This window comes from Streptomyces sp. NPDC058308 (genome assembly GCF_042880275.1).
Lineage (GTDB): Bacteria > Actinomycetota > Actinomycetes > Streptomycetales > Streptomycetaceae > Streptomyces.
In genome coordinates this window covers 1-57,671 of sequence record NZ_JBHVZA010000001.1, presented here as the reverse complement: position 1 = coordinate 57,671, position 57,671 = coordinate 1, and the positions used below count along the sequence as shown (strand labels likewise).

Sequence of the window (57,671 nt, the reverse complement as noted above, 5' to 3'; positions counted from 1 at the left end):
ATGACCAGCCCCGGTGGGCGCGCCCGCCGCGGGCGGCGCCACCCAGTAGTGGCGGCGCTGGAAGGCGTAGGTGGGGAGGTCGACAGTACGGGGGGTGGGGTCGGCCGGGAACCAGCGGCGCCAGTCGACATCGGCACCCGCCGTGAACGCCTGCGCGGCGGCGTGCGTGAGCTGAGTTCGGCCGCCCTGGTCGCGACGGAGGGTGGGGATGGTGTGGGCGTCGACACCCGCTTCTTCGAGGGTTTCCTGGATGCCGAGGTTGAGGACGGGGTGGGGGCTGGCTTCGATGAAGAGGCGGTATCCGTCGGCGAGCAGGGCCTTGATGGTGTCGGCGAAGCGGACGGGCTGGCGGAGGTTGGTGACCCAGTAGTCGGTGTCGAGGCGGGTCGTGTCGTCGAGGTGTTCAGCGGTGACGGTGGAGTAGAAGGCGACGTCGTCCGTGGGGGTGGGCTGGATGTGGGTGAGGCGGTTGGTGAGCAGGTCGTGGAGTTCGTCGATCTGCGGGCCGTGGGAGGCGTAGCCGACGTCGATGACCCGGGCGCGCAAGCCGCGTGCTTCGGCCTCGGCGACGACGGCGGCCACGTGCTCGGGCGGGCCCGAAATGACCGTGGAGGAGGGCCCGTTGACCGCCGCGACGCACACCCCCGGCCGGTCACCGATGAGCTCAGCGGCCTGCTCCGCACCCGTGCCCAGCGACGCCATGTCGCCGCGGCCTTGGAGCTGGCGGAGGGCGTCACTGCGTACGGCGACAATCCGGGCGGCATCCTCCAGCGAGAGCGCCCCGGCGACACATGCGGCGGCCATCTCGCCCTGTGAGTGCCCCACCACCGCAGCGGGCGTGACCCCGTAGTCCGCCCACACCGCAGCCAGCGACACCATCACCGCCCACAGCGCCGGCTGCACGACCTCAACCCGGGACAGCGCACTCCCATCCCCCCGCAGCACCTCACTCAGCGACCAGTCCACGTACGCGGACAGGGCCTGCTCACACTCCGCGATCCGGGATGCGAACACCGGCGACTCATCGAGGAGTTGGGCCCCCATCCCCACCCACTGCGAGCCCTGCCCCGGAAACACCAACACCGGCCCCGGACCCACATCCCCCGCGATCCCGGACACCACATCCGCCGAGGCCTCACCCGCCGCCAGCGCGCCCAGCGCAGTGGCGGCCTGCGCGGGATCCTGGCCCACGACCACGGCCCTGTGCTCGAACAGGGGTCGCGTCGTGGCCAGCGACCACCCCACCTCAGTGGGCAGCGCATCCGTATCGCCCGCGACGAACTCGCCGAGGCGGCGCGCCTGTTCACGCAGTGCGTCGCCGGTCCGTCCGGAGACCACCCACGGCACCACCGCACCCGGCGACGCAGTAGCGGGGGAAGCGGGCGCCTCCTGAGAGGCCTGCTCCGGCGCGTCCTCAGGAGCCTCCTCGAGAATCAGATGCGCGTTGGTCCCCGAGATCCCGAACGCCGAGATGCCCGCCCGCCGCGTGTGTTCCGCCGGCCACGCGACCGGCTCGGAGAGCAGCCGTACGCTGCCCTGCTCCCACTGGACGTGCGGTGAGGGCGCGTCGATGTGGAGGGAGGTGGGCAGGAGGCCGTTGCGGAGCGCCATGACCATCTTGATCACACCGGCGACACCGGCGGCGGCCTGCGTGTGCCCGATGTTCGACTTGATCGAGCCGAGCCAGAGGGGCCGCTCTTCGGCCCGCCCTTGGCCGTAGGTGGCCAGCAGGGCCTGTGCCTCGATGGGATCGCCGAGCGTGGTGCCCGTGCCGTGCGCCTCCACGGCGTCGATGTCCTCGGGGGAGAGGCGGGCGTTGGCGAGGGCGGCGCGGATGACGCGTTCCTGCGAGGGCCCGTTGGGGGCGGCGAGGCCGTTGCTCGTACCGTCCTGGTTGACGGCCGAGCCACGGACGACCGCGAGCACCTTGTGACCGAGGCGTCGCGCGTCGGAGAGCAGTTCGAGCGCCACCACGCCGGCGCCCTCGCCCCAGCCGGTGCCGTCGGCGGCGGCCGCGAACGGCTTGCACCGCCCGTCGGGCGCAAGGCCGCGCTGCCGCGAGAACTCGGTGAACGAGCCCGGCGTGGCCATGACGGTCGAGCCACCGGCCAGCGCGAGGGAGCACTCGCCCTGGCGCAGCGCCTGGCTCGCCAGGTGGATCGCGACGAGGGACGAGGAGCACGCCGTGTCGACGGTCACCGCGGGTCCTTCGAGCCCCAGCGTGTAGGAGATGCGCCCGGACACCACACTGCCGAGGTTGCCGGTGCCGATGTACCCCTCGACCTCACTCGCTGTCTGGCTGATCAGCGTCAGGTAGTCGTGGGCGCTCACTCCGGTGAAGACGCCGGTGTCGCTGCCCTTCAGCGCCTGCGGGTTCAGGCCCGCGTGCTCGATCGCCTCCCAGGCGGTCTCCAGGAGCAGGCGCTGCTGCGGGTCCATCGCGACGGCCTCGCGCGGGCTGATGCCGAAGAACTCGGCGTCGAAGTCGCCCGCGTCGTACAGGAAGGCACCGTCCCGTACGTAGCTGGTTCCCGGGTGTTCCGGGTCCGGGTGGTAGAGGGACTCCAGGTCCCAGCCCCGGTCGCCGGGGAACGGCGCGACCGCGTCGCCGCCGTCGCGCACCAGTCGCCACAGATCCGCTGCGGAACGTGTGCCGCCGGGGAAACGGCAGGCCATGCCCACGATCGCGACCGGCTCGGCCGACTCCTTGTCGCGGAGCTTCTGGCGGGCCTCGCGCAGCTCCGCGGTGACCCACTTGAGGTGATCGAGAAGCTTCTCCTCGTTCGACATCTGACCCAGGCTCCTTGGCGCTACGTGGTAACGGGGACGTATGAGTGGGGGATGAGGTGGGAACGTGCGGGCGGGCGAGGGTCAGGACTTGCCGAACTCGCTGGAGATGAGGTCGAAGATGTCGTCCGCGCTCGCCGTCTCCAGGTCGGCATGGGCGGAATCGGCCCCCTCGGGGCCCTCCTGCGCCGGACTCCACTTCGAGACGAGGACCTGCAGTCGGCCGACGATGCGCCGTCGGGCGGCCTCGTCCACCTCGGCCGTGCCGTACGTCGCGTCCCACTTGTCGAGCGCCGCGAGTACGTTGCCCTCGCCGGTGGTCTCCCCGTCGCCGCCGAGTTGGCCGCGCAGGTGTGTGGCGAGGGCTTCGGACGTCGGGTGATCGAAGATCACGGTGGCGGGCAGTGCGAGCCCGGTCGTGGTGTTGAGCTGATTGCGCAGCTGGACCGCGGTGAGTGAGTCGAAGCCCAGCTCCTGGAACGGCTTGGCGGCGGGGATGTCCTCCGTGGTGCGGCCGAGCGTCGCCGCCGCGTGCGTCCGGACGTGCTGGACCAGGAAGCCGTGCCGCTGGGAAGCGGGAGTCTTCGCGAGCTCCGCGCGGAAGGCGCCGGTCTCCGCGGCGGACCCGGTCTGCTCGGCCTCCCGCCGGTTCTCCGGGATGTCGTCGAGGAAGGGGCTGGGCCGCTGCGTGGTGAACGTCGGCGTGAACTGTGCCCAGTCGAAGTTCGCCACCGTCAGTGTGGTGTCGCCCGCGTCGACCGCCTGGTGGAGTGCCTTGACACAGAGTTCCGGGCTGATCGGATGCAGGCCGAAGCGTTTGAAGTACGACAGTGACTCCTGGTCGGCGGACATTCCGGCTTCGGCCCAGGGGCCCCATGCGATGGAGGTGGCGGGCAGTTTCTGGGAGCGGCGGTGCTCGGCGAGTGCGTCGAGGAAGTGGTTGGCGGCCCCGTAGGCACCCTGCTGGCCGCTGCCCCACACACCGGCTCCGGAGGAGAACATCACGAACGCCGAGAGATCCAGCCCCCGCGTCGCCTCGTGCAGCGTCCAGGCCGCGTCGGCCTTCGATCCGAGCACCGCGCCCAGCCGCGCCGACGTCAGATCACCGATCGACGTCAGATCGGTGATCCCCGCCGCGTGGATCACGGCGGTGAGGGGGTGCTCGGTGGGCACTTCGGCGACGAGGCGGCGAAGCTGGTCGGCGTCGCTGACATCGCAGGCGGTGATGGTGACGGCAGTACCCAACTCACTTAGTTCGGCGGCGAGGTCCTGGGCGCCGGGCGCGTCGGGGCCGCGGCGGCTGGTCAGCAGGAGGTGCGGGGCGCCCTCGCGGGCGAGCCAGCGGGCGAGGACGGCGCCGATGCCGCCGGTGCCGCCCGTGATGAGGGTGGTGCCCCTTGGTTGCCAGGCGGGGTCGGAGCTGTGCGTGCCAGGGGCGGTGGGGGCGTGCGTGAGGCGCCGGGTGTGGGTTCCGGTGGCGCGGACGGCGGTCTGGTCCTCGTCCTGAGGGAGGAGGGCGGCGGCGATACGGGGGAGGGTGTGGCGGTCGACGCGGGCGGGGAGGTCGATGAGCCCGGCCCAGAGGCGGGGGTGTTCGAGGGCGGCGACGCGGCCCAGTCCCCACACCTGGGCCTGCAGGGGGTGGGTCAGGGGATCGGTGGCGCTCGTGGAGACGGCACCCTGCGTGACCGTGTGCAGAGGTGCGCGTGTGCCGTTGTCGCTGAGGGCCTGGATCAGGGCGGTCGTCGCGGCGAGCCCGGCGGGCACGGCCGGGTGCTCGGGGTGCGGCGTCTCGTCCAGCGCGAGCAGGTTCACGATCCCCGCAAGACCGGCGGTGTCCACGGAGGCCAGATCCTCACGCCGGGCCCGCCCGGCCTCGACCGGGTGCAGTCGGACGGCGCCCGCACCGTGCGCGGTCAGCGCCTCGGCCGTAGCCCGTACGGCAGGGTGCTCGGACTGGTGGGCAGGGGCGAACAACAGCCAGTCCCCGCCGCCCAGTTGCGGGGGAGCCCCGTCGGCCTGGTGCCTCCACGTGACGCGGTAGCGCCAGGAGTCGATGGTCGCCTGCTCCCGGTGCCGCCGACGCCAGCCCCGCAGCACCGGCAGCGCGGGCTCCAACGCCCGGACCGCTTCCTCGCTGCCCTCCTCCGAGCCCAGCGTCTCGGCCAACAGCCCGAGGTCGAGCCCTTCGACGGCCTGCCACAACTGCGCCTCGGCCGCGCCTTGTTCACCATTCGTGGTCGTGGCTTTCGCGGCCCGTTCGAGCCAGTAGTGCTGGCGTTGGAAGGCGTAGGTGGGGAGGTCGACGGTGCGGGGGGTGGGGTCGGCCGGGAACCAGCGGCGCCAGTTGATGTCGGCGCCTGCGGTGAAGGCGTGGGCGGCGGCGCGGGCGAGCTGGGTGGTGTCGCCGTGGTCGCGGCGCAGGGTAGGGACGACGGTGGCGGGAAGGTCGGCCTGCTCGATGGTCTCTTCCATGCCGAGGTTGAGGACAGGGTGCGGGCTGGCCTCGATGAAGAGGCGGTATCCGTCCGCAAGCAACGCCTCGATCGTGTCGGCGAAGCGGACGGGCTGGCGGAGGTTGGTGACCCAGTAGCCGGTGTCCAGGCGGGTTGTGTCGTTGAGGCGTTCTGCGGTGACGGTGGAGTAGAAGGCGACATCGGTGCGCGTGGGCTGGATGCCGGTGAGGCGGTCGGTGAGCAGGTCGTGGAGTTCGTCGATCTGCGGGCCGTGGGAGGCGTACCCGACGTCGATGACGCGGGCGCGCAGGCCGCGTGCTTCGGCCTCGGCGACGACGGCAGCGACCTGTTCGGGCGGGCCCGAAATGACCGTGGAGGAGGGCCCGTTGACCGCGGCGACGCACACCCCCGGCCGGTCACCGATGAGCTCAGCCGCCTGCTCCGCACCCGTGCCCAGCGACGCCATGTCGCCGCGGCCCTGGAGCTGGCGGAGGGCATCACTACGTACGGCGACAACCCGGGCGGCATCCTCCAGCGAGAGCGCCCCGGCCACGCACGCGGCGGCCATCTCGCCCTGCGAGTGCCCCACCACAGCGGCGGGCGTGACCCCGTAGTCCGCCCACACCGCAGCCAGCGACACCATCACCGCCCACAGCACCGGCTGCACCACCTCAACCCGGGACAGCGCACCCCCATCCCCACGCAACACCTCACTCAGCGACCAGTCCACGTACGCGGACAGCGCCTGCTCACACTCGGCAATCCGGGCTGCGAACACCGGGGACTCATCGAGGAGTTGGGCTCCCATGCCCGCCCACTGCGAGCCCTGGCCCGGAAACACCAACACCGGCCCGGCACCAGCCGAACCCGCAACCCCGGATACCACGCCCGCCGACACCTCACCCGCCGCCAGCGACCGCAACCCACCCAGCAGCGCGTCCCGGTCCTTGCCCACGACCACGGCCCGGTGCTCGAACACCGACCGCGTCGTGACCAGCGACCACCCCACCTCCGCGGGCCGCACCTGCGCACCCCCCGCGACGAACTCGCTCAGCCGCCGCGCCTGTTCACGCAGCGCGTCCCCACCTCGCCCCGAGACCACCCACGGCACCACCCCACCCGGCGACGCCTCGGCAAGACAAGCGGGCGCCTCCCGAGCGGCCTCCTCCAACGCCTCCTCCGGCGCCTCCTCCAGAATCAAATGCGCATTCGTCCCTGAGAAGCCGAACGACGACACCCCCGCCCGGCGCGGACGTTCACCGCGGGCACCACGGGGCCACTTCACCGGCTCGGTGAGCAGCCGCAGCCCGCTGCCGTCCCACTCCACGTGAGGGGAGGGGGCGTCGACGTGCACGATGGCGGGGAGCAGGTCGTTCTGCAGGGCCAGGACCATCTTGATCACACCGGCCACGCCCGCGGCGATCTGCGTGTGGCCGATGTTGGACTTCACCGCGCCCACCCACAGGGGGCGGTCCTCCGGCCGCTCCTGCCCGTAGGCGGAGATGAGGGCCCCCGCTTCGATGGGGTCGCCCAGGGTGGTGCCCGTGCCGTGCGCCTCGACCGCGTCGATGTCCCCGGGGGAGAGGCGGGCGTTGGCGAGGGCGGCGCGGATGACGCGTTCCTGGGCGGGGCCGTTGGGGGCGGTGAGGCCGTTGCTGGCGCCGTCCTGGTTCACGGCCGAGCCCCGGATCACGGCGAGGACTCTGTGGCCGTTGCGGCGGGCGTCGGACAGGCGCTCCAGGAGGACCACGCCGGTGCCTTCGGCCATGCCCATGCCGTCGCTGCCCGCCGCGAACGGCTTGCAGCGGCCGTCGGGTGCCAGGCCGCGGAGCTCGCTGAAGCCGATCAGCGGGGCGGGCGACGACATCACGTACGTACCGCCCGCCAGGGCCAGCGAACACTCCTGGGCGCGCAGGGCCCGGGCCGCGAGATGGAGGGAGACGAGCGAGGAGGAGCAGGCGGTGTCGACCGTCACCGCCTGGGCTTCGAGCCCCAGGGTGTAGGCGACGCGGCCCGATGTGACGCTGCCGGAGTTGCCGATGGTGAAGTACCCGGCGGTGCCCTCGGGGACCTCGGAGGCGCCCAGGGCGTAGTCGAGGCCGTCGCAGCCGATGAAGGTGCCGGTGGCGCTGGAGCGGAGGCTGAGCGGGTCGATGCCGGCGCGTTCGATGGCCTCCCACGCCGTCTCCAGGGCGAGCCGCTGCTGGGGCGCCATTGCCAGCGCCTCGCTCGGTCCGATGCCGAAGAAGGTGGAGTCGAAGTCACCGGCGTCGTAGACGAATCCGCCCTCGCGGACATAGCTGGTGCCGGTGCTCTCCGGGTCCGGGTCGTAGAGGGCGTCGAGGTCCCAGTTGCGGTTGCCGGGCAGCGGGGCGACGGCGTCGCCGCCCGAGGAGATGAGCTCCCAGAATTCTTCGGGGGACCGGACCCCGCCCGGCAGGCGGCAGGCCATGCCGATGACCGCGATCGGCTCGTGGCCCGCCGACTCGACGTCCTGCAGCCTGCGTTCCGTCTGCCGCAGGTCCGCAGTGACCCGCTTCAAGTAGTCAAGAAGCTTCTCTTCGTTGTGCGCCATCCCGGGACAACCGCTCCTCTCCGCGAGCACCGCCAGGGCCCCCGACCCGACGACCGGACAGCCGCGGGATCGGCGTGAGCATCGGGCAGGCGGAGCCCCGCCGGTCCGCAGACTCCTCGACGGCGCTAAAGCCCTTCTAATACTCGGCTGTGTGCGTCGACCGCTCGGCTGTGTACGCCGGACTTCCCGTGCGCCGGGCCGCGGGAGCCGGCCCGTGGCAATCGTCAAGAACAGATTGACGTTCGCGCGATCGTCAACTTAAGCTTGACGCATGAGTCCACTCGACATCAGCCTCGCCGACCTGATCGCCCGACTCGAAGAGGAACTCCCGGAGGCCGACGAACTGGCCCGTATCAGCGCGGCGCGACTGCGCGCCCAGACCCTGTCCGACCTCGGTGACCAGCTCATCGACCACTACGTCAGCAAGGCCAAGCGGACCGGCGCGTCCTGGACCGAGATCGGCGACGCCATCGGGGTGTCCAAGCAGGCGGCTCAGCAGCGTCACGCGCCCGGCCCGTTCGAGCGGTACACCGACCTGAACCGGCACAGCATCGTGCTCGCGCAGGAGGCCGCCCGTACGTACAAGCACGACTTCATCGGCACCGAACACCTCCTGCTCGGCCTGCTCGGCGAACCGCGCGGCCTGGCGTACGAGGTGCTGGTCGCGAAGGCCGGGACGGAGCGACGTATCCGCGACGCGATCGAGGAGGTGATGGCTCCGGAGGGGAGCAAGGCGCCGCGGGGGCACATCGCGTTCCGGCCGGAGAGCAAGGAGGCCATCGAGCAGGCGCGCCGCGCGTCGGCCGACCTCGGCCACGACTGGGTCGGCACGGAACACGCGCTGCTGGGTCTGATGCACGCCGAGGAGAGCTCGGCGGCGCGGATCCTGCGCACCCTCGGCTTCACGCCGGACGAGCTGCGCGAAACGATCAAGGCCGAGATCGCCGAACGGTCCGCCGCGCGCGACGAGCAGTGACGAGCAGTGAGGAGCAGTGACGACGCTGGCGGCATCACATCAAGTTAGGGGCGCTTAAGCGGTGCCTGCGAAGGTGAGCCGGTGTCAGGTCGGCACGCCCTGACCGGCGTCCGCACACCCTGATCGGTGTCGGCGTGCGGTGATCGGCGGAGCCGCTCCGCGCCCGGTCGAACCGGGGAGAGCCGGGGTGCTGCTCGAACCGGGAAACCTGGGGGCCTGACCGTTGGTCCGGACAACGCGAAGCGAGGCATCGTGCCCATCACGGATAGCAAGCCGGCCGCCACACTTCCCGATCTGGTCGACCCCTCGTTCTGGGCGCGGCCGCACGGTGAACGTGTGACGCTGTTCGAGGAGATGCGCAGGCTGCCGCATCCGGCGTTCATCCAGCAGAACATGCCGGGCGTGCCCTGGGCGTTCGGCTATCACGCCCTCGTCAAGTACGCGGACATCGTGGAGGTGAGCCGTCGGCCGCAGGACTTCTCCTCGAACGGCGCGACCACGATCATCGGCCTGCCGCCCGAACTGGACGAGTACTACGGCTCGATGATCAATATGGACAACCCCGAGCACTCCCGGCTCCGCCGCATCGTCTCGCGCTCCTTCGGCCGCACCATGGTTCCCGAGTTCGAGGCCGTGGCGACCCGCACCGCCCGGCGCATCATCGGCGAACTCGTCGCGCGCGGGCCGGGTGACTTCATCCGGCCCGTCGCGGCGGAGATGCCGATCGCCGTGCTCAGCGACATGATGGGGATTCCCCAGGAGGACCACGACTTCCTCTTCGAGCGGTCCAACACGATCGTGGGTCCGCTCGACCCGGACTACGTGCCCGACCGCGCGGACTCCGAGCGAGCGGTGATCGAGGCGTCACGCGAACTCGGCGACTACATCGCGGGGCTCCGTGCGGAGCGACTCGCCGCCCCCGGGAACGACCTGATCACCAAATTGGTCCAAGTGCAGGCCGACGGCGAGCAGTTGACCCGCCAGGAGCTCGTCTCGTTCTTCATCCTGCTCGTCATCGCGGGGATGGAGACCACCCGTAACGCCATCTCGCACGCCCTGGTGCTGCTGACCGAGCACCCCGAGCAGAAGCAGCTGCTCCTGTCGGACTTCGACACCTACGCCAAGGACGCGGTCGAGGAGATCCTCCGGGTCTCCACGCCCATCAACTGGATGCGCCGGGTCGCCACCCGTGACTGCGACATGAACGGTCACCGGTTCCGCAGGGGCGACCGGATCTTCCTGTTCTACTGGTCGGGCAACCGTGACGAGAACGTCTTCCCCGACCCGTACCGTTTCGACATCACGCGCGGGGCGAACGCGCACGTCACGTTCGGCGCGGTGGGCCCCCACGTCTGTCTCGGGGCCCACCTCGCCCGTATGGAGATCACCGCCCTGTACCGGGAGCTCCTCGCCGCACTGCCCCAGATCCACGCCGTGGGGCAGCCGCGGAGACTGGACTCCAGCTTCATCGAAGGCATCAAGCACCTACAGTGCGCCTTCTGACCTACTGGCACCCGCAGTGCGCCTTCTGACGTCCTGACACCCGCAGTGCGCCTGCCGGCCACTGCGGCTCGCCCTCGCCCGATCGCAGACGTACGCCTCCTCCGTGCGCATACGCCGTGCGATGTTCCGGGCTCCGGTCAGCGGCCGGACAGGGCGAGAGGCGGCGACATCAGGTGCATGTCACCGGAGAGGATGGCCCGCTGCAGATCCTGGAGCGGGCGCCCCGGTTCCAGGCCCAGTTCGTCGTTGAGCGTCTTGCGCACGGACTGGTACACCTTCAGCGCGTCCGCCTGCCGCTCGGACCGGTAGAGCGCCAGCATGAGCTGCCGGTAGAAGGCCTCACACATCGGGTTCTCGGCGGTGAGGGCGTACAGCATGCCCACCGCCTCGCGGTGCCGGCCGAGCTGGAGCTGGCACTCGACGAGCATCTCCTGACACTCCAGGCGGATCTCGGTCAGCCAGGTCGAGAAGCCGTCGATGATCGGGCCGTTGGCGACGGTGCCGTTCCCGCCCTGGCCGAGGATCGGGCCCCGCCACAGCGCGAGGGCCTGACCGAAGCAGGAGGCCGCCTCGTCGTACCGCTTCTCTCTCAGCAACGACCGCCCGACGTCGACCAGTTCGGGGAATTCCTGCGCGTCGATCTGGTCCTCGCCCTTGTGCAGCACGTACCCCGGCGCGCGGGTCTCGACGGGGTTGCCGGCCGTGCCGGGCAGCTTCAGGAACTTGCGGAGCTGGGAGATGTACACATGAAGCCCCGCGGTGGCGCGCCGCGGCAGGTCCTCGCCCCAGATCTCCCGCATCAGCTGTTCCAGGGAGACCAGTTGGTCGGCGCGGACGAGGAGGACGGTGAGGACGACTTCGACTTTCTGCGCGTTGATCGTGGAGTAACTGTTGCCGTCCCTGATGCGGAGTGGTCCCAACATCTCGTATCTCACCGAGCTGTCCCCCTTGCTGTCGCGGCCTGCCGTGCGTCGCCCGTCAGGGCATGGGAGATGGTCTCCGTGACGCCCTTCAGGTGCGTGTTGAGATAGAAGTGGCCTCCGGAGAAGACCTTCAGGTCGAAGGGACCGTCCGTGTGCTGCCGCCAGGCCGTGACGTCGTCCTGTGCGGCCTGCTCGTCCCGGTCGCCCATCAGCGCGGTGATGGGGCAGGTCAGGGGAGGCGCAGGGGTCCAGCGGTAGAGCTCGATCGCCCGGTAGTCGTTGCGGACGATCGGGAGGATCTCCGCGAGCAACTCCTCGTCGTTCAGGAAGAGCGGATCCGTGCCGCCCGCGCGGCGCAGCTCGGCGGCCAGGTCGGCATCGCTCAGGAGATGTACGGTGCCCGGTCGGAAGCGGGACGGGGCGCGGCGCCCCGACACGAACAGATGGCAGGGCTCCTTGCCGGTCCGCTCACCCAGCCGCTGCGCGACTTCGTAGGCGAGGACGGCGCCCATGCTGTGGCCGAAGAAGGCCAACGGCCGGTCGTCGAAGGGCGCGAGGGCCTCGGTGATCCGGTCGGCGAGGTCGGGGACGTGGTCCAGGAGCGGTTCTTTGCGCCGGTCCTGCCGTCCCGGGTACTGCACCGCGAGGATTTCCGCGTCGGGCAGCAGGGTGGGGGACTGTGCCAGTGGCTGGTAGTAGGTGGCCGAGCCGCCGGCGTGGGGGAAGCAGACGAGGCGGACATCGGCTTCCGGACGGGGCCGGAAACGACGTATCCACGGGTCCGACATATCGGGTGGGGGGGAGGCAGACAAGATCATTCCCTTCACCAGGAACGCTGAGAACGGGTGTCGCCGCATTGCGGATCCGCTCCTGATCATGCGCAGCTCAAAGTTTAAAGGGCAACGTAGATAATGTGGTAACGGGGCGGAATGAGACATTCCCTTTTGCTTTCTGCCTGGATTCTTTCGGGATCGAATCGAGGGAGGCAAGTTTAAGGTAAGTTTCACTATGAATACTTGACAGTGCACCCTGTGGGGCGTTGGGCGTGAGCTGCGTTTCGGGGTCGGCGGTGCCGTCTCGGCGGGCATAGCCGCAGGTGGTGGTGGAGGGGCCGGATGGTGCGGCCGGTCGGGCAGGGCTCAAGGGCGGGTACAAGCCACCTCGACTCCCACTCCACTTCCGGCCGCGTCAATTTTTGCGGGATCATTACGCCGCGCTGGTTTACCGCCTCCCTCCATCCAGTGGCCTGCATCATTTCTTCACCTCTTCGTACGCGAACGGAAATGATCTCTTTTCCTCGCGGGGGTGGCGGGCGGATGGGCGGGGATCACGATTCTGGCTGGTTGTTTTCTTGCGGTGGCGAGGGAGTGGGATTGGTCTTGATTATGACGCTGGTGCTTGCCCTCGCCCGGCGGAAACCCCTGGCGCGTCGCTCTCCGTGCGTCCTCGGGCGCACGCCACGGGGGTGGGCCGGTGGTGGGCGCATGGCCGGATCCGGCCCCGTGCACGGTGTGGATCCTCGGCGCGTGGCCCCTCGGCCGGTGTGGGCGCCCCTAGTCATATCTGGTCTTACGTGCAGGCGGAGTTGTCACCTTTTGGGGTGACTGTGGGCCGTTCAAGGGGCCCTGCCCGGCGGCGCATCCGCGATCGTCGTGCCATGGGTGAAGTGCGCGAGCCGCGGGAAGACGATCGGTCGGAGGCCGACCCCGCCCGAGGCCGGCCACCTCACCCGAGTCCGTCGGAGCGGCAGGACGAGCCGACCGGCGCCCCAGCCGCCCCACCGGCCGGGTCGACCGGTCCCGCGCCCGTCCCCCTGACCCACCGCCCCACGGCGCCCACCTCCCCCCGACACCCACCAGCGAGGAAGACGCTCGACCGAACGTCCCCGCTGGTCTCCGGCGGGCCGGCCGACCGCCGGTCCTGCCACCCGAAGGAGCGCGAGACGATGAGCGAGAGCGAGAGCATGGCCTGGCTGATGCGGGACATCCGCCGGACCCGCAAGCAGGGCGCGGCGGCGGTCGCGCGGCGCCGGGGCGACCGGCTCGCGGACCTGGTCGCCTACGCCCGCTCCGCATCGCCGTACTACCGGGAGCTGTACCGGGGCCTGCCCGAACGGGTCGAGGATCCGACGCTGTTGCCGGTCACCGACAAGAAGCAGCTGATGGACCACTTCGACGACTGGCCGACGGACCGGGACATCACTCTGGAGAAGGTGCGCGCGTTCACCGACGACCCCGACCTGATCGGGCGCCGCTTCCTCGGCCGCTATCTGGTCGCCACGACCTCGGGGACCAGCGGCAGGCGCGGTCTGTTCGTGCTCGACGACCGGTACATGTCCGTCTCCTCCGCCGTCTCGTCCCGGGTGCTCGCCTCCTGGCTCGGCCCTCTCGGCATCGCACGGGCGGTCGCCCACGGCGGCCGCTTCGCCCAACTCGTGGCCACCGAGGGTCATTACGTCGGCTTCGCCGGGTACTCCCGCATGGCTCTGGAGGGCGGGGGCCGCAGCAAGTTGCTGCGCGCGCTGTCCGTGCACGAGCCGATGGAGAAGCTGGTGGCCGAACTCAACGACTACCGACCGGCGTTCGTCATCGGATATGCCAGCACGATCATGCTGCTCACGGCCGAACAGGAAGCGGGCCGCCTGCACATCGATCCGGTCCTCATCGAGCCCGCCGGTGAGACGATGAGCGAGAACGACACCGACCGCATCGCGAAGGCCTTCGGTGCCAAGGTGCGCACGATGTACAGCGCGACGGAGTGCACGTATCTGAGCCATGGCTGCGTCGAGGGCTGGTACCACGTCAACGACGACTGGGCCGTGCTCGAACCCGTCGACGCCGACCACCAGTCCGTCCCGCCGGGGGAGTTCTCGCACACGGTCCTGATCAGCAACCTCGCCAACCGCGTGCAGCCGTTCCTCCGTTACGACCTCGGCGACAGCGTCATGCTCCGGCCCGACCCCTGCCCCTGCGGCGCCGCGTCACCCGCGATCCGGGTCCAGGGCCGGGCCGGTGACATCCTCGCCTTCCCCTCCGGCCGCGGCGACGACGTCCGGCTCGCCCCGCTGGCCTTCAGCAGCCTCTTCGACCGGATGCCCGGGGTGGAGCTCTTCCAGATCGAGCAGACGGAGCCGTCGACCCTGCGGGTACGCCTGGTCAAAGCCCCCGGCGCCGACGCGGACCGCGTGTGGCGGAACGCCCACGAGGGACTGAACCGCCTGCTCGCCGACAACAAACTCGACAACGTCACGGTGGAACGGGGCGAGGAGCCGCCGCGGCAGGGGGACGGCGGCAAATACCGGACGATCATCCCGCACGCCGCTTGACCGTCACCGCGCGTAATCGCGCAGCGGTGGCTCCTCGTCGGCCCAGGGCTGGCTGTGGATGAGGAGTTCGATCGGGCTGGCATCTATCGTTGCCGTTTCGGCAAGTTGCCAGTCGGTAGGTCGAGGTGCCGGGGGTCGCGGTGCCGAGGGTTGCGGTGCCGACGGCGCGGCTACGGGGGGCGCGGCTACGGGGGGGGGGCGCGCCTACGTGTGCAGCGCCCCGCCGTCCTCCACATGCCCCTCGGGCTCCAGCTGGATCGTCGAGTGGGCCACGTCGAAGTGGCCCCCTACGCACCCCTGCAGACGGCCGAGGAGCGCCCCGTATCCGTCCGCGAGCGCCTCGTCCGTGACCACCACGTGGGCGGTGAGCACCGGCATTCCCGAGGTGACCGTCCAGCCGTGCAGATCGTGCACGGCGATCACGCCCGGCTCCTCCATCAGATGCCTGCGCACCTCGCCGAGGTCGACGTCCTGCGGAGTCGCCTCAAGCAGGACGTGCACGGAGTCCCGCAGCAGCCCGTACGCGCGCGGCACGATCAGCAGGCCGATGACGATCGAGGCGATCGGGTCCGCGGCCTGCCAGCCGGTGAGCAGGATGATCAGGCCTCCCACGATCACGGCGACCGAGCCGAGCGCGTCCCCCAGGACCTCCAGGTACGCGCCGCGCAGATTGAGGCTCTTCTCCTTGGCGTCCCGCAGCAGCCACAGGCCCACCAGATTGGCGAGGAGCCCGCCCACCGCGACCACGAACATGAGCCCGCCCTTGACCTCCACCGGCTCGCTGAAACGGCCGATCGCCGACCACAGGACCCAGACGAAGATGGCGACGAGGAGCAGCGCGTTCAGGGCCGCGGAGAAGATCTCCACCCGGTAGAAGCCGAAGGTGCGGCGCGGCGTCGGCGCGCGCTGGGCCAGGGTGATGGCCCCGAGGGCCAGCGCGACACCCACCGCGTCGGTCAGGCTGTGCGCGGCGTCGGCGAGCAGGGCGAGGCTGCCGGACAGGAGCGCGCCGACCACCTGGATGACGGTGATCGTGGCGCTGATGCCGATGGTCCACAGCAGGCGGTTGCGGTACGTCCCGCTCAGCGTGCCGCCCGCCGTCGCCGCGGCCGGACCGTGGTCGTGCCCCATGTCCGCGAGTGGATCACGCGGTGCGGGGCGCCGCCACCGAGCGGTCGGCCACTCGGCGCAGCCGGTCCGGACCGCACCCCGCCCGGCCGCCAGTGGCTCTGTCAGCGGCCCCGTCAGTGGCTCTGTCAGTGACTCCGTCAGTGGATCTGCTGGGACACCGAGGCGTCGCGCTGGTGCGGGATGCCGAGCGGCGGAGGCAGCTCGCCCTGCTGGACGGTCACCGTGCGCGCCGGGGCGGGGACCCGGATGCCCTCGGCGCGGTAGCGCTGGTGCAGGCGCTTGATGAACTCGTGCTTGATCCGGTACTGGTCGCTGAACTCGCCGACGCCGAGGATCACCGTGAAGCTGATCCGGGAGTCGCCGAAGGTGTGGAAGCGGATGGCGGCCTCGTGGTCGGGGACCGCTCCGGTGATGTCGGCCATCACCTCGTCGACGACCTCGGTCGTGACGCGCTCGACGTGCTCCAGGTCGCTGTCGTAGCTGACCCCGACCTGCACCGTGATCGACAGCTCCTGCTCGGGGCGGCTGAAGTTGGTCATGTTGGTGCTGGCGAGCTTGGCGTTGGGGATGATCACGAGGTTGTTGGAGAGCTGACGGACCACGGTGTTGCGCCAGTTGATGTCGACGACGTAGCCCTCCTCCCCGCTGCTGAGCTGGATGTAGTCCCCGGGCTGCACGGTCTTCGCCGCCAGGATGTGCACGCCCGCGAAGAGGTTGGCGAGCGTGTCCTGGAGGGCGAGGGCCACCGCGAGACCGCCGACGCCGAGCGCGGTGAGCAGCGGCGCGATGGAGACGCCGAGGGTCTGCAGGACGACGAGGAAGCCCATCGCGAGCACCACGACCCGCGTGATGTTCACGAAGATGGTGGCCGAGCCCGCCACGCCGGAGCGGGACTGGGCCACGGCCCTGACCAGCCCGGTCACGATCCGGGCCGCCGTGAGCGTGGCCGCGATGATGAGCAGCGCCGTCAGCGTCATGGTGACGTTGCGGCCGGTGCGCGGCGTGAGCGGCAGCGCGCCCGCGCCCGCGGCGAGCCCGGCGGTGATGGCCGCGCAGGGGACGAGGGTGCGCAGGGCGTCGACGATGACGTCGTCACCGCTCCACCGGGTCCGGCTGGCCCGTTCGCCCAGCCACCGCAGCAGCGCGCGGAGCAGCAGCCCGGCCATCACGCCGGCGGCCACCGCGATCCCGGCGGCCATCCAGTCGTGCAGTGTCAGCGCACGGTTCATCGGTTCGCTCCCGTCGTACGGGGGGCGGGTTTCGTCGTACGGGACGAGTGCGTACGGGACGAGTACTCCGTCGTACTGGGCGACTGCCCCGCCACGCGGCGTATGTGAGGTGTCGTCACCTTGTGTTACCTGCTCGATTCCGGGAGTTCGATGACGCCGGCCCGGAGACCCGGCCCGGCGCGGACGTCATCCTGCCGCATCCGGCGACGGCGGTCGCACCTACCCCCACCTGGATCTTCACGAACCGGCCACGTCCGTCGACCGGCTGCCCACGCGCCCTGGTGCCGCCCACGCGCCCCGGTGCCGGCCACCCACGCCCCGGTGCCCGCCGCCCGCGCCACGCCGGGCTCGTCGAAAAGCGTGCCGTCGAAGGGGTTCACGGACCGCCGCGGTTATGCAAGTCTCCTCTTCAATTCCACGGGCCCGTGGACATCGCAGCCCGTCAACGGGGCTGCTGTCGCCCGGATACGGGGTGAAGCAGTGATGCACAACACGGCGCGTGGGCACGACTTGATCGCGTTGAGGCGGCTCAACACCACCGTCGTGCTGCGCGCCCTGCACCGCCGCAGCCCGCGGACCCTCGCCGAACTCGCCGCGGGCACCGGCCTGTCCAGGCCCACGGTGGAAGCCGCCGTCGAGGAGCTCGCCGAGCGCGGGCTCGTCGGCGAGTCCGCCGAGGACCCGGGCGAGCGCACGCCGGGACGGCCCGCGCGCCGTTTCCGCTTCCGCACCGAGGCCGGTCACGTGCTCGGCGTCGACATAGGTCTGCACAAGATGGTCCTGCTCCTCGCCGACCTCGGCGGCACGGTCCTGGCCGCCCAGCGCCGTGACATCGACCCGGGGCTCGGCGGCGGCGCCCGCCTCGACCTGCTCCGCCACGGCATGGAGACCTTCCTGGCCGCCCGCGCCCCGCGCCGCGCCGCTGTCCTCGCCCGCTGCGTGGGCGTGCCCGGCGTGGTGGACGCGGGCGGGGTCGTCACCTCCCTGGTGGTGCCCGAGTGGACCGGCGTCGACCTCGGCAGGCTGATCGAGGAGGGCGGGCCCGGCCACACCCTCGTCGAGAACGACGTGAACCTCGCCGTCCTCGCCGAGCGCTGGCAGGGCGCCGCCACCCTCGCGGCCGACGTTGTCTGCGTACTCACCGGGCACCGCGTCTCGTGCGGTTTCACCATCGGCGGGCGGCTGCACCGGGGCAGACGCGGCGGCGCGGGCGAGCTCGGCCTGCTGCCGCTGCTCGGCATGGGCAGCGCACAGGAAGCCCTGCGGTGGCCGGGCGCGCGCCGTGCCGGGGAGTCCGAAGTGGCCGCGCTCGCCCGCGCCGCGGACCGCGCGGACCCCCGGGCGCTGGCCGCCGTCGGGGACTTCGCGGACCGCCTGGCACCGGGCATCGCGGCCCTGTCCCTCGCCGTCGACCCGGAACTGGTCGTGCTGACCGGCGGGGCGATCCCCGTCGGCCGGCACCTCGTACCGCTGCTCAAGGAGCGGCTGCACCCCATGACCCTGCACGTCCCGCGCATCGCGCTGAGCTCGCTCGGCGAGCGGGGCGTCGCCCTCGGCGCCGTACGCAAGGCGCTCGACCACGTGGAGGAGGAACTGCTCGCGGACACGGCGTCCTGAGGCGCGCCCCGATGCGGGGGCGGGCCGCGGCGGCGCCCGACGACTTCCTGGGAGGCGAAGGCGCACATGCGCAGAAGGACTCTGCTCGGCGGGGCGCTGGCGGCCCCCCTGCTCGCCGCCTGCTCCGACGGGGGCGGCGGCTCGGGCGGCGGGGGCCGGACGACGCTCACGTACGGCATGTGGGACCCGGCGCAGGTGCCGGGCATGCAGAAGATCATCGCCGCGTTCGAGAAGGAGAACCCGCGGATCTCCGTGCGCATCGAGCTGACGCCGTGGGCGAGTTACTGGACGACGCTCAAGACCTCGATGCGCGGCGGCACCGCCCCCGACGTGTTCTGGATGAACGCCGTCAACTTCCAGCTGTACGCGTCGGGCGGCGTCCTCGAACCGCTCTCCGGTCACATCAAGGCCGATGCCACGCCCGTCGACCGGCACCCGGAAGCACTGGTGAAGCTCTACGCCCACCGCGGCACGCAGTACGGCCTGCCCAAGGACTTCGACACCATCGGCCTCTGGTACAACAAGAAACTCTTCGACCGGGCGGGCATCACGTACCCGGACGCGAGCTGGACCTGGGACGACGTGCGTGACGCGGCCGCCGAGCTCACCAATCCCCACGAGCGCGTGCACGGGTTCGCCGCCGAGATGGACCGGCAGGGCAAGATCTATCCGGCCGTCTGCGGCGCGGGCGGCTACATCATCGAGGACGGCCACTCCGGTTTCGGTGACGAGCGGTCGGTCGAGGGCCTGCGCTTCCTGACCGACATGGTCGACCGCGGCTGGTCGCCGCCGCAGAGCGCGATGACGGAGTCCGTCGGGCGGGTCCGCTACTGGTCGGAGAAGGTCGCCATGAACTACGACCTGTCCGCGATGGCCGGGCAGATGTACGCCGTGCCCGCCCTCAAGGACCACGGCGGCATCGCCGTGCTGCCCAAGGGCCGTCGCAGGGCCACCATCATCCACGGCCTGGCCAACGTGATCTCAGCCAGGAGTGACAAGAAGGCGGCGGCCTGGAAGTTCGTGCACTTCATGGCGGGCCGTGCGGCGGCCGAGATCCAGGCGAAGGCGGGCGTCACCATCTCCTCGTACGAGGGAACGCAGGACGCCTGGCTCACGTCGATGCCGGAATTCGACCTGAAGCATTTCATCGAGATGCAGAAGTACGCCGTGCCGTATCCGAGCTCCGAGAACACCGCGGTCTGGGAGAACCTCCAATACCCGATACTCGGCGCCGCGTTCAGCGGAAAGGGCGGCATCGAGAGCGCCGCCCGCACGCTGGGCGAGCAGATGGACCGGGCCCTGAAGGAGGAGCGCGCCTCATGAGTGTCTTTCCCGCCACGGCGGCCGCGAAATCGGCAGGGCGCCGTGCCGCCGCCTCCGACGCCCGCCCGAAGTCCCGTCACCAGAAGGCCGCGTACTGGTTCATCGCACCGCTCGGCATCGGCTTCGCCGTCTTCTACTTCTGGCCGCTGCTGCAGACGTTCTACTTCAGCTTCACCGAATTCGGGGCGTTCGGCGGCCATACGTTCGTCGGCACCGACAACTACGTCCGCGTCGTCAAGGACGTCACCGTCTGGCAGGCGCTCGGCAACACCCTGATCTACAGCCTCATCGGACTCGCCGCGCTGCCGATCGCGATCGTCGTGGCCTCGCTCCTGAACAGGCGGGGGCTGCGCGGCGTGTCGCTCTATCGGGCCCTGTACTTCGTGCCGTTCGTGACGCTGCCCGTCGCCGTCGGCCTGGTCTGGAACTGGCTCTACAACGGCGACTTCGGGCTTCTCAACGAAATCCTCGGCTGGTTCGGAGTGGACCGGCACTACTGGGTATCGGACCCCTCCACGGCCGTCTACGCGATCGGCACCGTGATCGTCTGGTCGACCACCGGCTACTACTTGATCATCTTCATGGCGGGCATCAAGGGAATTCCGCAGGACTACTACGAAGCCGCGGAACTCGACGGAGCCGGGGCGCTGCGCAGGTTCTTCACCATCACCCTCCCGCTGCTCAGCCCCACCATCTTCTTCGCCTCCGTCATCTGCATGATCAATTCACTGCAGACCTTCGACCTGATCTACATCATGATGGCCGAGAAGAACCCCGCGATCGGGGACACCCAGTCGATCGTCGGCCTCTTCTACAAATGGGCGTTCATGGAGAACGCGCAGGGCGCAGCGGCCGCGCTCGCCTTCCTGCTCATGCTCGTCATCGCCGGCCTGACCTTCCTGCAATTCCGGCTCCAGAAGAGGTGGGTGCACTATGCCTGAGCACGCCGAGCCAGTGCCCGAGCGCACCGGCGAACCGCCCCGGCAGACTGACGCCGCACCAAAGCGCAGGCGCGTCGACGCCGGATCCCTCGCCACCCACGCCGCCCTCTCCTTCGGCGCGCTCATCATGGTCTTCCCCTTCCTGTGGCAGCTGCTCACCGCGCTCAAGACCCTCGCGGAGACCTCACGCGTACCGCCCACCTTCTGGCCCGACACCTGGAACTGGGACAGCTTCGAAGAGGTCTTCACCGCCCTGCCGTTCCGGGAGATGCTCACCAACAGCCTGATCAACACCGTCGGGCGAACCCTCGGCCAGCTCGTCTTCTGCTCACTCGCCGCCTATGCCTTCGCGCGCATGCAATTCCGCGGGCGCAACGCGCTGTTCGCGCTCTTCCTCTCCGTCCTGATGGTGCCGAGCTCGCTGCTCGTCCTGCCGCAGTACGACATCGTCCAGTGGCTCGGCCTGCTCAACACCGCCCCCGCGCTCTTCCTGCCCGGCATGTTCAGCGCGTTCGGCACCTTCATGCTGCGCCAGTTCTTCCTCACGCTCCCCAAGGAGCTGGAGGAGGCCGCCCGCATCGACGGCGCCGGGCCCTTCCGTATCTTCTGGTCGGTCATGCTGCCGCTGATCCGGCCCGCACTGTCCGCCCTCGCCGTCATCACCGCCATGTGGTCCTGGAACGACCTGCTGTGGCCGCTGATCGTCAACACCGACCCGCAGAAGATGCCGATCAGCGCCGGACTGACCTCCCTTGAAGGGCAGTTCGAGACCAACTACCCGGTGATGATGGCCGGTTCGCTCATCGCGAGCCTGCCGATGCTGCTCGTCTACGTCTTCCTCCAGCGGCACTTCGTCCAGAGCGTCGCCCTGTCCGGCTCCAAGAGCTGACACCGCCCCCGCCCCCCACGGAAAGGCAGTCGTTCCCCATGCCACCGCTGCACATCGGCCTGCTCGGCGCCGGCGGTATCGCCCGTGCCCATCTGCCCGGCTGGCTGGCGCTCGGCGCCCGGGTGAGCCTGTACACCCTCGACAGCTCCGCGGAGAAGCTCGCCGCCGAGTACGCGGAGCTCGGGCACGACGTCCGGGCCGTCGACTCCCTCGGCGACGTTCTCGCGAACGCGAGCGCCGTCGACGTCTGCACCCCGACCGCCACCCACAAGCCCCTCGCCCTCGCGGCCGTCGCCGCGGGCCGGCACGTCGTCTGCGAGAAGCCGCTCGCGCTCACGGCCCGCGACGCCGAGGAGATCGCGGACGCCGCGGACGCCGCGGGCGTACGGCTCCACCCCGCCCATGTGGTGCGCTACTTCCCGGCGTACGCGGCCCTGCGCCGGGCCGTCGTCCGCGGCGACCTCGGCGAGCTCGCCGTGCTCCGCTTCACGCGCGGCGGGGCCCGGCCCCAGTGGGCGCCGTGGTTCGGCGATCCGGCCCAGTCCGGCGGCGTCGTCCTGGACCTGATGGTGCACGACATCGACATCGCGCGCTGGCTCGCGGGCGACGTGGTCCGTGTGCACGCGCGGACCCGCGGCGTCGAACACGCCACCGGCGTCCCGCCCGAGGTCGTCACCTCGACCGCCGTACTGACCCACGCGTCGGGCGCGGTCAGCCACATCAACGGGCTGTGGGGCCTGCCCGACCAGCGCTTCCGCACGACGTTCCGGGTCGCGGGCGCCGACGGCCTCCTGCACCACGACTCCACCGCCGCGCCGGGCTTCCGGATCACCGCACAGGGCGTACGGCCCGCCGATGAGGGCATTCCGTCCAGCCCCATGACCGAGAGCCCCTACCTCACCGAACTCCGTGAGTTCGCCGCGTCCTGGGCGGACGGCGGGCCCGAACCACGGGTGAGCGCCCGCGACGGCGTCGAAGCGGTGCGGATCGCCGAGGCCGCGGCGGAGTCCAGCCGCACCGGCCGTGTCATCGAGATCGGGGAGGCAGCACGATGAAGGTCGCCGTCCTGTCGTTCGCCCACGTCCACGCCGCCGGCTACCTGCGCCTCCTCGCCCGGATGCCCGGCGTCGAGGTCCTGGGCAGCGACCCGGACACGGACCTCGCGGCCTCCGGCGAGGTACGCGGCCGTGCCGTCGCGGAGGCCTCAGGGGCCGCCTACGCCGACACCTACGAGGAAGCCTTCGCCTGGGGCCCGGACGCGGTGATCGTCTGCTCCGAGAACGCCCGGCACCGCCCCTTGGTCGAGCGCGCCGCGGCGCACGGCGTGCCCGTCCTCTGTGAGAAGCCGCTGGCCGCCTCGGTCGCGGACGGCGAGGCGATGGTCGCCGCCTGCCGTGCCGCGGGGGTACGGCTCGCCGTCGCCTTCCCGGTGCGCTTTAGCCCGGCGTACGCCGCCGTGAAGGCGGCCGTCGCCTCGGGCGCGGCCGGTCAGGTCCTCACGGTGTCGGGCGCGAACAACGGCGCCATGCCGACGCGCGCCCGCCGCTGGTTCGCCGAGCCCGAACTCTCCGGCGGCGGCGCCCTGATGGACCACACCGTGCACATAGCCGACCTCCTCGACGACCTCTTCGGCGAGGCACGGCCCGTCGAGGTGTACGCGCAGACCAACAACCTCCTGTACGCCGGTGAGGTCGACGCCGAGACGAGCGGCCTGGTCAGCGTGACCTATTCCAACGGCGCCGTCGCCACCATCGACTGCAGCTGGTCCCACCCCCGCTCGCACCACTCCTGGGGTGGCCTCGAACTCACCGTCGTAGGAGAGCGGGCCACCCTGGAGATGGACGCCTTCGACCAGAAGGTGCACGGCTTCAGCGAGCGCCGGGGCCACGGCACGGAGGTGCCGTTCGGCGTCGACCTCGACGAACTCATGCTGCGGGCCTTCCTGTTCGGCCCCGAGAAGGGCGGCATGACCGTCGCCGACGGCGAGGGCGGCCTGCGCACCCTGCGCGTCGTCGCGGCCGGATACGCCTCGGCGGCGAGCGGCGTCGCGGTTCCCCTGGGCCGTCCTTCACCGGCATGAGGTCACTTCATCCGGGCGGGCGGGGGCAGCGTCAGAGCCGAGTGGGCCGACCGGGCCGGTGCGGAGGGCAGGGTGGCGAGGCCGCGCAGCAGGGTGTTGCGCCGCTCCAGGGCTCGCGCCGTGGTGGGGAAGAGCGTGGCCGAGCCGCTGTCGACCAGTGCCTGGTTCATGTCCACGAACTCGCGGAAGCCCCGTTCGTAAGCGGCGAAGGCGGCGGTGTGGTCCGGGTTCGTGGCCAGGGCGCCGGCGAGCATGTACGCACCGGCCAGCGCGAGGCTCGATCCTTGTCCGGTCAGGAACGAGGGCGCGTACGCCGCGTCGCCGACGAGTGCGACGCGGCCGCTGGACCAGTGGGGCATGCGGATCTGGCCAGCCGTGTCGAAGAACAGGTCGTCCGCCTCGCCCATGGCGTCGACCATGCGGGGGACCTCCCACCCGGCGTCCGCGAACACCTCGGCGACCAGAGCCCGTTGGGCGTCGGGGTCGCGGAGGGCGTCGAGGGGTGGCTCCGGCCGGTGGAAGTTCAGGAAGACGTGCAGCTGGTCGTCGTCCCCGACGGCGTAGAGGGCCGCGGCCCTCCCCGGAGTGGTCCACATCATGACTTCGCGGGAGAGCCCGAGGGTGTTCGGCATCGTGAAGATGGCGAAGCAGTATCCGAGGTAGCGGTGGAACTGTTCCTCGGGGCCGAACAGCGACGCGCGGGTGGCGGAGTGCATGCCGTCGGCGCCGACCACCAGGTCGTACGTGCGCTGCTGCCCACTGTGAAAGGTGACGTCGACCCCTCGCCCGCCCGGCCCGGACTGGTCGAGGGTGGCGATGGAGTCGCCGAACAGGAACTCCACGTCGTCACGCACGCTCGCGTGGAGGATCGCGGCCAGACTCCCGCGACGCACTTCCAGATCCTGCCCCTCGGCACTGCCGACGAGGGCCTGTATGGCGACCGACGTCAGTTCGCTGCCGTCGGCGTCGAGGAAGGTGCAGCGGCGTGAGTCGACGTGGGCGTCGCGCAATCGTGGCAGTATCCCCATCCGCCGGACCACCTCGATCGCGGTACCGCGGATGTCGATCGGATAGCCGCCGTCGCGCAGCGCGCCCGCCTTCTCCACGACGGTGACCGCGTACCCGTACCGGTGCAGCCAGTATGCGAGGGCGGGTCCGGCGATGCTGGCCCCGGAGATCAGAACGGTGGGTTTCATGCTCGGGCTCCCTTTTTCGTGATGCGGACAGCAAGCAGGGACAGCGCGGCGACCAGGCCGGCGAGGGCGAAGCCCGTCGCGAAGGCCGATTCGTCCGGCAGGCCCGTCAGCGGGTCGGCGCCGGAGTCGAGGATCGCGCCGCCGATCTGGACGCCCAGGGCGACGCCGATCACGCGGGTCACCACGAGCAGGCTGGTGGCGATGCCGGTGTCCTTGGTCTCGACGGCCGTGGCGGCACCGGCAAGCAGCGCCGTGGTGCCGACACCCGCGGCGAACGCGGTGAAGACCTTCGCGAGGACAAGATGCCAGGTCGTGGTGTGCAGCGCCGACAGGGCGAACATAGTGGCCGCGGTGACGACGGTGCCCGCGACGACCACGGCACGCGGACCGAAACGCCGCGCCGCGATCCCGCCGACCGAATCGCTCAGCGACCCGGCGATGGCGCCGGGCAGGAGCAGCAGGCCGATGTCAGTGGTGCCGAGGCCGAAGCCGTACCCGTCGGCCGACAGCGCGAACAGCTGCGGGAGCAGGAAGAGCACCATCCCGAGACTGGTGGTGACGACGAACGTGAGCACGCAGGCATGCCACATCGCGGGCTTCGCCAGCATGCGCAGATCGACCATCGGCGAGGCCGCCCGGCGCTCGACGACGACCCACCCGGCCGCGAGGGCGACCACGAGCACCGCGAGAGCACCGGCCGCGCCCGGCGCCAGGCCGTTCGTCACCCGCACGAGCCCGATCATGAACGTGAGCAACGTGCCGCTCAGCAGCACCACACCGGGCCAGTCGATCCCGCCGCCCGACGGTACGGGTGGATCATCCGGCATCAGCCGTGCCACGGCCGCCGTCGTCGCGACGACCGCGATCGTCGGCAGCGCGAACATCCAGTGCCAGGACAGCCCTTCCGCGATCGGCCCGGCAATCAGCGTGCCCACGATGCCACCACCCGTGAACAGCGCCATGACCAGCCCGATCGCCACCTGCGACGCGCTGGACGAGAGGTGCTTGCGCACCAGGATGAACGAGAGGGGCAACACGCCCACCATGACGCCCTGCAGCACCTGACCCAGCAGCAACGCCGGCAGGTTCGGCGCCAGAGCGGCCAGCAGACCACCGGCCGCGACCACGGCACTCAGTCGGACAAGGACCCGTTTTCCGCCGTAGCGGTCGCCTAATTTTCCTGCGACAGGCGTGACGACCGCGCCGGTGATGAGCAATGTGTTGCCGATCAGCGCCCCTTCTCCGGGGCTGACCCCCAACTCGCCCTGCAGCAGCGGGAGTGCGGGCTCCACGACCGACTGCAGGGTGCCGAGGGCGAGTGCCAGGAAGCCGAGAGCGCCGATCGTCCGCCTCCCGATACGGGCAGGCGAAAGCATCGTTTCGGACATGATGTCCTCTTCTGTGTGGATGATCTGTGTGGATGACAGGCAGGTGTGTGGACCTGCTTGATGGGTGTGCCGCATGGACGCGCCGCGCCGGGCGGCCCGCAACAGGCGAACTGTGACGGGCGAGCTACGAAAGGCGGTCGGCGCCGCTCTCGGGGGCGGCGTGGGCCAGGCCCGTCCGGTAGGCGATGACGACGAGTTGCGCCCGGTCACGGGCCGCCAGCTTCGTCATGGCCCGCTGCACGTGGGCGCGGACGGTGAAGGGGCTGAGGAACATCCGCTCGGCGATCTCCTGGTTGGACAGGCCGGTCGCGACCAGAGCCACCATCTCGCGTTCGCGCGGGGTGAGTACGTCGAGCTGTTCGGGGCGGTGCGGCGGAGCGCCGTCCGGTGTGGCCAGGAACCGGGCGACCAGGGAGCGGGTCGCGGCGGGGGACAGGAGGTGGTCGCCCTCGGCGATCGTCCGTACGGCGTCGAGCAGGCCCTCGGCCCCGATGCCCTTGCCGATGAATCCGCCGGCGCCCGCGCGCAGCGCCTGCGCGACGTACTCGTCGGTCTCGTACGTGGTGAGGATCAGGATGCGCGTGGCCCGCAGTTCGGGGTCCGCGCAGATCTCCGACGTGGCGGTGAGACCGTCCACATCGGGCATCCGGATGTCCATGACGACCACGTCCGGGCGCAGTTCCCGGGTGAGGCCGACCGCCTCCCTGCCGTCGGCGGCCTCACCGACCACGGTGATGTCGTCGGCGCTGTCGAGAAGCAGCCGGAAGGCACCGCGCAGCAGCGCCTGATCGTCGGCGAGCAGCACCCGGAGCGTCACGGCGCACCTCCGGCCTCTGTGTCGGCTGCGCGTATGTCACCTGTCGTTTCGTCAGCAAGCTTCCATGAAAGGCCTGTTGTCCCGTCTACCTGGGTCGCTGCGCCCTTGGCGGGCGGAAAGGGCAGCCGGGCGGAGACGAGGAAGCCGCCTTCCGGGCGTCTGGCCGCGGAGAGCTGTCCCCCGACCGCGGTGGCACGCTCCCGCATGCCGATGAGACCGTAACCGGGCGGACGGTCCGGCCCCGTGGGCGCGGTCGGCACCGTACGGGCGCTTCCTCCGTCATCGGCGACGGTGACGGTCACGCGGTCCCGGTGCCAGTCGAGGCGCACCCGGGCGCTGCCGGTGCCGGCGTGCTTGGTCACGTTGGTCAGGGCCTCCTGGACGATGCGGTAGGCGGTGAGGTCCACCCCCGGCGGCAGCGGCCTGGCCGCGCCCTCCTGTCGCACCGACACCTCAAGGCCCGCGCGGCGGAAGGACTCCAGGAGCGCGGGCAGCCGGGACAGGCCGGGCGCCGGTTCGGCGGGTGCGGCCGCGTCTCCGGACTGGCGCAGCAGGCCGACCGTGGCCCGCAGGTCGTCGAGCGCGTCGCCGGTGGTCTCGACGAGTTCGTTCAGGCTCTTGCGGGTCTGCTCCGGGCGGGTGTCGAAGAGGTGGGCGGCGACCGTGGCCTGCGCGTTGGCCAGGGTGATCTGATGGGCCACGAGGTCGTGCAGTTCCCGGGCGATGCGCACCCGTTCCTCGGCCACTCTCCGGCGCGCCTCGCTGTCCCGGCTCTGCTCGGCCTGCCGGGCCCGCTCCTCCATGGCCACCAGGTAGGCCCGGCGGTTCTGCACCGAGCGACCGAGTACACCGGCCACCAGCGGGAACGCCGCCACCGCTCCCACCCTGGTCGCGTCCTTCCACGAGAGGGCCCCGAACAAGGGAGTGGAGGCAAGGAGGAGCGCGGCGGAGATGACCAACACCGCGCTCGCCGCGCGCCGTTCGTTGCGCACGGTGAGTGAGTAGGAGTAGGCGGTGATCACGGCGGGGGCCACGATGAGCGGGCTCAGCATGAGGCCCAGGGGCGGCACCAGCACGCCGCTCGCGGTCGTGACCGCCATGGCGGCCAGGGGCGCCCTGTGCCGCACCGGCAGCACGGCACAGGACACCACGGCGATGAAGCAGGCGGCGGCGGAGGGCGGTGACAGCGCGCCGTCATCGTCCCGCAGCACGCCGCCGAGCAGACAGAGCGCGAACGCCGCCGCCGTCACCGCTCCTTCTCGCCACCACGTGCCGCGCGGTCGCGGGCCGCCACCCGTCCTCATGCTCGTCATGGCCGGCTCAGCTCCGGCCCACGGGGCGCTGCGACGCTGCCGCGCCCAATTCGGCGGCGGGGGCGGAGGTATGCCGGTTCAGCGCTTCACCCTCGATGTCCACGTTCGGCAGCACACGGTTCAGGATACGAGGCAGCCACCAGGCCCGGTGGCCGAGGAGGGCCAGGACGGCGGGGGCGATCGCCATCCGGACCACGAAGGCGTCGAAGGCGACGGCGGCGGCCAGGCCGACGCCCATCGTCTGGATGGTCGGGTTGCTCATGCCGATGAATCCGGCGAACACGCTAATCATGATGACCGCCGCCGCGGCCACCACGCGTCCGCTGTGCCGGAAACCGGCGACGATCGCCTCGCCGGGGGACGCGCCATGGACGTAGGTCTCCCGCATCCGGCTGAGGAGGAAGACCTCGTAGTCCATGGCGAGGCCGAAGACGATGCCGACGACGAGGATCGGCATCAGGGACATGACCGGTCCCGTCTGCTCGATGCCGATCAGGTCGGCCCCCCAGCCCCACTGGAAGACGGCGACGAGGACGCCGAAGGCTGCGCCCACCGACAGCAGGAAGCCGAGGGCCGCCTTCACCGGGACCAGGACCGAGCGGAAGACCACCATCAGCAGGAGCACCGCCAGGCCGATGACCACGGTCAGATAGGGGAGGAGGGCGTCGGACATCGCTTCGGAGATGTCGATGTTCATCGCGGTGGTGCCGGTGACCAGGATCCCGGCGCCGGTCTCGGCCTCGAGGCCGGAGACCGCGCCCCGGATCGCGTGCACCAGGTCCTTCGTCTCGCCGCTGTTCGGCGCGGTCCGCGGGACGGCGGTGAGGACGGCCGTGTCCTTGGCGCGGCTGAGCACCGGGTCACCGACCGACGCGACCCCGTCCACTCCTCGTACGGTCCTGACGACCCGGTCGGTGGTGGCGCGGGCGTCCCCGGACTGCGAGGACGTGTCCACGACCACGGTCAACGGGCCGTTGAAGCCGGGGCCGAAGCCTTCCGACAGCAGGTCGTAGGCGCGGCGCTCGGTGGTCTTCACCGACTTGGACTCGTCGCCGGGCAGGCCGAGTTCGAGGCTCAGCGCCGGCAGGGCGACGGCGCCGAGGCCGACCACGGCCGTCACAAGGACCGCCACGGGCCGACGCAGCACGAATCGCGCCCAGCGGGTGCCGAGTCCAGGGCGGGCAGCGGCGGTGGGTGCCGGGCGCGCGCCTCCCGGCCGGGCCGCCTTGCGGACGGCGCGGGACAGAACGCGATGGCCGAAGAAGCCGAACAGCGCGGGAACCAGGGTCAGTGCGACGAGTACGGCGAGGGCCACGGCGCCCGCGCCGCCCATCCCCATCCTGGTGAGTTCGGGGATTCCGACGACGCCGAGACCGACCAGGGCGATGAAGACGGTCGCCCCGGCGAAGACGACGGCGGATCCGGCCGTGCCCACCGCCCGGCCCGCGGCCTCCTCCGGCGCGCGGCCCCGGGCGCGTTCGTCGCGGAAGCGGGAGGTGATGAAGAGCGCGTAGTCGATGCCGACCGCAAGACCCAGCATCAGCGCGAGGATGACGACGGTGGACGTCAGGCCCAGCGGCACGGTGAGGGCGGAGACGAGGCCGAAGGCGATGGCCACGCCCACGAAGGCGGTCAGCAGCGACAGGCCGGCCGCGACCAGCGACCCGAGGGCGAGGATGAGGACGACCGCCGCCACCGCCACGCCGACGATCTCCGTCGTACCGCCCGGAGCCTCCTCCGACTCCAGGGCCGAGCCGCCGATCTCCACGGTCAGCCCCGCGTCCCTGGCCCGGCTCGCGGCATCTTCGAGGGCGCTCTTCGTCGGCCCGGTCAGGTCGACGGTGTCCGCGCTGTAGGTGATCGTCGAGTAGGCGATGGTGCCGTCCTTGCTGACGGCGCCGCTCTCGTACGGGTCGGTGGCCGACGCGACCTGATCGCCCCCGTCCAGCGAGCCGACCGTCTCGTCGACGGCTGCCCTGTTCTCCCTGGCCGTCACCAGCTGCCCGTCGGGGGCCCGGAACACCAGACGGGCCTCGGCGCCCTGGGAGTTGCTCTGCGGGAAGCGTTCGTCAAGGAGGTCGAACGCCTTCTGCGACTCGGTGCCGGGCATGGAGAGGTCCTCTTCCTCCCCGGCCGGCGCGACGGCGGCGGCGACGACGGCAAGGAGCAGGGCCCCGAGCCACAGGCCCCCCACGAGCCGCCGCCGCCGGAAGGCCCACCGCCCGATCCGGTAAAGAATTGTCGCCATCTGTGGATCACTCCAGACACCGCTAGGCCAGACACCGCTGGGAAGGGGAAACACGCGAGATCCGCGCACCTCCAACAGTCCCTTCCGGCGCCCCGCCGGGCATCGTTCCCCGACCCCGTCTTCCCCTGGTGCGCCCGGACCAGCCGCGCACGTGGTCTGGTGCGTACGCACTACACGGGGGCCCGGACGCCAACGAGGCCTGGCCCGTACGTCCGTACGTCCGCCTAGAGTTGGGCCGTGGACGAACAGACGCGGAACAGCGTGGGCGGGCAGGCACGGATCGGGACGGTGGTCCAGGCGGGGCACGTCGAGCTCCGGAACCTGTACAGCGGCTCCGACGACGGGGTACTGCTGCATCAGATGCCGCCCGACGTCCGGCACTTCGAGGACCGCGACGACCAGCGCTCGCGCGTGCTTGGCGCCGTCGCCCGCCCCCGGGCGGCCGGGCGTCCCCTCGTCGTCTCGGTCACCGGCGTGCACGGCGTCGGCAAGACGGCACTCGCCGTGCACCTGGCCCACCGCCTCGCCCACGACGGTGACTACGTGGTGCGGTACGTGGACCTCGACGACCACCGTCCCGACGGCGGGGCCGACCTGGCCGACGTCCTCGGTGAGTTGCTCCGCTCCTTCGGCGTGACCGACCTCCTGGAGGGCTCGACGGCACGGCGCCGCAGGCAGTACTGGGAGCAGACCGGCAAACGCCGCCTCGTCCTCCTCCTCGACAACGCCCGCTCCGGCACCGAGATCACCCAGCTGCTTCCCTCGTCCGCCGAGAGCGTCGTCGTGGCCGCCAGCAGGCAGACGCTGTACGACGTCGAGGGCGGAGTGGATCTGGAACTTCCGGTCGACCCGCTCGAAGAGCCGTACGCCGAAAGGCTGTTGAGCCGGATCGTCGACGACCCCCGGCTCGCCGCGGACCCCGCGTCCGCCGCCGAACTCGCCCGGATCTGCGGTGGCCTGCCCGCCGCCCTCCACGTGGCCGCCGAATGGCTCCGCAAGCACCGCACCCGCAGACTCGCCCGGCTGACCGCCCAACTCGCCGCCGAGCTCGACGCGAAGGGAGTTCCCACGGTGGAAGCCGTATGGGATGCCGCCTACCAGGACCTGACCCCCGGCGCCGCCACGCTCTACCGGCTCCTCGTCGAGCACCCCGGCCCCTGGATCGACCCCGAAGCGGTCACCGCGCTGCTCGGCAGGGGAGAGGACGAGGCCGAGGACGCGCTCGACGAGCTCGCGCGGGCGAGCCTCCTGGCCCGTGGGCGGGATGGACGGCTGCGCCTGCACGACCTGCTGCGCGCCCACGCGGTGCGCCGCGCCGACCGGGCGCGCCGGAACGACGGAGGGGCCGAGGCGGACGAGGGCAGGCGGCGCGTCGTCCGTTGGTACCTCCGCCAGGCCCAGCGCGCCGACGCCCTGCGCGCCGGGCCGCGCATGACCTTCGCCGAGCCGGTCCCGGCCCTCCCGGACACCCCCGACGCAGGCTTCGGCATCACCTCCGCCGACGGGGACGAGCGGCGGAAGGCGAAGGCGCTGCACTGGCTGGAGGCCCAACGGCTGGTGCTGCACGACTGCGTGCGCGTCGCCCACGCGCACGGGCTCGACGACGAGGCCTGGGCGCTCTGCGAACCCCTGTGGACGCACTACCTCGACCACCCCCGCCTCACTCAGGTCATCGAGACGTTCGGCGTGGGACGCGACGCCGCGCTGCGCGCCGGGCGTCCGCTCGCCGCGCTGGTCCGCATGCGCTGCCAGCTCGCGCGTCCGCTGTGGGAGCGGGGGCGGTACGAGGACGCCGAAACCGAGCTGCGACTCGCGGCAGCGGGCGCGGAGGCCCTCGGCGACGAGCCCCGGGAGAGGAAGCTGCGTGCCTCGGTCATCGAGTTCCGGGGACTGCTCGGCGCGGCCCGTGGCGAGTGGGCGGCAGCGGCGGCGGAGTTCGAGACGTCCGCGCGCATCCACACGGAGATCGGCAATGCCTACGGCGCCATGCTGCAGACGTATCTCCTCGGCAAGGCCCGCACGGAGCTCGGTGAACTCGACGACGCGGAACGGCTGTTGACGGACGCACACGCGCGGGCGGTGGAGCTGGGGCGGGCCCGGCTGACCGCCCGGACCGGCTTCGCGCTCGCCCGGGTGCTGCGGCGCCTCGGGCGGCCCGTGGAGGCCAGGGGTCTCTACGACGAGGCGCTGGCGCAGGCTCGCCTCGACGAATCCGTACGTGAGGAACTGCGGGTCCTGGACGCGTTGGCCGAACTGGCCGAGGAGACCGGGGACGCGGCGGGGGCGGCGGATTTCCGGACCGCGGCACGGGCGGTGCGGGAGTGCGGCGGCGGCCTGGACTGACCGAAACCCGACGCCTGGTCTGACCGAAGCCCGATGTCTGGACCGCCCGAAACCCGGCGTCTGGGCCGACCGAAGCCTGCACCGCGGCCGGAATCACGGGCGGAATCACGGGTGGCGCGGCCTCGCCGCGGGGACCCGGTGGGCCGCGCGCGTCGTGGCGAAGCTGCTGCAGTAGGCGCCGTTCGCCGTTCCTGCTCTAGAACTCCCGCAGGCCCTCTTCCGGGGTGGCCGGAGCGAGCGTCGCGCGGTGGAGGCGGCCCGCGACGACGCAGGGGACGGTCACCGGGTACGCGGGCGCGTCGGAGCGGCCCACGAGCCAGGCGTGCACGCCGGAGAGCACCGCCGCCGGATCGGAGCGCAGCACCCGGCCGTCCGTGTCCCGGTGCGGCTCGATGCGTACGGACAGGAGCGCGCCGCCGGTCCGGCGCAGCACGCAGTGCGAGGCGCTCAGGACGACGGCGGCCGTCCGCGTGCCACCGTGCTCGGCAAGCACATGGCGCGTCCACCCCTCGACGGTCCAGGTCTCACCCCGCGCGGGCGGTGCGGTGGGGCGTCGGGCTCGTCGGAACACGAGCCCGGCGCTCTGCAGTTGGGTGTCCGACGCCCTGTCCGCCTCGGCGGCCAGGTGATGCGCGGGGGCGGTGGATCGGGCGGGCCGCCGCTCGATGTGCACGTGCGGTCCTCGCCGGTCCACCCGTACGGCGAAGGCCGCCGGGGTGCGGGCGGGCGGTGCGGGATCCGGCAGGAGGTTCGGCCCGGGGGGATCGGTGGGCGGGGCCAGGCCGAGGATCCGGTAGAGCTCCTCACGCAGCCGGTGCACGGCCTGGCCGCGTGCGGCGAAAGCCCGCGCGGCGCAGGCGGCCGGGACGCCGGGGGTGTGGCCGGCGACGGCGCGTTCGATGTCGGCTGTGGCCGGCTGCTCTATTCGCTCCAACTCGGGTAGCCGGGCGAGGAGTTCGGCCATCGGAGTGCCGGGGATCAGCTCGCCGCCGCCGTCGCCCGCGGCGATCATCGGCGTGTCGCGGGCCGCGGCCGCGTACAGCGCCGCCGAGCCGTGGTCGGTGACGATCACGTCGGCGGCGATGAGCAGCGCCGCCCACTCCTCGTACGGGCGGGCAAGGACCAGGCCCGCGTCGAGGGCGGGCGCGAGGTCCTGCGCGAGGTCGAACCGCCCTGTCCTGCTGTGCTCGTTGGGGTGCAGGACGAGTCCGATCTGGTACGTGTCGTGGGGGAGCTCGGCGGCCAGGCGGGCGGGGAGCCGGGGGTGGCGGCGGATCAGGGAGTGCGGGCCCCAGGTGGAGGTGAGGACGATCAGGGTCCGGCCGTGGGTGCGCAGGGCGCGGCGGTAGCGCTCGCGCAGGGGGAGGGAGGCGAGGACGCGGTCGAGCGTGGGGTCGCCGGTCACGGTCGCGCGCGCGGCCGCCGGCGGGCACTCGGCGGTGAGGCGGGTGAGCTGGGAGGGGTGGGCCAGGGCGTGGAGGCGGGCCAAGGGGTGCCCGCCCGGCATCAGGAGCGCGGGGTCCATGCCGGAGGCGGAGTCGCCGGGACCGTCCGGAGCGGCGAAGGCCTTGTTGTAGCCGGCGCCGTGCGGCAGCAGGACGCGTGGTCCGCGCAGGTCGGCGAGGCCGCCCTTGGGGCTGGCCGCCAGGATCAGATCGTGGGGGCGGGCGAGGGCCTCGGCCCAGGGGACGGTGCGGCCGCCCGCCCGCTCGACGGCCGCGAGGGCGTCGTTGCCGAAGTCGGAGCCGGGTACGAGAGTGAAGCGGCGGCGGATGCGGTCGTCGCCCGCGAAGACGGGGAGGACGTCCAGGAGCCGGTGCAGGGCGGTCGCCGACCGGGCGGCGAAGAGGACGCGCTTCTCGGCGCCGGAGGGAGCCTTGGCGTGCGGCGCGAGCCGACGTGACGCTGCCCGCTGCCCGCTGCCCGCTGCCCGCTGCCCGCTGCCCGCTGCCCGCTGCCCGCTGCGGAAGTGTTCATTCTAGTTCGTGGGGTTTCGGCGCGTGACCCGTTTCCGCTTTTCGGGGCGGGTATGTGGGGGTCGGCGGGCGGCATGCCGGAGATCGTACCGGCCCGGTACCGGCCCGTAGCATAGACCTGCGGCGGAGGCGCCCTGCGACCGGAGTCGGATCCGGAACGGATCGGGCGGGTATTAGCGTGGACGGAACAGATCGATCGACAGGATCCGAGGTGCCCGGCCCATGCCAAGCCGCAGCGAGAGCCGTACCCAGCTCATCGAGTCACTCATGGAGCGGTTCCCGCACGTGCCGCGGGAAGCCGTGATCAAGGAGGATCTGCTGCGCGGCGGCATCGCCTTCGACGAGTCGGCGCTCAGCGACAACGAGGGCGGTGACGTCAAGCCGAAGTCGTACTTCATCTTCTCCTTCGACCACGGCACCCTCCCCGAGCTCGGCGCCGCCGCCCTGCGCCGCCCGCCGGAGGAGATCGTCCTCACCGGCGGCCCCTACGAGCTGCGCCGCACCGTCGTGTCGGTCCGCGTGAACCCGGCGTCGCCCTACCGCGTGGCCGCCGACGACAACGGCGTCCTCGGCCTCTATCTGGACGGCGTCCGCATCTCCGACGTGGGCCTGCCGCCGATGCCGGACTACTACCGGCACACCTTGGAGAACGGCAAGTCCGTGATGGAGGTGGCGCCCACCATCCAGTGGGGCTACCTGATCTATCTGACGGTCTTCCGGGTCTGCCAGTACTTCGGCGCCAAGGAGGAGTGCCAGTACTGCGACATCAACCACAACTGGCGCCAGCACAAGGCGGCGGGCCGCCCCTACACGGGTGTGAAGCCGGTCGAGGAGGTCCTGGAGGCGCTGGCGATCATCGACAAGTACGACACCGCGAAGTCCTCCACCGCCTACACCCTCACCGGCGGCGCCATCACCTCGCAGATCGGCGGCAAGGACGAGGCTGACTTCTACGGCCAGTACGCGAAGGCCATCGAGGAGCGCTTCCCCGGCCGCTGGATCGGCAAGGTCGTCGCCCAGGCGCTGCCCAAGGCGGACGTGCAGCGCTTCCACGACTACGGCGTGCGGATCTACCACCCGAACTACGAAGTGTGGGACCCGTACCTGTTCGAGCGCTACTGCCCCGGCAAGGAGCGCTACGTGGGCCGTGACGAGTGGCACCGCCGCATCCTGGACTCCGCCGACGTCTTCGGGCCGCGCAACGTGATCCCGAACTTCGTGGCGGGCGTCGAGATGGCGGAGCCGTTCGGCTTCAAGACCGTCGACGAGGCCATCGACTCCACCGTCGAGGGCCTGCAGTACTTCATGTCGCGCGGCATCACACCCCGCTTCACCACCTGGTGCCCGGAGCCGACGACCCCGCTCGGCAAGGCGAACCCGCAGGGCGCGCCGCTGGAGTACCACGTGCGTCTCCTTGAGGCGTACCGCGCGACGATGGAGGCCAACGGCCTGACGTCGCCGCCCGGTTACGGGCCTGCGGGTCCCGGCAACGCGGTCTTCTCGGTCAGCTCGTTCATGGACAGCCTCCCCGCGGAGCAGGCCGCCCCGGAAGACGCCATCGCCCCCGCAACGGCCCAGTAGCCCCGCCCGGAGGCCTGCCCAGGGGCCAGGAGGAATCCCCGGGCAAGCCTCCGAGAGGGCGTGTTACGGTCGGGACGGGTCACGAGTTCCAGCGCCAAGCCCCGGCTCGCTGGACGGCACCCCGCTCCGTCGCGGGTGCCCCGGGTGACGACCCGCCCCGTGCGACGTGCGCGGGGAACGGCGGATCACCGGGGTCGGCGACACCCGGGGTCCACGACTCCGGAGGCGCTCCATGACGCACTCGAACGACACCCCCACCCCTCCCGCGCGGCCCCGGACCCCGGCGCCCGGCGGCACGGCCGTCCCCGGCCGAGAGGTCTGGGAGGTCCGGGAAATCGACGTACTGCTCTCCTCGTACGACGTACGTGACGACGGACTGATCCCGCTCCACGTCCTTGGCCCGCCCCTCGGCGCCCCGGCCGCGCTGCGCACTCCCGACCCGGAACGGCTGCGGGCCCAGCTGCGCGCACACCACGGCGTCGTCCAGTGGGAGCCGGGCCGGAACCTTCTGCGGCTGCGGCGCGGCACGGGCCGAGCCACCCTGATCCACCTCGACCTCGCCCTCCCGGCCGGTGAAGATCACCGCTTCGTAGGATGACGGCGTGATCCGGACGCGGGCGATCCCCGCGTCCGGGCGGCGCGACAGTCAGCCACCCAGAGCCGGAGGTCCCCCGTGCAGCACCACCCCGTCACCGTCGTCACCGGCGGCAGTCGCGGTATCGGCGCCGCTGTCTGCGCCCGTCTCGCCGAGGACGGCCACGACGTCGTCATCGGCTACCGCTCGAACGCAATGGCCGCCGAGGAGGTCGCCGCGACGGTCCGCGCGGTCGGCCGCCGCTGCGTCGCCGTCCGGGTCGACACCGCCGACGAGGCCGACGTCGACCGTCTCTTCGACACCGCCGCGGCCGAGCTCGGTCCGGTCACCGGACTGGTCAACAACGCCGGTGTGGGCGGCCCCGTCGGCCCCCTCGCCGAGGCCGACGCCGAGGGCATGCGCCGGGCGCTCGAGGTCAACGTCCTCGGCTATCTGCTCTGCGCCCGGCGCGCGGTGCGGGACATGAAGGCCCGCGGCGGCGGCGCGATCGTGAACATCTCGTCCGCCGCGGCCACCCTCGGAGCTCCCGGCGAGTACGTCCACTACGCGGCTGCCAAGGGCGCCGTCGACACGCTGACGGTCGGCCTGTCCAAGGAGGTCGCGGGGGACGGCATCCGCGTCAACGCCGTTGCCCCCGGCGTCATCTGGACCGAGTTCCACGCCGACCCCGAGCGCCCCGCGAAGCTCGCGGCGGGCATCCCCCTGGGGCGCTCCGGTCAGCCCTCGGAGGTGGCGGCGGCCGTCTCGTGGCTGCTCTCGGACGACGCCTCGTACGCGAGCGGCACGGTGCTGCGGGTGGCGGGCGGGCGCTGACCTCGCCCGACGGTTGTCGGGAGCGGGGCGAACTCTCGTACGCTGCGGGCATGATCACTGGTTCCGCCGCCCTCGCGCAGGGCGTCCTCATCCGGCCCCTCACGCTCGATGACGCGGAGAGGCTCGCCGGGGCCCGCCGCCGCAACCGTGCCCACCTCAGCCCCTGGGAGCCGGTCAGGCCCGCCTCCTTCTACACCACGGAGGGGCAGGCGGAGCGGATCGGGGGCCAGCTGGAGGAGTGCCGGGCGGGCCGGGCCGCGCACTGGGTCCTCGAGAGCGACGGGGAGATCGTCGGTCACACCGAGCTGACGAACATCGTGCACGGCCCGGCGCGCAGGGGCAGTCTCGGCTACTGGACCGACGCGGAGCACGTGGGCCGCGGCCTCGCCTCCGCCGCCGTGCGGCACGTCTGCGCGGCGGCGGACGGCGAGTTCGGCCTGCACCGCGTGGAGGCGTGCACTCTCCTCGACAACGCGGCGTCGCAGCGCGTGCTGGCGAAGTGCGGTTTCGTGGAGTACGGGATGGCGCCGGGCTACCTGCACATCAACGGCGCCTGGCGCGACCACCGCCTCTACCACAAAATCCTCAACAACCGCCCCGCGTAAGGCGATTCGGTCCGGGACTGACCGGGTCCCGGCTCTCAGACGATGTTCTCCGCGACCTCCGCCTGCTCCCGGTCCGAGCCGTACGCCTGTGGCGTGCTGTACGAGCGGCGCGCCACGAACCACCACACGGTGGCCAGGAGCAGGACCACGGCGAGCGCGATCGAGGCGTAGTTCATCGAGTCGACCGTCACCGGCGAAGCCTGCGGCAGGCAGAAGAGCACCGTCACGAACGCCACCCAGATCACCGCGATCCAGCCGACCGGCTTGCTCCAGCGGCCCAGGTTCCAGGGGCCGGGCTGGAAGCGGTCGCCCGCGCGCAGGCGCAGGAAGATCGGGATGGCGTACGCGGGAGTGATGCCGATGACGTTGATGGCGGTCACCGCCGTGTACGCGGTCGCCGAGTACAGGGAGGGCAGCGCGATGACCGCGGCCAGGCCCACCGACAGCCACACCGCGGGTACCGGGACCTGGGTCCGGGAGCTGACCTTGCGCCACACCGCCGAGCCGGGCAGCGCGTTGTCGCGGCTGAACGCGAACACCATGCGGCTGGCCGCGGCCGTCTCGGCGTTGCCGCAGAACAGCTGCGCCACGATCACGATGAGCAGCAGCGCCGTCGCCCCGGACTCGCCGATCGCGTCGATCATGATCTGCGCGGGCGGCACTTCGGTGGAGCTCTCCTGGGCACCCACGTAGTCCTGGATGGCGAAGCTCAGCCCGGCGAGCAGGACGAAACCGGCGATCCACGACGCCCAGATGGCGCGCACGATGCCGCGGGCCGCGGAGACCGACGCGTTGGAGGTCTCCTCCGACAGATGCGCGGAGGCGTCGTATCCGCAGAAGGTGTACTGGGCGAGGAGCAGGCCGATCGCCGTCACGTAGAGCGGGTTGTCCCAGCCCGTGTCGTTCACGAACGTGCCGAAGACGTCCGAAAGCGACTGGTGGTGGTCGGGCACGATCACGAGGACGCCGACGATCACGGCGACACCGGCCAGGTGCCACCACACGCTGATCGAGTTGAGCAGGCTGACCAGCCGCACGTTGAAGAGGTTCAGGACGGCGTGCAGGAGCAGGACGCACAGGAAGATCAGGAAGGTCTTCTCGGTGGTCGGTGTGAAGCCGAACTTGAGGTTCAGGAACGCGCCGGTGAAGAGTGCGGCGCCGTAGTCGATGCCCGCTATCGCGCCGAGCAGCCCCAGCAGGTTCAGCCAGCCCGTGTACCAGCCCCAGCGGCGCCCCCCGAGCCGGTCGGCCATGTAGTAGAGGGCCCCCGACGTCGGGTACGCGCTGGTGACCTCGGCCAGTGCCATGCCCACGCAGAGCACGAAGAGGCCGACGCCCGCCCAGCCCCAGAGCATCACCGCGGGGCCGCCGGCGCCCATGCCGAAGCCGTACAGCGTCATGCAGCCGGACAGGATGGAGATGACGGAGAAGCTGATGGCGAAGTTGCCGAAGCCGCCCATGCGGCGGGCCAGTACGGGCTGGTAGCCGAGCTCTCTGAGTCGCTCTTCCTCGTCCTGGCGTGGTGGTGCTGGGACGGTGCTCGACGACCAGGTGGTGCGGGACACGGTGGGACCTCCGGGGGAGCGGCGGGGAAAGGGGCGAACGGATACGGGGAGGGCGCGGGGGTCAGCCCGGGCCGCGGGAGGCGCTGAAGCAGCGGGTGCGGGCCTGGACGAAGACCTCGGCGGCGGCGTCCGCGTCGCCGGGGGAGTGGGTGCGATAGGCCCACGGGACCGTGGTGAAGAACGGGTCGAGGGCCTGGAACACCCGGGAGGCGTCGTGGAACTGGTGCGCGCCCCACAGGGCGTGCGCGAGGTGGTTGAGGTCGAGGAGCGAGGTCGCGGCGGGCGTCGTGTGGTCGAACCACAGCTGCAGGGCGAGCAGCGCGGCGCGCGTGGCGTCCTCGGAGATCCAGTGCAGGTCGAGCGCCTGCTCCTGGCCGGACTCCCTGCGGTAGCGCTCGACCCGCACGTACAGCGGCAGCAGGTGCAGCGCGGAGCCGGCGGGCGCCGAGGCGGCGGCCCACTGCACGAAGTTGTACGCCTCGGTGAGCGGCCCCTGCGCGCGCCGCGCGTACACGAACTGCAGCATCCGGTGGTACGCCTCGCGGTTGCCCGGATCCCGCTTGTCGGCCTCGGCGAGCAACTGCCAGGGGCCGGGGAAGAGCATCGGCTCGGGAGGCGCCAGGCGGTGCTCGTCCCACCGCTGGCCCACGTCGAGCTGGGCCAGCGAGAGCAGGCAGATCCACGGCACGGGATCCTCGGGCGACAGGGCGGACGCGTCGCCGCACGCGGAGACGGCCTCGCGCCACAGGTCGTTGGTCCGCCGGTGGCCCGAGCGGTGCGCGCGCAGGGCGCGCTCCACCAGGACCCGGGTGTGCAGGACGGCGGCCGAGGCGCTGCGCGGCTCTTCGGCGCGCCAGGCGCGCACCACGTCGGAGCCGGCGACGGCGGCTCCCAGGATCTGCGTGCGCTGCGTCCACAGCCCCCAGTCGGGTGTCTCGGTCAGCAGGTTGCGCGTGGAGACCCAGCGACCGGTCCTGAGGTCCTGGAGCACCCCGCGCAGCGCTTCGTCGTGGCCTGCCGGGTGGTACACCGGGCGGCCTAACGCCATGGGCATGAGTCCTCAGTTGGGGGAAGAGGGCGGAGAGGGGGTGGTTGACCGACCAGTTTGTTAAGGGAGTTGATGGTGTGACACGGCGGACAGTGTAGATCTGGTCCTTCCGGTTCCAAGCCCATTCGTAAGACTTTTATGACCTTGATGTGTCAACGCGGCGCGCCGAATGGTCATTTGCTGTGCAGTCCTTGTCATTTCGGTCTCTCGCCGCCCTCGGGTCTGGTCTCTTGCCCCGCGCGCAGTCCGTCCCTTGACGCCCTCCGGGCCGCTGTAGCACTCTTCCGCGGTGATCACCTATGAGCGGCCGCCGGGCGCGCGGTCCCCGGCGCGGCGGCCCGTGCTCGCCGTGGACCAGGGCACGTCCGGCACGAAGGCCCTCGTCGTCTGCCCGGAACGCGGCGTGATCGGCTCGGGCGCGGCTCAGGTACGCCCCCGCTTCCTTCCCGGCGGCCTGGTGGAGGCCGACCCCGCCGAGCTGTTCGCCTCCGTCGTCGACGCGGGCCGCAGGGCGCTCGCCGACGCGGGCGAATCCGTCGCCGCCGTCGGCCTCGCCAACCAGGGCGAGACGGTCCTCGCCTGGGACCCGGACACCGGCGAACCCCTCACCGACGCCCTGGTCTGGCAGGACCGCCGAGCGGAGTCGGTCTGCGCCGAACTGACCGACCACGCGGATGAGTTGCGCCGTCTCACCGGCCTGCCGCTCGACCCCTACTTCGCCGCCCCCAAGATGGCGTGGATACGCCGCCACCGCACCCGGCAGGGCGTGGTCACGACCAGTGATGCCTGGCTCGTCCACCGGCTCACCGGCGCGTACGTCACCGACGCGGCGACCGCCGGCCGCACCCAGCTCCTCGACCTCGACGCCGTTCAGTGGTCGTCGCGCGCCCTGGAGCTCTACGGGCTCGACGAGGAGCACCTGCCCCGCGTCGTCGACGCGGCGGGGCCGGTCGGCACGACCACCGCCTTCGGCCCCGAACTCCCCGTCACCGGCCTGCTCGTCGACCAGCAGGCGGCGCTACTCGCCCAGGACGTCACCGCGCCGGGCAGCGCCAAGTGCACGTACGGAACAGGGGCGTTCCTCCTCGCGCAGACCGGCGACCGCCCGCGGCGCGGCCCGTCGGGGCTCGTCAGCTGCGTCGCCTGGCGGCTCGCCGGGCGGAGCAGCTACTGCCTCGACGGGCAGGTCTACACGGTCGCGTCCGCCGTCCGCTGGCTCACCGACCTCGGTGTGATCGCGGGCGCCGAGGAGATCGACCCGGTGGGCTCGGCCGTACCGGACGCAGGCGGTGTCACCTTCGTGCCCGCGCTCGCCGGTCTCGCGGCGCCCTGGTGGCGCGGCGACGTGCGTGGCTCGCTGACCGGGCTCGGCCTCGACACCACGGCCGGGCACCTGGTGCGCGCCCTGTGCGAGGGCGTCTGCGCGCAGGTCGTCGCGCTCGCCGACGCGGTGGCCGCCGACCTGGGGGAGCCGTTGACGAGCCTGCGCGTCGACGGCGGCCTCACCCGCTCGGCCCTCCTCATGCAGACCCAGGCCGACCTGCTCCAACTCCCCGTCGAGGTCTCGGCGTTGCCCGATGTCACCGCTCTCGGTGCGGCGGCCGTCGCCCGCATCGGCCTCGACCCCTCTCTCACGGTTGCCGACGTCGTACCGCAGTGGCGGCCCACCGCTGTCTACGAACCGCGGATCGACGCGGACGCGGCGGCCGAACGCCTCGACGGCTTCCGCTCGGCGGTCACGGCGCTGATGGAACGTACGCCCTGATGGCGGTCACCAGGCGCGGCGCGCCGCCGGACGTGACGTACGACGTGGCCGTCGTCGGCGCGGGAGTCGTCGGCGCGGCCGTAGCCCGCGCCCTGGCCCGCCACCCGGGCCTGCGCATCGCCCTGATCGAGGCGTCGGACGACGTCGGTGACGGCACGTCGAAGGCGAACACGGCGATCCTGCACACCGGATTCGACGCCGTGCCCGGCTCGCTGGAGTCCCGCCTGGTCCGCGAGGGGCAACGCCTGCTCGCCGCGTACGCCGCCGAGTGCGGGATCCCCGTCGAGCCGGTCGGCGCGCTGCTCGTCGCCTGGGACGCCGGTCAACTGGACGCGTTGCCCGGTCTGTTGGAGAAGGCGCAGCGCAACGGCTACGACGCGGCGCGCATCATCGGCCCCGCGGAGGTCCGCGCCCGTGAGCCGCACCTCGGCCCCGGCGCCCTCGGCGCGCTCGACGTCCCCGGCGAGAGCATCATCTGCCCGTGGACCACCACCCTCGCCTACGCCACCCAGGCCGTCCGGGCAGGGGTGGACCTGCTCCTCAACTGCCATGTGGAGAAGGCCGGTTCGGCGGCCGGGACGCATCTGCTTCACACGTCCCGCGGCACCGTCCGCACCCGCCACCTCGTCAACGCCGCGGGTCTGCACGCCGACACCGTCGACCGGCTCCTCGGCCACGACGACTTCACCGTCACCCCCCGCCGCGGCCAGCTCCTCGTCTTCGACAAGCTCGCCCGCGACCTGGTGCGCCATATCCTGCTGCCCGTCCCCACCGCGCTGGGCAAGGGCGTCCTGGTGGCACCGACCGTGTACGGGAACGTCCTCCTGGGCCCCACCGCCGAGGAGTTGGACGACAGGACCGCCAGCGGCTCGACGGCCGAGGGCATCGCCACGCTGCGCGAGAAGGGCGGCCGCATCCTCCCGGAGCTGCTCGACGAAGAGGTCACCGCGATCTACGCGGGACTGCGCGCCGCCACCGAGCACGACGACTACCGCATCAGCGCCCACAAGGAGCAGCGCTACGTCACCGTCGGCGGCATCCGCTCCACCGGCCTCACCGCCTCCCTGGCCATCGCGGAGCACGTCACCGAACTGCTCGCCCTCACGGGCCTGGACCTCCCCGGACCCCGTGACCTGCCGCCCGTCCGCATGCCCAACCTCGGCGAGGCCCTCCCGCGCCCCTACCGGCGGGCCGACCTCATCGCGGCCGATCCCGCGTACGGAGACGTGGTCTGCCACTGCGAGCGGGTGACGCGCGGCGAGATCCGTGACGCCCTCGCCGCGACGGTGCCGCCCGGCTCGCCGGACGGCCTGCGGCGCCGCACGCGGGCGCGGGGCGGCCGCTGCCAGGGGTTCTACTGCGGGGCTCAGGTCCGCGAACTCTACGAGCGGGGTACGGAGGCGGGGAGCCGATGAGGGGGGAGCGCCTCGTCGACGTACTGGTCGTCGGCGCGGGGCCCGCGGGCCTCGCCACCGCTGCCGGGCTCGCCGCGGCGGGCGTCGGCGAGGTCGAGGTGGTGGACCGGGAGCGGCAGGCGGGCGGGGTCCCGCGGCACTGCGCGCACGGCGGCTTCGGACTCCTCGGGACGACGGGACCGCAGTTCGCGGAGCGCTGCGTGGCGGCGGCCGTGGGCACCGGAGCGGTCCTGCGCACCGGGGTCACGGTGACGGCGTGGGCGGCGCCGCTCACCCTGGACACCACGAGCCCGCGCGGTCTGGAGCGGATCACCGCCCGCGCGGTCGTTCTCGCCACCGGCGCCCGCGAACGGCCGCGCGCCGCACGCCTCGTGCCCGGCACCCGCCCCGCGGGGGTGTTCACCACGGGCGAGCTCCAGCAGGCCGTCCACCTGCACCATCAGCACATCGGCACGCGGGCCGTCGTGGTCGGCGCGGAGCCGGTGAGCTTCGCGGCCCTGGACACCCTGCGGCGGGCGGGGGTCGCCGTCGCCGCGCTGGTCACCGAGCACCCGCGCCATCAGGCGCCGCGGGTGCGCGCCCTCGAAGCCCGGCTGCGGCGCGGCGTGCCCGTGCTCACGGACGCCACGGTCGCCGAACTCCTCGGCCGCGGGCGCCTGTCGGGGGTCCGGCTGCGGCACCGGGACGGCCGGACGGCGTACGTCCCCTGCGACGCGGTCGTCTTCACCGGCGACTTCGTTCCCGACCACGAACTGGCCCGGCGCGGCGGCCTGTCGATGGACCCGGGCACGCGGGGCCCGGCGGTCGACGGAGCCTTCCGCACGGACGCGCGCGGCGTCTTCGCGGTGGGCAACGTGCTGCACGCCGCCGAACCGGCCCACACGGTCGTGTGCGAGGGAGCGCTGGCGGCGGCGGCCGTGCGGGACTACCTCGCCGACGGCGACTGGCCCCCGGCCTCGGTGCCGCTGCGCGTCACCGCGCCGCTCGCCTGGATCGCCCCGAACCGGCTGACCCGGGACGAGCCGGGCTGCGGGTTCACGCTGCGGACGACCGAGTTCGTCCCGCGCCCGGCCCTGATGATCACGCAGGACGGCAGGACCCTCCACCACGCACGCCTGCGCCGCCCGGCCGTCCCGAACCGGCCGTTCCGTGTCGCCGGGGCTTGGGTGGCGAGGGTCGACGCCGGGGGCGGCCCGGTCCGCGTCTCCCTCGGGTAGGGGAGGCCAGGAGTGGTCATACGCCCCAGAAGACCGCCCCCAGGATCCCTCTTCCCATGGCCCCGCCTCCCGCATAGACTCCAAAACTAGCAGCGCTAATTTACGTGCCGGGGACTCCCGCCACACACAGCGTGACCTGCACCCACCGAAGCAGCGAGACCCCGCAGAACGATCCGGAGCCGTATCGTGCGCACCGTCCACTTCGCCGCCGCCCGCCGCACCCCCATCGGCAAACTCCGCGGCGCCCTCTCCTCAGTCCGCCCCGACGACCTCGCGGCGGGCCTCGTGAGGGGACTCCTCGCCGACATCCCCCAGCTCGACCCCGCCCGGATCGACGACATCTACTGGGGCGCCGCCAACCAGGCGGGCGAGGACAACCGCAACGTGGCCCGCATGGCCGCCCTCCTCGCGGGGCTCCCGGAGTCCGTGCCCGGCGCGACCGTGAACCGGCTGTGCGCCTCCGGCCTCGAAGCCGTCACGACCGCCGCGCGCACCATCGCCGCGGGTGAGGCCGACATCATCGTCGCGGGCGGCTCCGAGTCGATGAGCCGCGCCCCCTTCGTGCTGCCCCGCCCCGACGAGGCGCTGCCGCACCGCATCGAGACCGCCGACACCCGCCTCGGCTGGCGCCTGACGAACCCGCGGATGAAGGAACTGCACGGCGTCCTCGCGATGGGCGAGACCGCCGAGGAGGTCGCCGGGCGGTACGGCGTCTCGCGCGAGCGTCAGGACGCCTTCGCGCTCCGCAGCCACCAGCGCGCGGCCGCCGCCCGCAAGGACGGCCACTTCGACGACGAACTGCTCCCCGTCACCCGCCCTGACGGCATCGTCGTCGACACGGACGAGTGCGTGCGCGAGGACACCTCGTACGAGAAGCTCGGTGGTCTGCGCCCCGTCTTCCGCAAGGACGGCACCGTCACCGCGGGCAACGCCTCGCCGATGAACGACGGAGCGGCCGGCCTCCTTCTCGTCAGCGAGGAGGCGCTCAACGACCTCGGCCTGGAGTCCCTCGGGCGGTACGCGGCCGGAGCCTCCGCGGGCGTCCACCCGGACGTCATGGGCATCGGGCCCGTTCCCGCCACGCGCAAGGTGCTCGACCGCGTCGGCTGGGGTATCGACGACCTCCAGGAAGCGGAGTTCAACGAGGCGTTCGCCGCCCAGGCGCTCGCCTGCGTCGACGCCCTCGGCATCGACCCCGAGCTGGTCAACCCCACCGGCGGTGCCATCGCGCTCGGCCACCCCCTGGGCTGCTCCGGCGCCCGCATTCTCACCACCCTCCTGCACCGGATGCGCCGCACGGGCGCCACCCGCGGCCTCGCCACCATGTGCGTGGGCGTGGGACAGGGCAGCGCGCTCCTGGTCGAGCGCGACTGACGACGGGCGCGGATCGCGGTTTTCGGGGGCCGACGGCGGCGGGTGCGTGCCGCCGCCGTCGGCCCCGGCCGAACCTCCTGCGCGTACCGTCCCTCCAGGAGTGGGGCGGGTGCCGCGCCGCCGTCGAGCACAGTTGGAACCACCGCAAGCCCCACGGAAACGGAGCACTCTCCCTCATGGCCACGCTCTCCCTCGCCGCGATCCTCGCCGAGCCCGCCCGCCGCCACCCGGACCGCATCGCGCTCGTCGAGGGCGACGTGCGGCTCTCCTTCAAGGAGATGTGGCACCAGGCCCGCGCCCAGGGGGCCGCCCTCGCCGGACTCGGCGTACGGCCGGGGGACCGCGTGGCCCTGCTGGCCCCCAACACCGCCGAGTTCCCGAAGGCCTACTACGCAGTCCTGGCCGCCGGCGGAGTCGTCGTCCCCGTCCACCTGCTGCTCTCCGCGGCGGAGGTCGAGCACGTCCTGCGGGACAGCGGCGCGAACCTGCTCCTCTGTCACCCCGCGCAGGCGCCCACCGGCGCCCGGGCCGCCGAGGCGACCGGCACGCGCATGATCACCCTGGGCGCCGGGGGCGAGTTGGAGGCTCTCGCCCGTACCGCCGATCCCCTCACCTCGTACGCCACACGCGACGCCGACGACCCGGCCGTCATCTTCTACACCAGCGGCACCACCGGCGTCCCCAAGGGCGCCGTACTCAGCCACTTCAACCTGGTGATGAACGCGACGGTCAACGCCTTCGACGCCAACGACGTCCGCCCCGACGACGTCGTCCTCGGCGCGCTGCCGCTCTTCCACGCCTTCGGCCAGACCGTCTCCATGAACTCGACCTGGCGGGCCGGCGCCACACTCGTCCTGCTGCCGCGCTTCGACGCCGCGCGCGCCGTCGAGCTGATGAACGCGGAGAGCGTCAACACCTTCCACGGCGTCCCCACCATGTACGTGGGTCTCGTGGCCGCCGCCGAGGCCGCCGTGAAACTGCCCCGGCTGCGGATCTGCATCTCGGGCGGCGCCTCCCTGCCGGTCGCCGTGCTCGAACGCTTCGAGAAGGCCTTCGGCACCCCCGTCCACGAGGGATACGGGCTCTCCGAGACCTCGCCCACCGCCTCCGTCAACCAGCCCGACTTCGGCACCAGGCCCGGCAGCGTCGGTCACCCGGTGTGGGGCGTCGAGGTGGAGATCGCCCGCGCCGACCTCGACGACCGCATCGAACTGCTGCCGACCGGCGAGCTCGGCGAGGTCGTCATCCGTGGCCACAACGTCTTCTCCGGCTACCTGGGTCTTCCCGAGGCGACCGCCGAAGCCGTGGTCGACGGCTGGTTCCGCAGCGGCGACCTGGGCACCAAGGACGCCGACGGCTTCCTGACCATCGTCGACCGCAAGAAGGACGTCATCATCCGCGGCGGCTTCAACGTCTACCCGCGCGAGGTCGAAGAGGTCCTGATGCGCCACCCCGGCGTCGCCCAGGCAGCCGTGATCGGCCTGCCCGACCCCGTGCACGGCGAGGAGATCTGCGCGGTCGTCGTCGCGGCGGCCGACGCGACGCCCGAGGCGGCCGGGGAGATCATCGACTGGTCCAAGGAGCACCTGGGCCGCCACAAGTACCCGCGCCGCGTCGAGTTCACCGACAAGCTTCCGCTCGGCCCCAGCATGAAGGTCCTCAAGCGGGAACTGCGCGCCCACTACAGCGCGTAGGAATTGCCGCATGGGATGGGACCTCTCACTCGCGCAGTTCGCGGCGCTCGCCGCGGCAGCGATGGTGGTCGGCTTCTCCAAGACGGCCGTCAGCGGCGCGAACACCATCAGCCTCGCGGTGTTCGCCGCCGTGCTGCCCGCCCGCGCCTCGACCGGCGTCCTGCTGCCCGTCCTCATCGCGGGCGACGTCCTGGCCGTGCTCACCTACCGCAGACACGCCCACTGGCCCACCCTGTGGCGGCTGTTCCCCGCCGTCGCCGGGGGAGTGGTCATCGGCACGGTGTTCCTGATGTGGGCCGACGACGCCGTCGTACGCACCTCCATCGGGGCGATCCTGCTGCTCATGGCGGGCGTCACGATCGCGCGCCGCAGATCGGCGGCGCCCACCGGCCCGGAGGAGAGCGGCCCACAGGGAAGCCGCCTCAAGGCCCCCTCCTACGGGATCCTCGGCGGCTTCACCACCATGGTCGCCAACGCGGGCGGCCCGGTCATGTCGATGTACCTGCTCTCGGCGGGCTTCCGAAAACTCGGCTTCCTCGGCACGTCCGCGTGGTTCTTCCTGATCGTCAACACGTCCAAGGTGCCGTTCAGTGTCGGGCTCGGCCTGATCGACGCCCGCTCACTGCTCCTGGACGCGGCCCTCGCGCTCTTCGTGGTGCCGGGCGCGATCCTCGGCAAGTACACCGTGCACCGCATCGACCAGCGGCTCTTCGAGCGGCTGGTGATCGGCGCGACCGTCCTGGGCGGCCTCCAACTGCTGCTGCGCTGAGCACGGTTCAGCGCGCGCCGCCCTGCGTGAGCCGGCGTACGTCGGTCAGCGCACGTCCGTCAGCGTCGCGCCGACCGGGGCGCCCGCCGTCTCGGTCGAGAGTCCGTGCTCCAGATCCTCCGCGAGCAGTCGCTTGGCGATCGCGTCGACGGCCCTGGTGAGCTCCTTGTCCGCGGGGCGGCCGAGGTCCTTCTCGATCTCCTCGCCCAGCCAGGCGGCCCACGCCCGGGAGATGACAGCCGCCTCGCGCTCCCCGGCGGCCGTGTGCGAGAAGTACGTGCCCGTGCGGGTCAGATAGCCCTCGTCGACCATGCGGTCGAAGACGGGCACAAGGACCTCGGGCGGAATCCTGCGCCGGGCGGCGATCAGACCGAGGCTCGCGTGTCCGACCATCCGGGTGAGGAGGGAGACCTGCATGACCGCCCAGGCGCCCGCGATGTCGAGACGGGTGTCGGAGTCCCGGATGATGCCGCGCGCGGTCGTCATGCCGACATTGCCGATGATGTGGGCGACGCTCCGTTCCAGGAGGTGCCCGGAGTCGCCGCTCGTCGGCTGCGCGAAGCCCTCGCCCATGTCCGGGGCGCCCATGCGCGCGCTGTCGCGCAGCTCGACCTGCTTGAGGAAGAGCGCCACCAGGAACCCGATGAGCGCGACAGGGACGGTCCACAGGAAGACCGTGTGCAGGGTGTCCGCGTACGCCTTGATGAGGGGCGCGGCGGCGGCCCCGGGCAGCTCGTGCAGTCCGCCGGGGCTCTGCGCCGCCTTCCCGACCACGGCAGGGTCCCCGCCGGCCCGCGCGGCGGCGGCGACCCCGTCCTTGAGGTTCGGGGCGAGGGTGTTGGCATAGATGGTGCCGAACACGGCCGTGCCGAACGAGCTGCCCAGCGTACGGAAGAACGTGACGCCCGATGTCGCGGTGCCGAGGTCGGAGTACGGGACGGTGTTCTGCACGGCGATCGTCAGGACCTGCATGCACAGCCCGATGCCGGTGCCGAGCACGAACATGTACAGCGACTCCAGCCACGTACTGGTGTCGCTGCCCATAAGCGAGAGCAGATAGAGCCCGAGCGCCATCACCAGCGCGCCCACGATGGGGAAGATGCGGTACGTGCCGGTCTTGCTGACCACGTTGCCGCTGAAGATGGACGCGATGAGCAGCCCGATGACCATGGGCAGTGTCCGGACACCCGAGATGGTGGCCGAGTCCCCGTCGACGTACTGCAGATATGTCGGCAGGAACGTCATCGCCCCGAGCATCGCGAAGCCCACGATGAAGCTGAGGATCGAGCAGACCGTGAAGACCGGGTTGCCGAAGAGCCGCATCGGCAGCATCGGCTCGGCCGCCCGCGTCTCGACGACGCAGAACAGCGCCAGCGCGACCAGGCCGCCGACGAAGAGACCGATGATGGTCGGCGACCCCCACGCGTACTGGTTGCCTCCCCAACTCGTCGCCAGAATCAGCGCACTCGCGCCGATGGCGACGAGCGCGATGCCCAGATAGTCGATGACGGGCCGCACGGCGGACTTCACGACGGGGATGGTGCGGGCGGCGGCGAGGACCACGACGATCGCGATGGGCACGTTGACGTAGAACGCCCAGCGCCAGCTCAGATGGTCTGTGAAGAGCCCGCCGAGCAGCGGCCCGATCACGGTGGACACCCCGAAGACGGCACCGATCGCACCCTGGTACTTGCCCCGCTCGCGCAGCGGGATGACATCGGCGATCAACGCCATGGACGTGACCATCAGGCCGCCCGCGCCGATGCCCTGCATCGCCCGCCAGGCGATGAGCAGCGTCATGTTCGTCGACAGGCCGCACAGGAAGGAACCCGTGATGAAGATGACCGCCGAGAGCTGGAAGACGATCTTGCGCCCGAACAGGTCACCGAACTTCCCGACGAGGACCGTGGCCACGGTCTCCGCGAGCAGGTAGGACGTGACGACCCACGACATGTGCTCCGCCCCGCCCAGATCCGACACGATCGTCGGCAGCGCGGTGCCGACGATCGTCTGGTCGAGGGCGGCGAGGAGCATGCCCAGCATGATCGTCACGAAGACGACGTTGCGCCGCCGCCGGTCGAGGACGGGCGGCGCCTGTGCCTCGGCGGAAGCGGACGCGGTCGGCTCATCGGTCGTGGTCACAGGGCCACCCTCACACCGGCGCCGGACGTGTGCATGCGGGGCGAGGCCGGTTCGGTGACGGGGTGGGGGGGGGGAGCCGGTGCCTGGGCAGGACGGCCGCCGGGGGGAGCTGGCGCCTGGGCAGGCCTGGCCACCACCGGGGGGAGCTGGCGCCTGGGCAGGCCTGGCCACCGGGGAGAGCCGGTGCCTGACAGGACCGCACTGGAGAGAGCCGCGGCCTCTCCGTGCCGCTACCCCGCCGAACCCCCACGCAGCCGCGGCGCGTGAGCCGCCGCGTCCACCGCGGTCCCCTCGCGCTCCAGGAGCCCCGCCAACGCCTCCGCCCAGTTGCCCAGTTCGACGACGTCCATCCCGTACGGCCGCTCCCGCCCGGACTCCGCGCTCCACGCGGCCACCGCCCCGGCGCCGCGGAGCAGCAGCCGAGCCCCGCCCGTGGTGTTGCCGCGGGCGGAGTGCGTGAGGCCGACGGCGAGCTGCGCCAGCCCCTTCCACAGGCCGCGCTCCGTCGCGGGCCCGGACTTCCAGGCGTCCTCGAAGACCTCGTGCGCGTGGAAGGGGCGCCCCGCGTCCAGCAGTGCCTGCGCCTCGGCGACGGACTCCTCGGGCGCGCGGACGACGCCCTCGGGCTGCCGGGGCACTCCGTCGGCGCCATAGGGGAGCGGCCGGCCGAGCCCGTCGCGGGGCCGCTGGTTGCGGGCCCGTCCCTCCTCGTCCCGGTCGCGCTCACGGCCACTGTCGTACGGTCCAGGTGCAGTGCTCATACGCCGATTGTCGCGCGTGGCTGACGACGGTCACCGGAGAACGGAGCACCCTTCGTCGTGGGGTAGAGTTCTACCTGTGATCACGCGGGACACCGCGCCGGACACAACGGGACGTGGCGCAGCTTGGTAGCGCACTTGACTGGGGGTCAAGGGGTCGCAGGTTCAAATCCTGTCGTCCCGACTGGAGACAGTCGCAGGTCAGGGCCGGTTACGGAGATATCCGTAACCGGCCCTTGATCATTCTTGAGGGCAGGCGCCCTTGGCTCGCGCTCCGCGAGATCACTGGAACTGGACCAGAGTCTGTTCGTGCCGTCTTGGGGGCCTGGCCCCGGCCCTCTTCGCTCCTCGCTCAGTGGGTGGGGTTCGTGCGGAGGTGGGCGGCGCCCGAACGTACCGCCCAGCCGAAGACCGCCAAGGCGACGACGCCCACCACGATCGAGTCGTACGGCGCGGGCAGTTGTCCGGAGCCGCCGAACGTGCCGAGCCACGACAGCACGGCAAGAGCCGCCAGGTGGAACACGATCCAGGCGCCCCGGCGCAGTTCCTCGGACGGGGGGCCGGCTGCCGTCCTGCGGCGTTGCAGCAGGAACAGCGGGACACCGGCGAGGACCAGGGGGAGGGCGAGCCGCAGGTCGTCCCAGCCCGACCAGTAGATGAACTCGGTCGCCACGGCGAAACTCAGCGGTGCGATCCAGCGCACCCCCGGCATGTGGCCGTCCGCCAACGGCACGCCACGCTCCCGGTCGTGCGCCCGGAAGGACGCCACGGCCACCGCCGAGGCGGCGTAGATGATCAGGTACATGTCTCCCATCACGCTGACGATGTCCTGCCAGCCGCCGAACGGGAGCATGAACACGATGATGACCGCGAGGTTGAGGACCAAGGCGCGGCGTGCGATGCCGGAGCGGGGGTCGATGCGCATGAAGAAGCGGGGCAGCAGGCCGTTCTTCGAGAGGGCGTAGGTGTGGCGGGCGTCGATCGCGACGCCCACGTAGGCGGAGCCGCCCGGGGAGACCACCGCGTCGGCGTAGAGCAGCGTGGCGAGCCAGTGCAGGTTGAGGACGAGAGCGAGCTGACCGAACGGCGACTCGAAGTTGACTCCCTGCCAGCCGTGCGCGAGCAGGGAGTCGGGCACCGTGTAGAGGAAGGCGAGTTGGAGCCCGAGGTAGACGAGCACCGCGAGGCCGATTCCGGTGAGGACGGCGGCGGGTACGGTGCGGCGCGGATTGCGGGCTTCTCCGGAGAAGTCCAGAGGCGCCTGGAACCCGTTCACGGAGTACACGATGCCGCCGCCGGCGAGTGCGGTGAGGCAGGCCGCGTAACCGTACGGGGCGAACCCGCCGTGGTCCGTGAGGCGGCCCGAGTGGGTGCCGGAGAGGAACAGGGCCACCACCGTGAGCACCGGGACGACGACCTTGAACACCGACACCAGGTTGTTCACGCGTGCGAACATCCGTACCGCGAACCAGTTCAGCGCGGTGAGCAGCACGCTCAGTGCGGCGGCGACGCCCAGTCCCGAGGCGGTGAGACTGGCGCCGTGGTAGAGCCCGGGCACGTAGTGGGCGGCGTACTGCATGATCGCGCTGATCTCGGCCGCGGTGCCGCCCACGGAGAGCATGACGGACCAGCCGACGACCGTGCCGACAAGCCGGCCGTTCGCGTACAGCGGCCAGCGGACGGTGCCGCCGCCTTCCGGCCTGGTGGCGCCGAGTTCGACCATGACCAGGGCCACAAGGGCGCAGAGCAGACCGGCCGCGACCCAGGACAGCAGCGCGGCGGGTCCTGCGGTCTGGGCGGCGTACATGGCGGCGAACAGCCAGCCCGAGCCGAGAATGTTGGAGAAGCCGATCGCGGTCAGGCCCCAGAAGCCGAGGTCCTTGCGCAGCCGGCTCTCCTCGGCGCGGACATCCGGGGCACCGGCAGTCTCCGCCGGCTGTTGCTGCGCCACGTGGCAAACCTCCTCGACGATCACGGACCCACGGGGGCCAGCGTGCCATGCGGCACGTCGCGCGTGTCGAAGCACGGCCCGCCCCGCGCCGTCGGGGCAGGCCGCGTACGTGAGTTGCCGTCGCCCGGGACCGGCGTCAGCCGCGCCGGGGCGGGACGATTAGTCGAAGTGGCGTACGAAGACGTCCGACTTGCCGTTGGTGTCGCCGGGGACGAGGTCGTCGGCCGTGGAGTGGAAGACCACGGACCGCCCGTCGGTGCTGACCGCGTCGGTTCCGGCCGAGGCGGGCTGGTTCGAGACGATCTCGTCGGTGCCCGTCTGCAGGTCGCGCAGGGAGAGTGAGGGGCCGGTCGTGTCGCGCGGGGCATGGAGCAGGTAGCGGCCGGTGGGGTCGATGGCCACGCCTCGTACGTTCGGGACCAGTTGGGCGGTGCCCGAGCTCACGTCGTGGACATAGGTGTCGGAGCCCGAGAGGTAGACGACCTTGCTGCCGTCGTCGCTTAGTTGGACGATTGTCGCCGCCTTGGACGGGCCCTCGACCGGGCCGGAGGTGGTGGCGCCGGCCCGGTCCCACACGAAGACGTCCTGCGCCTGGCCGTCCTGGTAGGCGACACGGCTGCCGTCGCCGCTGATGGAGGGCCGGGATGGCTGGGCATGGGGGAGGGTGGCGACGGTCTGCGTGGTGCCGGTGTTCCAGTCCTGGAACTCGACGCGGTGGCCGGACGACGGCTGCCTCAGGTTGCGGATGGCGTAGGCGGTGTAGCGGCCGTCGGCGTTGAGGGACGGCTGGTTGCAGCTGTAGGCCGAGCAGTTGAGGGAGGCCGTGTTTCCCGTGCTCACCTGGTACTGGCGGATCCGCGCGTCGTTGAACCACTGCACCGGATAGGCGACGTACTTCCCGTCGCCGCTGATCACCGGGGGCTGGAGCGGAGTCAGGGACCCCATTCGCTTGGTCTGGCTCGTGTGCTGGTCGCGGACGTACACCCTGTCGCCCGCTGCCGGGGTGTCGGGCGTGAGGTTCTGCGCCGACGAGGAGAAGACGAGGTGGAGTCCGTCGGGTGTGATCGAGGCGCCGGTGGAGTTGTCGTCGGCCTGGGTGCCGTCGGGCGCGACGCTGACCCTCTCGACACCGGTTTCGCGGGCGGCCGCGTGGCCCGTCGCGGGCGTGGGCTCGGCGGACGCGGCCGCGGGCAGTAGCGCCGTGGCAGCGCACGCCGCGACCGCGGCACCTAAGACGGCCCGCACACGTCTGGTGGTGCGCAGGTTCGTACTTTTACTCATTTTCCCCCCATAAAAGACACGGTCTCGCCTCCGGTTCCCCTCCGGAGGGCCACAAGAATGCAACCGTGATCGTGCTGTGGGGTCAATGCGTCACATGGCGTATTGAGAGGCGCAATTTCGGTCATGTGAGAGCATCGAGGGCTATTGTCGCAGCGCTGTTATATTAGCGCTGTGACATCTTCCGATCCCACCACACGACCCGATCCCTGGCACTCCCTGCACGAGCTTCTGGCGGCCATGGACGCCGAGATCGAGCAGGTCTACGTCGAGCGTGGCATCGAGGGAGTGCGGCCTCGGTTCGCCTATCCGTTGATCCGGCTCGCGCACACCGGGCCACTGACCATCCGCGAGCTCGCGAAGTCCCTGGACCGCTCGCATTCCGCGATCAGCCAGACGGTCGCCGCCATGCGCAAGGAAGGTCTGGTCACCTCCGAGCCGGGGGCTGATGCCCGTACCCGGCGGATCGACCTGACGGAGCGCGGCCGGGCGTTGGTGCCCTTCCTTGAGGCGGAGTGGCGCGCCACCCACGAGACCGTGGCCGAGCTGGACAGCGAGATCCCGTACGCGATGACCGCCGTCGTCAAGGAGGTGCGGCGGGCGCTGGAACGGCGGTCGATGCGGCAGCGGATCCTGCGGAACATCGTCGAGCCACCGCGATGAGAGGGCGGGGACGCGGCCGGTTCATCGATACCCGTCCGCTGCGCGACAGCAGGTCGTTCCGCGATCTGTGGATCGGCACCTCGGTTTCCCAACTCGGCGGGCAGATGGCCAACGTGGCGGTGCTCGCCCAGGTCTGGGAGCTGACCGGCAGCCCGGTGGGCACCGGCGCCATCGGGCTCGCCACCGGCCTGCCGATGGTGCTGTTCGGGCTGCTCGGCGGCACGCTGGCCGATGCCGTGGACCGCCGTACGGTGGTGCGGGCCACCACCGCGGGCCAGCTCATCGCCGCGACAGGGCTGTGTGCCCAGGCCGTGGCGGGCAATCGAAGTGTGCCGCTGCTGCTCGTCCTCGTCGCCGCCGGGGTGAGCTGCGGCGCTCTCGGAGCCCCCGCCTGGCGCACCTTCCCGGTCCGGCTCCTGCCGGGTGACCAGGTCGCGGCCGGTCTTGCGCTGACCAACGTCTCCTTCCAGGCGGCGATGCTGGCCGGTCCCGCGCTGGCCGGGCTGATCATCGCCCGATGGGGATTTCCTGCCGCGTATGCGACCCAGGCCCTGGCCGTGGCGGTCTCGACGCTCACGGTGATCCGCCTGCCCAGCATGCGGCCCGAGGGGACCGAGGCGGCGGGCGGCAGGCGCAGGCCTGAGCGTGGCGGCTGGCGGATCGTCCTGCGGCGCCCGACGCTGTGGGGCTCGATGGCCACCGACCTGTCCGCCACGCTGCTCGCCATGCCCATCGCGCTCTTCCCGCTGGTCAACGAGGTCCGCTTCGGGGGCGATCCGCAGACCCTCGGTCTGTTCCTCTCGGCCGTCGCGGTCGGGGGGATCACCGCCGGGCTGCTCTCCGGAACGGTGACGCGGTGGCGCCGCAGCGGTCTGGTGCAGCTGTCAGCGGCCTGTGTCTGGGGGCTGGCGCTGGGCTGTTTCGGTCTGGCGGGGCCGTTGTGGCCGGCGCTCGGCTGCCTGGCCGTGGCGGGTGCGGCCGACACCGTGTCCGTGGTCACCCGCAGTGCCCTCGTCCAGTGGGAGACCCCGGACGCCTACCGTGGGCGGGTCTCCTCGGTGGAACACGTCATCGGCGTCGCGGGCCCCGAGCTCGGCAACTTCCGAGGTGGCCTGGTGGCCACGGCCACCTCCGCCTCCTTCTCCCTGGTCCTCGGCGGGCTCTCCGCCGTCGTGGCGATCGCCGCCGTGGCTGCCGCCAACGCACCCCTTCGCGCCTACCGCACACCGCCCGCTGCCGCGAAGCCGACCGTCCGTGAAGTCGCCGACGCGGCGGCGGCCGCCGGTTAGGCCCTGTCGTCAAACTCGCGTCTGCCTCGCGACGCCTGGCACGCACGCTCGCCGCGTTGTCGGGCTCATCCCGGTACGCCCAGTACCGGGACGACCCTCCGCCTTGCGATCGC

General features: G+C 71.7%; 41 protein-coding genes, 1 tRNA gene and 1 riboswitch (1 of these 43 running past the window's edge). Of the genes, 24 read left to right on the top strand and 18 right to left on the bottom strand.

Annotated elements, in window-relative coordinates:
• Together ACFVYL_RS00210 and ACFVYL_RS00205 are read right to left on the bottom strand one after the other, a co-directional pair.
• Window positions 1–2,790, bottom strand: partial view of a type I polyketide synthase gene (locus tag ACFVYL_RS00210; protein WP_389712020.1) — the beginning only. 8,322 nt of this gene lie to the left of the window's left edge; 2,790 of the gene's 11,112 nt are visible here — the first part of the coding sequence; the start codon lies at window positions 2,788–2,790; its stop codon lies beyond the left edge, outside the window.
• Window positions 2,791–2,871: 81 nt separating this feature from the next.
• Complete coding sequence (locus ACFVYL_RS00205) at window positions 2,872–7,818, bottom strand: type I polyketide synthase (RefSeq protein ID WP_389712019.1); 4,947 nt, start codon at window positions 7,816–7,818, stop codon at window positions 2,872–2,874.
• A gap of 271 nt (window positions 7,819–8,089) precedes the next feature.
• On the opposite strand from ACFVYL_RS00205, the gene ACFVYL_RS00200 reads away from it, so the two are divergent.
• Window positions 8,090–8,794, top strand: a complete 705-nt coding sequence (locus ACFVYL_RS00200; RefSeq protein ID WP_389712018.1) for a Clp protease N-terminal domain-containing protein — start codon at window positions 8,090–8,092, stop codon at window positions 8,792–8,794.
• 252 nt (window positions 8,795–9,046) lie between these two features.
• Window positions 9,047–10,297: a cytochrome P450 gene (locus tag ACFVYL_RS00195; protein ID WP_389712017.1), complete on the top strand. Its 1,251-nt coding sequence runs from the start codon at window positions 9,047–9,049 to the stop codon at window positions 10,295–10,297.
• 137 nt (window positions 10,298–10,434) lie between these two features.
• Here ACFVYL_RS00195 and ACFVYL_RS00190 read toward each other — a convergent pair whose 3' ends face one another.
• Both ACFVYL_RS00190 and ACFVYL_RS00185 read right to left on the bottom strand, forming a co-directional pair.
• Window positions 10,435–11,220: a BTAD domain-containing putative transcriptional regulator gene (locus ACFVYL_RS00190; protein ID WP_389712016.1), complete on the bottom strand. Its 786-nt coding sequence runs from the start codon at window positions 11,218–11,220 to the stop codon at window positions 10,435–10,437.
• A gap of 8 nt (window positions 11,221–11,228) precedes the next feature.
• Entirely contained in the window at window positions 11,229–12,032 is an 804-nt protein-coding gene (locus ACFVYL_RS00185) for a thioesterase II family protein (protein WP_389712015.1), read from the bottom strand.
• A gap of 1,133 nt (window positions 12,033–13,165) precedes the next feature.
• Between ACFVYL_RS00185 and ACFVYL_RS00180 the strand changes: the two genes are divergently transcribed.
• The gene (locus tag ACFVYL_RS00180) at window positions 13,166–14,545 is read left to right on the top strand and encodes a phenylacetate--CoA ligase family protein (protein ID WP_389712014.1); all 1,380 of its coding nucleotides are present in this window, start codon (window positions 13,166–13,168) and stop codon (window positions 14,543–14,545) included.
• 204 nt (window positions 14,546–14,749) lie between these two features.
• On the opposite strand, the gene ACFVYL_RS00175 is transcribed toward ACFVYL_RS00180, so the two are convergent.
• Window positions 14,750–15,676 carry a cation diffusion facilitator family transporter gene (locus ACFVYL_RS00175; RefSeq protein WP_389712013.1) on the bottom strand — a complete coding sequence of 309 codons (927 nt, stop codon included), beginning with the start codon at window positions 15,674–15,676 and terminating at the stop codon, window positions 14,750–14,752.
• Between the two features lie 137 nt (window positions 15,677–15,813).
• Entirely contained in the window at window positions 15,814–16,905 is a 1,092-nt protein-coding gene (locus tag ACFVYL_RS00170; RefSeq protein ID WP_389712012.1) for a mechanosensitive ion channel family protein, read from the bottom strand.
• Window positions 16,906–17,388: 483 nt separating this feature from the next.
• Between ACFVYL_RS00170 and ACFVYL_RS00165 the strand changes: the two genes are divergently transcribed.
• The 6 genes from ACFVYL_RS00165 to ACFVYL_RS00140 all read left to right on the top strand — a co-directional run bounded on the left by ACFVYL_RS00165 (window position 17,389) and on the right by ACFVYL_RS00140 (window position 23,755).
• Entirely contained in the window at window positions 17,389–18,522 is a 1,134-nt protein-coding gene (locus ACFVYL_RS00165; RefSeq protein ID WP_389712011.1) for an ROK family transcriptional regulator, read from the top strand.
• 66 nt (window positions 18,523–18,588) lie between these two features.
• Window positions 18,589–19,845: an ABC transporter substrate-binding protein gene (locus ACFVYL_RS00160; protein ID WP_389712010.1), complete on the top strand. Its 1,257-nt coding sequence runs from the start codon at window positions 18,589–18,591 to the stop codon at window positions 19,843–19,845.
• Window positions 19,842–20,786 (top strand): carbohydrate ABC transporter permease, encoded by a 945-nt coding sequence (locus ACFVYL_RS00155; protein ID WP_389712009.1) that lies wholly within the window; start codon window positions 19,842–19,844, stop codon window positions 20,784–20,786. The genes ACFVYL_RS00160 and ACFVYL_RS00155 overlap by 4 nt, the downstream gene beginning before the upstream one ends.
• Window positions 20,779–21,675, top strand: coding sequence for a carbohydrate ABC transporter permease (locus ACFVYL_RS00150; RefSeq protein ID WP_389712008.1), 897 nt, complete (start codon window positions 20,779–20,781; stop codon window positions 21,673–21,675). The genes ACFVYL_RS00155 and ACFVYL_RS00150 overlap by 8 nt, the downstream gene beginning before the upstream one ends.
• A 38-nt stretch (window positions 21,676–21,713) precedes the next feature.
• Window positions 21,714–22,730 carry a Gfo/Idh/MocA family protein gene (locus ACFVYL_RS00145; RefSeq protein WP_389712007.1) on the top strand — a complete coding sequence of 339 codons (1,017 nt, stop codon included), beginning with the start codon at window positions 21,714–21,716 and terminating at the stop codon, window positions 22,728–22,730.
• Window positions 22,727–23,755 (top strand): Gfo/Idh/MocA family protein, encoded by a 1,029-nt coding sequence (locus ACFVYL_RS00140; protein WP_389712006.1) that lies wholly within the window; start codon window positions 22,727–22,729, stop codon window positions 23,753–23,755. Before ACFVYL_RS00145 ends, ACFVYL_RS00140 begins: the two co-directional genes overlap by 4 nt.
• Before the next feature lie 2 nt (window positions 23,756–23,757).
• Here the strand turns inward: ACFVYL_RS00140 and ACFVYL_RS00135 are convergent, their stop codons facing one another.
• From ACFVYL_RS00135 to ACFVYL_RS00115, 5 genes are all read right to left on the bottom strand, one after another.
• Entirely contained in the window at window positions 23,758–24,951 is a 1,194-nt protein-coding gene (locus ACFVYL_RS00135) for an FAD-dependent monooxygenase (RefSeq protein WP_389712005.1), read from the bottom strand.
• Complete coding sequence (locus ACFVYL_RS00130; RefSeq protein ID WP_389712423.1) at window positions 24,948–26,339, bottom strand: MFS transporter; 1,392 nt, start codon at window positions 26,337–26,339, stop codon at window positions 24,948–24,950. Before ACFVYL_RS00130 ends, ACFVYL_RS00135 begins: the two co-directional genes overlap by 4 nt.
• A 124-nt stretch (window positions 26,340–26,463) precedes the next feature.
• The gene (locus tag ACFVYL_RS00125) at window positions 26,464–27,156 is read right to left on the bottom strand and encodes a response regulator (protein ID WP_389712004.1); all 693 of its coding nucleotides are present in this window, start codon (window positions 27,154–27,156) and stop codon (window positions 26,464–26,466) included.
• Complete coding sequence (locus ACFVYL_RS00120) at window positions 27,153–28,469, bottom strand: sensor histidine kinase (RefSeq protein WP_389712003.1); 1,317 nt, start codon at window positions 28,467–28,469, stop codon at window positions 27,153–27,155. Before ACFVYL_RS00120 ends, ACFVYL_RS00125 begins: the two co-directional genes overlap by 4 nt.
• Before the next feature lie 7 nt (window positions 28,470–28,476).
• Window positions 28,477–30,717: an MMPL family transporter gene (locus tag ACFVYL_RS00115; RefSeq protein WP_389712002.1), complete on the bottom strand. Its 2,241-nt coding sequence runs from the start codon at window positions 30,715–30,717 to the stop codon at window positions 28,477–28,479.
• A 237-nt stretch (window positions 30,718–30,954) separates the two neighbouring features.
• Here ACFVYL_RS00115 and ACFVYL_RS00110 point away from each other — a divergent pair, with 237 nt between their 5' ends.
• Complete coding sequence (locus ACFVYL_RS00110) at window positions 30,955–33,060, top strand: tetratricopeptide repeat protein (RefSeq protein ID WP_389712001.1); 2,106 nt, start codon at window positions 30,955–30,957, stop codon at window positions 33,058–33,060.
• Window positions 33,061–33,256: 196 nt separating this feature from the next.
• Here ACFVYL_RS00110 and ACFVYL_RS00105 read toward each other — a convergent pair whose 3' ends face one another.
• Window positions 33,257–34,585, bottom strand: coding sequence for a translation initiation factor 2 (locus ACFVYL_RS00105; RefSeq protein WP_389712000.1), 1,329 nt, complete (start codon window positions 34,583–34,585; stop codon window positions 33,257–33,259).
• 60 nt (window positions 34,586–34,645) lie between these two features.
• On the opposite strand from ACFVYL_RS00105, the gene ACFVYL_RS00100 reads away from it, so the two are divergent.
• From ACFVYL_RS00100 to ACFVYL_RS00080, 5 genes are all read left to right on the top strand, one after another.
• On the top strand, window positions 34,646–34,963 hold the full coding sequence (locus ACFVYL_RS00100) for a hypothetical protein (protein WP_389711999.1): 318 nt from the start codon (window positions 34,646–34,648) through the stop codon (window positions 34,961–34,963).
• Between the two features lie 295 nt (window positions 34,964–35,258).
• A complete protein-coding gene (locus ACFVYL_RS00095; RefSeq protein WP_389711998.1) occupies window positions 35,259–36,617 on the top strand; it encodes a radical SAM protein in 1,359 nt (452 codons plus the stop codon).
• 77 nt (window positions 36,618–36,694) lie between these two features.
• Window positions 36,695–36,804: riboswitch (SAM riboswitch) on the top strand.
• A 45-nt stretch (window positions 36,805–36,849) separates the two neighbouring features.
• Window positions 36,850–37,215: a hypothetical protein gene (locus ACFVYL_RS00090; protein WP_389711997.1), complete on the top strand. Its 366-nt coding sequence runs from the start codon at window positions 36,850–36,852 to the stop codon at window positions 37,213–37,215.
• Window positions 37,216–37,290: 75 nt separating this feature from the next.
• Window positions 37,291–38,025: an SDR family NAD(P)-dependent oxidoreductase gene (locus tag ACFVYL_RS00085; RefSeq protein WP_389711996.1), complete on the top strand. Its 735-nt coding sequence runs from the start codon at window positions 37,291–37,293 to the stop codon at window positions 38,023–38,025.
• A 50-nt stretch (window positions 38,026–38,075) separates the two neighbouring features.
• Window positions 38,076–38,630 carry a GNAT family N-acetyltransferase gene (locus ACFVYL_RS00080; protein ID WP_389711995.1) on the top strand — a complete coding sequence of 185 codons (555 nt, stop codon included), beginning with the start codon at window positions 38,076–38,078 and terminating at the stop codon, window positions 38,628–38,630.
• 35 nt (window positions 38,631–38,665) lie between these two features.
• Here the strand turns inward: ACFVYL_RS00080 and ACFVYL_RS00075 are convergent, their stop codons facing one another.
• Both ACFVYL_RS00075 and ACFVYL_RS00070 read right to left on the bottom strand, forming a co-directional pair.
• On the bottom strand, window positions 38,666–40,195 hold the full coding sequence (locus tag ACFVYL_RS00075) for an amino acid permease (protein ID WP_389711994.1): 1,530 nt from the start codon (window positions 40,193–40,195) through the stop codon (window positions 38,666–38,668).
• 61 nt (window positions 40,196–40,256) lie between these two features.
• Complete coding sequence (locus ACFVYL_RS00070) at window positions 40,257–41,249, bottom strand: hypothetical protein (protein ID WP_389711993.1); 993 nt, start codon at window positions 41,247–41,249, stop codon at window positions 40,257–40,259.
• Window positions 41,250–41,532: 283 nt separating this feature from the next.
• Between ACFVYL_RS00070 and ACFVYL_RS00065 the strand changes: the two genes are divergently transcribed.
• The 6 genes from ACFVYL_RS00065 to ACFVYL_RS00040 all read left to right on the top strand — a co-directional run bounded on the left by ACFVYL_RS00065 (window position 41,533) and on the right by ACFVYL_RS00040 (window position 49,477).
• On the top strand, window positions 41,533–43,008 hold the full coding sequence (locus tag ACFVYL_RS00065; protein ID WP_389711992.1) for an FGGY family carbohydrate kinase: 1,476 nt from the start codon (window positions 41,533–41,535) through the stop codon (window positions 43,006–43,008).
• On the top strand, window positions 43,008–44,423 hold the full coding sequence (locus ACFVYL_RS00060; RefSeq protein WP_389711991.1) for an FAD-dependent oxidoreductase: 1,416 nt from the start codon (window positions 43,008–43,010) through the stop codon (window positions 44,421–44,423). The genes ACFVYL_RS00065 and ACFVYL_RS00060 overlap by 1 nt, the downstream gene beginning before the upstream one ends.
• Entirely contained in the window at window positions 44,420–45,640 is a 1,221-nt protein-coding gene (locus tag ACFVYL_RS00055) for an NAD(P)/FAD-dependent oxidoreductase (RefSeq protein ID WP_389711990.1), read from the top strand. The genes ACFVYL_RS00060 and ACFVYL_RS00055 overlap by 4 nt, the downstream gene beginning before the upstream one ends.
• A gap of 186 nt (window positions 45,641–45,826) precedes the next feature.
• The gene (locus ACFVYL_RS00050; RefSeq protein WP_389711989.1) at window positions 45,827–47,014 is read left to right on the top strand and encodes a thiolase family protein; all 1,188 of its coding nucleotides are present in this window, start codon (window positions 45,827–45,829) and stop codon (window positions 47,012–47,014) included.
• A 176-nt stretch (window positions 47,015–47,190) separates the two neighbouring features.
• On the top strand, window positions 47,191–48,708 hold the full coding sequence (locus tag ACFVYL_RS00045) for a long-chain fatty acid--CoA ligase (protein ID WP_389711988.1): 1,518 nt from the start codon (window positions 47,191–47,193) through the stop codon (window positions 48,706–48,708).
• Window positions 48,709–48,718: 10 nt separating this feature from the next.
• Window positions 48,719–49,477, top strand: coding sequence for a sulfite exporter TauE/SafE family protein (locus tag ACFVYL_RS00040; protein WP_389711987.1), 759 nt, complete (start codon window positions 48,719–48,721; stop codon window positions 49,475–49,477).
• A 45-nt stretch (window positions 49,478–49,522) separates the two neighbouring features.
• Here ACFVYL_RS00040 and ACFVYL_RS00035 read toward each other — a convergent pair whose 3' ends face one another.
• Complete coding sequence (locus ACFVYL_RS00035) at window positions 49,523–51,619, bottom strand: MDR family MFS transporter (RefSeq protein WP_389711986.1); 2,097 nt, start codon at window positions 51,617–51,619, stop codon at window positions 49,523–49,525.
• A gap of 230 nt (window positions 51,620–51,849) precedes the next feature.
• Window positions 51,850–52,380: a DUF309 domain-containing protein gene (locus tag ACFVYL_RS00030; protein WP_389711985.1), complete on the bottom strand. Its 531-nt coding sequence runs from the start codon at window positions 52,378–52,380 to the stop codon at window positions 51,850–51,852.
• Between the two features lie 107 nt (window positions 52,381–52,487).
• Here ACFVYL_RS00030 and ACFVYL_RS00025 point away from each other — a divergent pair.
• A tRNA-Pro gene (locus ACFVYL_RS00025) sits at window positions 52,488–52,561 on the top strand.
• 168 nt (window positions 52,562–52,729) lie between these two features.
• Here the strand turns inward: ACFVYL_RS00025 and ACFVYL_RS00020 are convergent.
• Complete coding sequence (locus ACFVYL_RS00020; RefSeq protein WP_389711984.1) at window positions 52,730–54,328, bottom strand: APC family permease; 1,599 nt, start codon at window positions 54,326–54,328, stop codon at window positions 52,730–52,732.
• Window positions 54,329–54,487: 159 nt separating this feature from the next.
• The gene (locus ACFVYL_RS00015; RefSeq protein WP_389711983.1) at window positions 54,488–55,609 is read right to left on the bottom strand and encodes a WD40 repeat domain-containing protein; all 1,122 of its coding nucleotides are present in this window, start codon (window positions 55,607–55,609) and stop codon (window positions 54,488–54,490) included.
• A gap of 171 nt (window positions 55,610–55,780) precedes the next feature.
• Here ACFVYL_RS00015 and ACFVYL_RS00010 point away from each other — a divergent pair, with 171 nt between their 5' ends.
• Together ACFVYL_RS00010 and ACFVYL_RS00005 are read left to right on the top strand one after the other, a co-directional pair.
• A complete protein-coding gene (locus ACFVYL_RS00010; protein ID WP_389711982.1) occupies window positions 55,781–56,269 on the top strand; it encodes a MarR family winged helix-turn-helix transcriptional regulator in 489 nt (162 codons plus the stop codon).
• A complete protein-coding gene (locus tag ACFVYL_RS00005; RefSeq protein WP_389711981.1) occupies window positions 56,266–57,558 on the top strand; it encodes an MFS transporter in 1,293 nt (430 codons plus the stop codon). Before ACFVYL_RS00010 ends, ACFVYL_RS00005 begins: the two co-directional genes overlap by 4 nt.
• The last annotated feature ends 113 nt before the right edge of the window (window positions 57,559–57,671 follow it).

Bases quoted from the DNA above. Each gene is read 5' to 3' on its own strand.
- ACFVYL_RS00015 (WP_389711983.1), bottom strand. From the start codon at position 55,609: ATGAGTAAAAGTACGAACCTGCGCACCACCAGACGTGTGCGGGCCGTC.
- ACFVYL_RS00175 (WP_389712013.1), bottom strand. From the start codon at position 15,676: ATGGGGCACGACCACGGTCCGGCCGCGGCGACGGCGGGCGGCACGCTG.
- ACFVYL_RS00200 (WP_389712018.1), top strand. From the start codon at position 8,090: ATGAGTCCACTCGACATCAGCCTCGCCGACCTGATCGCCCGACTCGAA.
- ACFVYL_RS00090 (WP_389711997.1), top strand. From the start codon at position 36,850: ATGACGCACTCGAACGACACCCCCACCCCTCCCGCGCGGCCCCGGACC.
- ACFVYL_RS00165 (WP_389712011.1), top strand. From the start codon at position 17,389: ATGCACAACACGGCGCGTGGGCACGACTTGATCGCGTTGAGGCGGCTC.
- ACFVYL_RS00030 (WP_389711985.1), bottom strand. From the start codon at position 52,380: ATGAGCACTGCACCTGGACCGTACGACAGTGGCCGTGAGCGCGACCGG.
- ACFVYL_RS00130 (WP_389712423.1), bottom strand. From the start codon at position 26,339: ATGTCCGAAACGATGCTTTCGCCTGCCCGTATCGGGAGGCGGACGATC.
- ACFVYL_RS00150 (WP_389712008.1), top strand. From the start codon at position 20,779: ATGCCTGAGCACGCCGAGCCAGTGCCCGAGCGCACCGGCGAACCGCCC.
- ACFVYL_RS00170 (WP_389712012.1), bottom strand. From the start codon at position 16,905: ATGAACCGTGCGCTGACACTGCACGACTGGATGGCCGCCGGGATCGCG.
- ACFVYL_RS00005 (WP_389711981.1), top strand. From the start codon at position 56,266: ATGAGAGGGCGGGGACGCGGCCGGTTCATCGATACCCGTCCGCTGCGC.
- ACFVYL_RS00040 (WP_389711987.1), top strand. From the start codon at position 48,719: ATGGGATGGGACCTCTCACTCGCGCAGTTCGCGGCGCTCGCCGCGGCA.
- ACFVYL_RS00115 (WP_389712002.1), bottom strand. From the start codon at position 30,717: ATGGCGACAATTCTTTACCGGATCGGGCGGTGGGCCTTCCGGCGGCGG.
- ACFVYL_RS00060 (WP_389711991.1), top strand. From the start codon at position 43,008: ATGGCGGTCACCAGGCGCGGCGCGCCGCCGGACGTGACGTACGACGTG.
- ACFVYL_RS00190 (WP_389712016.1), bottom strand. From the start codon at position 11,220: ATGTTGGGACCACTCCGCATCAGGGACGGCAACAGTTACTCCACGATC.
- ACFVYL_RS00055 (WP_389711990.1), top strand. From the start codon at position 44,420: ATGAGGGGGGAGCGCCTCGTCGACGTACTGGTCGTCGGCGCGGGGCCC.
- ACFVYL_RS00095 (WP_389711998.1), top strand. From the start codon at position 35,259: ATGCCAAGCCGCAGCGAGAGCCGTACCCAGCTCATCGAGTCACTCATG.
- ACFVYL_RS00135 (WP_389712005.1), bottom strand. From the start codon at position 24,951: ATGAAACCCACCGTTCTGATCTCCGGGGCCAGCATCGCCGGACCCGCC.
- ACFVYL_RS00070 (WP_389711993.1), bottom strand. From the start codon at position 41,249: ATGCCCATGGCGTTAGGCCGCCCGGTGTACCACCCGGCAGGCCACGAC.
- ACFVYL_RS00160 (WP_389712010.1), top strand. From the start codon at position 18,589: ATGCGCAGAAGGACTCTGCTCGGCGGGGCGCTGGCGGCCCCCCTGCTC.
- ACFVYL_RS00155 (WP_389712009.1), top strand. From the start codon at position 19,842: ATGAGTGTCTTTCCCGCCACGGCGGCCGCGAAATCGGCAGGGCGCCGT.
- ACFVYL_RS00045 (WP_389711988.1), top strand. From the start codon at position 47,191: ATGGCCACGCTCTCCCTCGCCGCGATCCTCGCCGAGCCCGCCCGCCGC.
- ACFVYL_RS00105 (WP_389712000.1), bottom strand. From the start codon at position 34,585: ATGGACCCCGCGCTCCTGATGCCGGGCGGGCACCCCTTGGCCCGCCTC.
- ACFVYL_RS00140 (WP_389712006.1), top strand. From the start codon at position 22,727: ATGAAGGTCGCCGTCCTGTCGTTCGCCCACGTCCACGCCGCCGGCTAC.
- ACFVYL_RS00205 (WP_389712019.1), bottom strand. From the start codon at position 7,818: ATGGCGCACAACGAAGAGAAGCTTCTTGACTACTTGAAGCGGGTCACT.
- ACFVYL_RS00080 (WP_389711995.1), top strand. From the start codon at position 38,076: ATGATCACTGGTTCCGCCGCCCTCGCGCAGGGCGTCCTCATCCGGCCC.
- ACFVYL_RS00120 (WP_389712003.1), bottom strand. From the start codon at position 28,469: ATGACGAGCATGAGGACGGGTGGCGGCCCGCGACCGCGCGGCACGTGG.
- ACFVYL_RS00180 (WP_389712014.1), top strand. From the start codon at position 13,166: ATGAGCGAGAGCGAGAGCATGGCCTGGCTGATGCGGGACATCCGCCGG.
- ACFVYL_RS00145 (WP_389712007.1), top strand. From the start codon at position 21,714: ATGCCACCGCTGCACATCGGCCTGCTCGGCGCCGGCGGTATCGCCCGT.